Annotated in this window: 64 protein-coding genes and 1 tRNA gene (2 of these 65 cut by a window edge); 34 read left to right on the top strand and 31 right to left on the bottom strand. The window is 55.3% G+C overall.

The features are described 5' to 3' along the window. From FCN45_RS12055 to FCN45_RS12025, 6 genes are all read left to right on the top strand, one after another. A protein-coding gene (locus tag FCN45_RS12055; RefSeq protein WP_101762810.1) for a sugar ABC transporter ATP-binding protein crosses the window boundary here: on the top strand, nt 1-386 show its final stretch. Its footprint begins 1,120 nt before the window's first position; only the last 386 of its 1,506 coding nucleotides appear in the window; the start codon falls outside the window, past its left edge; the stop codon is at nt 384-386. Between the two features lie 10 nt (nt 387-396). Beyond that, a complete protein-coding gene (locus FCN45_RS12050; protein WP_101762809.1) occupies nt 397-1,380 on the top strand; it encodes a ribose ABC transporter permease in 984 nt (327 codons plus the stop codon). Between the two features lie 183 nt (nt 1,381-1,563). Next, on the top strand, nt 1,564-2,502 hold the full coding sequence (locus FCN45_RS12040) for an ABC transporter substrate-binding protein (RefSeq protein WP_101762808.1): 939 nt from the start codon (nt 1,564-1,566) through the stop codon (nt 2,500-2,502). Nucleotides 2,503-2,618: 116 nt separating this feature from the next. Next, nucleotides 2,619-3,302, top strand: coding sequence for a D-lyxose/D-mannose family sugar isomerase (locus FCN45_RS12035; protein ID WP_137386060.1), 684 nt, complete (start codon nt 2,619-2,621; stop codon nt 3,300-3,302). Between the two features lie 11 nt (nt 3,303-3,313). Continuing rightward, nucleotides 3,314-4,174: a ketose 1,6-bisphosphate aldolase gene (locus FCN45_RS12030; RefSeq protein WP_101762806.1), complete on the top strand. Its 861-nt coding sequence runs from the start codon at nt 3,314-3,316 to the stop codon at nt 4,172-4,174. A 4-nt stretch (nt 4,175-4,178) separates the two neighbouring features. Further along, a complete protein-coding gene (locus tag FCN45_RS12025; RefSeq protein ID WP_137386059.1) occupies nt 4,179-5,228 on the top strand; it encodes a carbohydrate kinase family protein in 1,050 nt (349 codons plus the stop codon). Here FCN45_RS12025 and FCN45_RS12020 read toward each other — a convergent pair. Further along, nucleotides 5,165-5,911, bottom strand: coding sequence for a response regulator (locus tag FCN45_RS12020; protein ID WP_137386058.1), 747 nt, complete (start codon nt 5,909-5,911; stop codon nt 5,165-5,167). The genes FCN45_RS12025 and FCN45_RS12020 overlap by 64 nt on opposite strands. Nucleotides 5,912-5,991: 80 nt before the next feature. Between FCN45_RS12020 and FCN45_RS12015 the strand changes: the two genes are divergently transcribed. From FCN45_RS12015 to FCN45_RS12005, 3 genes are all read left to right on the top strand, one after another. After that, a complete protein-coding gene (locus tag FCN45_RS12015; RefSeq protein WP_137386057.1) occupies nt 5,992-6,261 on the top strand; it encodes a hypothetical protein in 270 nt (89 codons plus the stop codon). 61 nt (nt 6,262-6,322) lie between these two features. Continuing rightward, nucleotides 6,323-7,621 (top strand): NCS2 family permease, encoded by a 1,299-nt coding sequence (locus FCN45_RS12010; protein WP_008105472.1) that lies wholly within the window; start codon nt 6,323-6,325, stop codon nt 7,619-7,621. Nucleotides 7,622-7,882: 261 nt separating this feature from the next. Next, a complete protein-coding gene (locus tag FCN45_RS12005) occupies nt 7,883-8,377 on the top strand; it encodes a hypothetical protein (RefSeq protein ID WP_246862526.1) in 495 nt (164 codons plus the stop codon). A gap of 50 nt (nt 8,378-8,427) precedes the next feature. Here the strand turns inward: FCN45_RS12005 and FCN45_RS12000 are convergent, their stop codons facing one another. After that, nucleotides 8,428-9,876, bottom strand: coding sequence for an AMP nucleosidase (locus tag FCN45_RS12000; RefSeq protein WP_110868358.1), 1,449 nt, complete (start codon nt 9,874-9,876; stop codon nt 8,428-8,430). A 400-nt stretch (nt 9,877-10,276) separates the two neighbouring features. Here FCN45_RS12000 and FCN45_RS11995 point away from each other — a divergent pair, with 400 nt between their 5' ends. The 9 genes from FCN45_RS11995 (at nt 10,277) to ybiX (ending at nt 20,490) form a co-directional block, all read left to right on the top strand. After that, nucleotides 10,277-11,392 carry a branched-chain amino acid ABC transporter substrate-binding protein gene (locus FCN45_RS11995; RefSeq protein WP_137386056.1) on the top strand — a complete coding sequence of 372 codons (1,116 nt, stop codon included), beginning with the start codon at nt 10,277-10,279 and terminating at the stop codon, nt 11,390-11,392. Between the two features lie 82 nt (nt 11,393-11,474). Beyond that, nucleotides 11,475-12,389, top strand: a complete 915-nt coding sequence (locus FCN45_RS11990; RefSeq protein WP_008105462.1) for a branched-chain amino acid ABC transporter permease — start codon at nt 11,475-11,477, stop codon at nt 12,387-12,389. Nucleotides 12,390-12,399: 10 nt separating this feature from the next. Then, a complete protein-coding gene (gene livM / locus FCN45_RS11985; protein ID WP_137386055.1) occupies nt 12,400-13,680 on the top strand; it encodes a high-affinity branched-chain amino acid ABC transporter permease LivM in 1,281 nt (426 codons plus the stop codon). After that, nucleotides 13,673-14,548, top strand: a complete 876-nt coding sequence (locus tag FCN45_RS11980) for an ABC transporter ATP-binding protein (protein WP_137386054.1) — start codon at nt 13,673-13,675, stop codon at nt 14,546-14,548. Before livM ends, FCN45_RS11980 begins: the two co-directional genes overlap by 8 nt. Then, nucleotides 14,541-15,290: an ABC transporter ATP-binding protein gene (locus FCN45_RS11975; RefSeq protein ID WP_110868361.1), complete on the top strand. Its 750-nt coding sequence runs from the start codon at nt 14,541-14,543 to the stop codon at nt 15,288-15,290. The genes FCN45_RS11980 and FCN45_RS11975 overlap by 8 nt, the downstream gene beginning before the upstream one ends. Nucleotides 15,291-15,410: 120 nt before the next feature. Further along, complete coding sequence (locus FCN45_RS11970; RefSeq protein WP_137386053.1) at nt 15,411-16,823, top strand: EmmdR/YeeO family multidrug/toxin efflux MATE transporter; 1,413 nt, start codon at nt 15,411-15,413, stop codon at nt 16,821-16,823. 132 nt (nt 16,824-16,955) lie between these two features. Beyond that, complete coding sequence (locus FCN45_RS23625; protein WP_168197460.1) at nt 16,956-17,123, top strand: hypothetical protein; 168 nt, start codon at nt 16,956-16,958, stop codon at nt 17,121-17,123. Nucleotides 17,124-17,476: 353 nt separating this feature from the next. Next, nucleotides 17,477-19,762, top strand: a complete 2,286-nt coding sequence (locus FCN45_RS11965; protein ID WP_137386052.1) for a catecholate siderophore receptor Fiu — start codon at nt 17,477-17,479, stop codon at nt 19,760-19,762. Nucleotides 19,763-19,812: 50 nt separating this feature from the next. Continuing rightward, entirely contained in the window at nt 19,813-20,490 is a 678-nt protein-coding gene (gene ybiX / locus FCN45_RS11960) for a PKHD-type hydroxylase YbiX (protein ID WP_137386051.1), read from the top strand. Nucleotides 20,491-20,533: 43 nt separating this feature from the next. Here the strand turns inward: ybiX and FCN45_RS11955 are convergent. From FCN45_RS11955 to FCN45_RS11945, 3 genes are all read right to left on the bottom strand, one after another. Beyond that, nucleotides 20,534-20,609, bottom strand: a tRNA-Asn gene (locus FCN45_RS11955). A 103-nt stretch (nt 20,610-20,712) separates the two neighbouring features. Then, complete coding sequence (mtfA, locus tag FCN45_RS11950; RefSeq protein ID WP_137386050.1) at nt 20,713-21,489, bottom strand: DgsA anti-repressor MtfA; 777 nt, start codon at nt 21,487-21,489, stop codon at nt 20,713-20,715. A 195-nt stretch (nt 21,490-21,684) separates the two neighbouring features. Next, entirely contained in the window at nt 21,685-22,359 is a 675-nt protein-coding gene (locus tag FCN45_RS11945; RefSeq protein ID WP_101763938.1) for a hypothetical protein, read from the bottom strand. A 570-nt stretch (nt 22,360-22,929) separates the two neighbouring features. Between FCN45_RS11945 and FCN45_RS11940 the strand changes: the two genes are divergently transcribed. Together FCN45_RS11940 and FCN45_RS11935 are read left to right on the top strand one after the other, a co-directional pair. Further along, a complete protein-coding gene (locus tag FCN45_RS11940) occupies nt 22,930-23,628 on the top strand; it encodes a phosphohydrolase (protein ID WP_110868365.1) in 699 nt (232 codons plus the stop codon). A 76-nt stretch (nt 23,629-23,704) separates the two neighbouring features. Then, a complete protein-coding gene (locus FCN45_RS11935; RefSeq protein WP_008105442.1) occupies nt 23,705-23,953 on the top strand; it encodes a hypothetical protein in 249 nt (82 codons plus the stop codon). Between the two features lie 41 nt (nt 23,954-23,994). Here the strand turns inward: FCN45_RS11935 and FCN45_RS11930 are convergent, their stop codons facing one another. Next, a complete protein-coding gene (locus tag FCN45_RS11930) occupies nt 23,995-25,587 on the bottom strand; it encodes a methyl-accepting chemotaxis protein (RefSeq protein WP_137386049.1) in 1,593 nt (530 codons plus the stop codon). Nucleotides 25,588-25,711: 124 nt separating this feature from the next. After that, on the bottom strand, nt 25,712-27,103 hold the full coding sequence (dcm, locus tag FCN45_RS11925; protein ID WP_137386048.1) for a DNA (cytosine-5-)-methyltransferase: 1,392 nt from the start codon (nt 27,101-27,103) through the stop codon (nt 25,712-25,714). Nucleotides 27,104-27,231: 128 nt separating this feature from the next. Here dcm and FCN45_RS11920 point away from each other — a divergent pair, with 128 nt between their 5' ends. The 5 genes from FCN45_RS11920 (at nt 27,232) to FCN45_RS11905 (ending at nt 29,509) form a co-directional block, all read left to right on the top strand. Beyond that, on the top strand, nt 27,232-27,708 hold the full coding sequence (locus FCN45_RS11920; RefSeq protein WP_101763942.1) for a very short patch repair endonuclease: 477 nt from the start codon (nt 27,232-27,234) through the stop codon (nt 27,706-27,708). A gap of 70 nt (nt 27,709-27,778) precedes the next feature. Continuing rightward, nucleotides 27,779-28,051: a hypothetical protein gene (locus FCN45_RS11915; protein ID WP_008105433.1), complete on the top strand. Its 273-nt coding sequence runs from the start codon at nt 27,779-27,781 to the stop codon at nt 28,049-28,051. Nucleotides 28,052-28,065: 14 nt separating this feature from the next. Continuing rightward, nucleotides 28,066-28,968, top strand: coding sequence for a DUF808 domain-containing protein (locus tag FCN45_RS11910; protein WP_137386047.1), 903 nt, complete (start codon nt 28,066-28,068; stop codon nt 28,966-28,968). Nucleotides 28,969-29,012: 44 nt separating this feature from the next. Beyond that, nucleotides 29,013-29,147, top strand: a complete 135-nt coding sequence (locus FCN45_RS23820) for a hypothetical protein (RefSeq protein WP_255253243.1) — start codon at nt 29,013-29,015, stop codon at nt 29,145-29,147. Between the two features lie 182 nt (nt 29,148-29,329). Then, nucleotides 29,330-29,509, top strand: a complete 180-nt coding sequence (locus tag FCN45_RS11905; protein WP_101763944.1) for a YodC family protein — start codon at nt 29,330-29,332, stop codon at nt 29,507-29,509. A gap of 48 nt (nt 29,510-29,557) precedes the next feature. Here FCN45_RS11905 and FCN45_RS11900 read toward each other — a convergent pair whose 3' ends face one another. The 3 genes from FCN45_RS11900 to yodD all read right to left on the bottom strand — a co-directional run bounded on the left by FCN45_RS11900 (nt 29,558) and on the right by yodD (nt 32,194). Then, nucleotides 29,558-30,778, bottom strand: a complete 1,221-nt coding sequence (locus FCN45_RS11900) for a glycosyl transferase (protein ID WP_137386046.1) — start codon at nt 30,776-30,778, stop codon at nt 29,558-29,560. Nucleotides 30,779-30,804: 26 nt separating this feature from the next. Continuing rightward, nucleotides 30,805-31,602: a mannosyl-3-phosphoglycerate phosphatase-related protein gene (locus tag FCN45_RS11895; RefSeq protein WP_137386890.1), complete on the bottom strand. Its 798-nt coding sequence runs from the start codon at nt 31,600-31,602 to the stop codon at nt 30,805-30,807. A gap of 358 nt (nt 31,603-31,960) precedes the next feature. Continuing rightward, the gene (gene yodD / locus FCN45_RS11890) at nt 31,961-32,194 is read right to left on the bottom strand and encodes a YodD family peroxide/acid resistance protein (protein WP_137386045.1); all 234 of its coding nucleotides are present in this window, start codon (nt 32,192-32,194) and stop codon (nt 31,961-31,963) included. A 313-nt stretch (nt 32,195-32,507) separates the two neighbouring features. Between yodD and FCN45_RS11885 the strand changes: the two genes are divergently transcribed. Next, nucleotides 32,508-32,666, top strand: coding sequence for a YqaE/Pmp3 family membrane protein (locus tag FCN45_RS11885; protein WP_007891469.1), 159 nt, complete (start codon nt 32,508-32,510; stop codon nt 32,664-32,666). 68 nt (nt 32,667-32,734) lie between these two features. After that, entirely contained in the window at nt 32,735-32,929 is a 195-nt protein-coding gene (dsrB, locus tag FCN45_RS11880) for a protein DsrB (protein ID WP_101763947.1), read from the top strand. Nucleotides 32,930-33,052: 123 nt separating this feature from the next. Here the strand turns inward: dsrB and FCN45_RS11875 are convergent, their stop codons facing one another. The 15 genes from FCN45_RS11875 to fliF form a co-directional block, all read right to left on the bottom strand. Further along, entirely contained in the window at nt 33,053-34,756 is a 1,704-nt protein-coding gene (locus FCN45_RS11875; protein ID WP_137386044.1) for a methyl-accepting chemotaxis protein, read from the bottom strand. Nucleotides 34,757-34,898: 142 nt separating this feature from the next. Continuing rightward, nucleotides 34,899-35,534, bottom strand: a complete 636-nt coding sequence (gene rcsA / locus FCN45_RS11870) for a transcriptional regulator RcsA (RefSeq protein ID WP_008105413.1) — start codon at nt 35,532-35,534, stop codon at nt 34,899-34,901. 629 nt (nt 35,535-36,163) lie between these two features. Beyond that, a complete protein-coding gene (fliR, locus tag FCN45_RS11865) occupies nt 36,164-36,952 on the bottom strand; it encodes a flagellar biosynthetic protein FliR (RefSeq protein WP_101763949.1) in 789 nt (262 codons plus the stop codon). After that, nucleotides 36,952-37,221, bottom strand: a complete 270-nt coding sequence (gene fliQ, locus FCN45_RS11860; protein WP_137386043.1) for a flagellar biosynthesis protein FliQ — start codon at nt 37,219-37,221, stop codon at nt 36,952-36,954. The genes fliR and fliQ overlap by 1 nt, the downstream gene beginning before the upstream one ends. 40 nt (nt 37,222-37,261) lie before the next feature. After that, nucleotides 37,262-37,993 (bottom strand): flagellar type III secretion system pore protein FliP, encoded by a 732-nt coding sequence (gene fliP / locus FCN45_RS11855; protein ID WP_061723562.1) that lies wholly within the window; start codon nt 37,991-37,993, stop codon nt 37,262-37,264. Continuing rightward, complete coding sequence (gene fliO, locus FCN45_RS11850) at nt 37,993-38,388, bottom strand: flagellar biosynthetic protein FliO (protein WP_101763950.1); 396 nt, start codon at nt 38,386-38,388, stop codon at nt 37,993-37,995. Before fliO ends, fliP begins: the two co-directional genes overlap by 1 nt. A gap of 2 nt (nt 38,389-38,390) precedes the next feature. Further along, entirely contained in the window at nt 38,391-38,801 is a 411-nt protein-coding gene (gene fliN / locus FCN45_RS11845; protein ID WP_008105402.1) for a flagellar motor switch protein FliN, read from the bottom strand. Beyond that, nucleotides 38,794-39,801, bottom strand: a complete 1,008-nt coding sequence (fliM, locus tag FCN45_RS11840) for a flagellar motor switch protein FliM (protein WP_064739115.1) — start codon at nt 39,799-39,801, stop codon at nt 38,794-38,796. Before fliM ends, fliN begins: the two co-directional genes overlap by 8 nt. Nucleotides 39,802-39,805: 4 nt before the next feature. After that, nucleotides 39,806-40,291 (bottom strand): flagellar basal body-associated protein FliL, encoded by a 486-nt coding sequence (gene fliL, locus FCN45_RS11835; protein WP_101763951.1) that lies wholly within the window; start codon nt 40,289-40,291, stop codon nt 39,806-39,808. A gap of 129 nt (nt 40,292-40,420) precedes the next feature. Further along, nucleotides 40,421-41,683, bottom strand: coding sequence for a flagellar hook-length control protein FliK (locus FCN45_RS11830; protein WP_137386042.1), 1,263 nt, complete (start codon nt 41,681-41,683; stop codon nt 40,421-40,423). Further along, nucleotides 41,680-42,123, bottom strand: coding sequence for a flagellar export protein FliJ (fliJ, locus tag FCN45_RS11825; RefSeq protein ID WP_064739112.1), 444 nt, complete (start codon nt 42,121-42,123; stop codon nt 41,680-41,682). Before fliJ ends, FCN45_RS11830 begins: the two co-directional genes overlap by 4 nt. A gap of 19 nt (nt 42,124-42,142) precedes the next feature. Beyond that, nucleotides 42,143-43,507 (bottom strand): flagellar protein export ATPase FliI, encoded by a 1,365-nt coding sequence (fliI, locus tag FCN45_RS11820; protein WP_008105395.1) that lies wholly within the window; start codon nt 43,505-43,507, stop codon nt 42,143-42,145. Continuing rightward, a complete protein-coding gene (gene fliH, locus FCN45_RS11815; RefSeq protein ID WP_137386041.1) occupies nt 43,507-44,208 on the bottom strand; it encodes a flagellar assembly protein FliH in 702 nt (233 codons plus the stop codon). Before fliH ends, fliI begins: the two co-directional genes overlap by 1 nt. After that, nucleotides 44,201-45,193: a flagellar motor switch protein FliG gene (gene fliG, locus FCN45_RS11810; RefSeq protein ID WP_101763955.1), complete on the bottom strand. Its 993-nt coding sequence runs from the start codon at nt 45,191-45,193 to the stop codon at nt 44,201-44,203. Before fliG ends, fliH begins: the two co-directional genes overlap by 8 nt. Further along, a complete protein-coding gene (fliF, locus tag FCN45_RS11805; protein ID WP_101763956.1) occupies nt 45,190-46,920 on the bottom strand; it encodes a flagellar basal-body MS-ring/collar protein FliF in 1,731 nt (576 codons plus the stop codon). The genes fliG and fliF overlap by 4 nt, the downstream gene beginning before the upstream one ends. A 258-nt stretch (nt 46,921-47,178) precedes the next feature. Between fliF and fliE the strand changes: the two genes are divergently transcribed. Both fliE and FCN45_RS11795 read left to right on the top strand, forming a co-directional pair. After that, a complete protein-coding gene (gene fliE / locus FCN45_RS11800; RefSeq protein ID WP_008105389.1) occupies nt 47,179-47,490 on the top strand; it encodes a flagellar hook-basal body complex protein FliE in 312 nt (103 codons plus the stop codon). Nucleotides 47,491-47,618: 128 nt separating this feature from the next. Further along, nucleotides 47,619-48,326, top strand: coding sequence for a YnfC family lipoprotein (locus FCN45_RS11795; RefSeq protein WP_137386040.1), 708 nt, complete (start codon nt 47,619-47,621; stop codon nt 48,324-48,326). A gap of 31 nt (nt 48,327-48,357) precedes the next feature. On the opposite strand, the gene FCN45_RS11790 is transcribed toward FCN45_RS11795, so the two are convergent. Further along, nucleotides 48,358-49,569: a diguanylate phosphodiesterase gene (locus FCN45_RS11790; RefSeq protein ID WP_137386039.1), complete on the bottom strand. Its 1,212-nt coding sequence runs from the start codon at nt 49,567-49,569 to the stop codon at nt 48,358-48,360. 120 nt (nt 49,570-49,689) lie between these two features. Next, complete coding sequence (locus tag FCN45_RS11785; RefSeq protein ID WP_110866416.1) at nt 49,690-50,337, bottom strand: S24 family peptidase; 648 nt, start codon at nt 50,335-50,337, stop codon at nt 49,690-49,692. 144 nt (nt 50,338-50,481) lie between these two features. Here FCN45_RS11785 and FCN45_RS11780 point away from each other — a divergent pair, with 144 nt between their 5' ends. From FCN45_RS11780 to FCN45_RS11765, 4 genes are all read left to right on the top strand, one after another. Next, nucleotides 50,482-50,871: a hypothetical protein gene (locus FCN45_RS11780; protein WP_007891426.1), complete on the top strand. Its 390-nt coding sequence runs from the start codon at nt 50,482-50,484 to the stop codon at nt 50,869-50,871. After that, complete coding sequence (locus tag FCN45_RS11775; RefSeq protein ID WP_168197459.1) at nt 50,852-51,181, top strand: hypothetical protein; 330 nt, start codon at nt 50,852-50,854, stop codon at nt 51,179-51,181. The genes FCN45_RS11780 and FCN45_RS11775 overlap by 20 nt, the downstream gene beginning before the upstream one ends. A gap of 82 nt (nt 51,182-51,263) precedes the next feature. Then, complete coding sequence (locus FCN45_RS11770) at nt 51,264-51,758, top strand: hypothetical protein (RefSeq protein ID WP_137386038.1); 495 nt, start codon at nt 51,264-51,266, stop codon at nt 51,756-51,758. A 156-nt stretch (nt 51,759-51,914) separates the two neighbouring features. Beyond that, a complete protein-coding gene (locus tag FCN45_RS11765) occupies nt 51,915-52,181 on the top strand; it encodes a hypothetical protein (RefSeq protein WP_137386037.1) in 267 nt (88 codons plus the stop codon). 20 nt (nt 52,182-52,201) lie between these two features. Here the strand turns inward: FCN45_RS11765 and FCN45_RS11760 are convergent, their stop codons facing one another. Next, nucleotides 52,202-52,441, bottom strand: coding sequence for a DinI-like family protein (locus tag FCN45_RS11760; protein ID WP_101764035.1), 240 nt, complete (start codon nt 52,439-52,441; stop codon nt 52,202-52,204). 63 nt (nt 52,442-52,504) lie between these two features. Between FCN45_RS11760 and iraP the strand changes: the two genes are divergently transcribed. Beyond that, nucleotides 52,505-52,798, top strand: coding sequence for an anti-adapter protein IraP (gene iraP / locus FCN45_RS11755; RefSeq protein WP_061717593.1), 294 nt, complete (start codon nt 52,505-52,507; stop codon nt 52,796-52,798). Nucleotides 52,799-52,995: 197 nt separating this feature from the next. On the opposite strand, the gene FCN45_RS11750 is transcribed toward iraP, so the two are convergent. From FCN45_RS11750 to FCN45_RS11740, 3 genes are all read right to left on the bottom strand, one after another. Further along, entirely contained in the window at nt 52,996-53,319 is a 324-nt protein-coding gene (locus FCN45_RS11750) for a DUF6388 family protein (protein ID WP_101764036.1), read from the bottom strand. A gap of 154 nt (nt 53,320-53,473) precedes the next feature. Further along, nucleotides 53,474-54,766, bottom strand: coding sequence for a sugar ABC transporter substrate-binding protein (locus tag FCN45_RS11745; RefSeq protein ID WP_246862525.1), 1,293 nt, complete (start codon nt 54,764-54,766; stop codon nt 53,474-53,476). An 8-nt stretch (nt 54,767-54,774) separates the two neighbouring features. Further along, on the bottom strand, nt 54,775-55,109 hold the final stretch of the coding sequence (locus tag FCN45_RS11740; RefSeq protein ID WP_137386036.1) for a methyl-accepting chemotaxis protein. It continues 1,210 nt past the right edge of the window; 335 of the gene's 1,545 nt are visible here — the last part of the coding sequence; the start codon falls outside the window, past its right edge — the gene reads right to left on this strand; its stop codon occupies nt 54,775-54,777.

Here is a 55,109-nt window from a genome sequence, read left to right as displayed (position 1 = left end):
AGAAGATTGCCAGCGAGGCGATTGATGCGCTGAACATCCGCGTGCCGCATGCGCAGGTGCGCGCGGGCGGCTTGTCCGGCGGTAATCAGCAAAAGCTGCTGATTTCACGCTGGGTGGCAATTGCACCGCGCATCCTGATTCTCGATGAGCCGACGCGCGGCGTTGATGTCGGTGCCAAGAGCGAGATCTACCGCATGATGCAGCAGATGGCGCAGCAGGGCGTGGCGATTTTAATGATCTCCAGCGAGTTACCGGAAGTGGTGGGCATGAGCGACCGCGTTTATGTGATGCGTGAAGGCGCCATCGCCGGTGAGTTGAGTGGGGCAGAGATTAGCCAGGAAAACATTATGACACTGGCCACCGGCGCGCAGCCGGTTCAGGCCTGAGGAGAGCGCAATGACCAGTGAATCCGCACGCGTAAAAAGTCCCACCCTCAAGCGCGCATTAATGAGTGACCTGCTGCAAACCGTCGGCATCCTGCCGATTTTGATCCTGATCGTGGCGGTGTTCGGCTTTGTCACGCCGAACTTCTTCACCGAGGGCAATCTGCTCAACATTACGCGTCAGGCCTCGATCAATATCGTGCTGGCGGCGGGCATGACCTTTGTCATTCTCACCGGCGGCATTGATTTGTCGGTGGGATCGATGCTCGGCACCACGGCGGTGGTGGCGATGGCGGTGTCGCTCGATCCGGCGTTTGCGTCACTGACGATTCCGGCGGCGTTAGGTGCCGGGCTGATTATGGGGTTGTTCAACGGCATTCTGGTGGCGTGGGCGGGGCTGCCGCCCTTTATTGTCACGCTTGGCACCTACACCGCGATGCGCGGCGCGGCTTATCTGCTGGCCAACGGCACCACGGTGATCAACTCCGACATCAACTTTGAGTGGATAGGCAACGGCTATCTCGGGCCGGTGCCGTGGCTGATCATCATCGCCTTTGCGGTGATCGCGCTGTGCTGGTTCATTCTGCGCCGCACTACCTTAGGCGTACACATTTATGCCGTTGGCGGCAACGTGCAGGCGGCGCGCCTGACCGGCATCAAAGTCAGCGTGGTGCTGCTGTTTGTCTACGCCATGAGCGGCTTGCTGTCGGGGCTGGCCGGATTGATGAGCGCCTCGCGGCTCTACAGCGCCAACGGCAACCTTGGCGTCGGTTACGAGCTGGATGCGATAGCGGCGGTGATCCTCGGTGGCACCAGCTTTGTCGGCGGCATCGGCACCATCACCGGCACGCTGATTGGTGCGCTGATTATCGCCACGCTGAATAACGGGATGACGCTGATGGGCGTCTCCTATTTCTGGCAGTTAGTGATTAAGGGCGCGGTGATCATTATCGCGGTGTTGATCGATAAGTACCGGACGCGGCATCACGTGGGTTGAGTTATATCGTGCTGGCTGTCCCCCTCCTCGGTCCTCCCCCACAAGTGGGGGAGGAAGATGCTGCCATATGTTCGTACTGAAGCTGCATGTGGCAACGTCTCCTTCCCCCGCTTGCGGGGGAAGGCCGGGATGGGGGACAGCGAGCACTAATCATAAAAACCAAAAAGCAGGAGAACATCGACTATGCGTTTTAATCCGATTCTAACCGGACTGCTGGCGGCTACGCTTCTGAGCGCGCCATTGGTGCAGGCCAAAGAGCTGAAATCCATTGGTGTGACCGTCGGCGATCTCGCCAACCCGTTCTTCGTGCAGATCACCAAAGGTGCGGAGCTGAAGGCGCGTGAACTGGCGGGCGACAAAGTCAACGTAACGCTGGTCTCCAGCGGCTACGATCTCGGCCAGCAGGTGGGGCAGATTGACAACTTCATCGCCGCTAAAGTGGACATGATCATCCTTAACGCCGCCGATTCCAAAGGTATCGCGCCCGCGGTAAAACGTGCACGTGATGCCGGGATTGTGGTGGTGGCGGTCGACGTGGCAGCAGACGGCGCTAACGCCACTATCACCTCCGATAACACCGCCGCCGGCGCGATGGCGTGTAAATACATCTCCGACCGCCTGAAGGCCAAAGGCAACGTGGTGATCATCAATGGACCGCCGGTTTCTGCGGTGCAGAACCGAGTCGAAGGCTGCATGACTGAGCTGAAAACCCATCCGGACATCAAGCTGCTCTCCTACAACCAGAACGCCAAAGGCAGCCGCGAAGGTGGCCTCGAAGTGATGACCGGGCTGCTGTCGGCCAATCCGAAGATTGATGCAGTGTTCGCGATTAACGACCCAACGGCGATTGGTGCCGATCTGGCGGCGAAACAGGCGCAGCGCAATGAGTTCTTTATTGTCGGCGTCGATGGATCGCCAGACGGTGAAGAGGCGCTGAAACGCAAAGGCTCGCTGTTCGTGGCCACGCCAGCGCAGGATCCGCAGGTGATGGCGGCGAAAGCGGTGGAGATCGGTTATGACATCCTGCAGGGCAAGCCTGCGCCGGATAAGCCGGTGCTGATTCCGGTGACGATGATCGATCGCAACAGCGTCAGCAGCTACAAGGGCTGGACGGTGAAGTAAGCAGCCGCTGTCCCTCACCCTAACCCTCTCCCATAAATGGGAGAGGGGACAAATAGCGCCCTCTCCTGCTTGCGGGTGAAGGCTGGGGTGAGGGCCAGCGTGGAAAGGAGGTGAAGATGCAACGCTCAGAAGTGAATGCGATCCTACAACGCACCCGCGAATTCTTTATGCGTCAGGATGTGCATCTGCCGCCGTGGGCCGATTACGGCCTCAGCCAGTGGCGCGCGCTCGATAAACATGACGCCGATGAACTGCTGGCGCTGCATCTTGGCTGGGATGTCACCAGCTTCGGCGCTGACGATTTCAATCAAACCGGTTTAACCCTGTTCACACTGCGCAACGGTTCGCGGGGTGGTCAGCCGTGGGCCAAACCTTATGCCGAAAAAATCATGCATGTGCGCGAAGGGCAGGTCACGCCGCTGCATTATCACCCGCAAAAGATGGAAGACATTATCAATCGCGGCGGCGGCAATCTGATCGTCACGCTGCATAACCGTGTGGGCAATCAGCTGGCTGATACGGCGGTGAACGTCACGCTCGATGGCATCCGCCAAACCCACGCCGCCGGTTCGCAGCTGCGTTTATCGCCGGGCGAAAGCGTTACCTTGTTGCCGGGCATCTGGCACAGCTTTTGGGGCGAAGAGGGCTACGGCGATGTGCTGGTGGGTGAAGTCTCGATGCCCAACGACGACGAACATGACAACGTGTTTCTCACGCCGCTGGCGCGCTTCAATCCGCTGGATGAAGATGAAGCACCGCGCTGGCTGCTATGTAACGAATATCACCGCTGGCTGGCCTAAAGGAGCCTGATATGGCACTGATTTCACTGGCGCAGGGTTTGGCCCATGCGCAACAGAACGGCTACGCGCTTGGCGCGTTTAACGTCCTCGACACCCATTTCCTGCGCGCGCTCTATCAGGCCGCTGAGCGGCAGCGCTCGCCGTTTATTATCAGCATCGCTGAAGTGCATTTTAAGTATGTCAGCCTCGAGCATTTGGTTGCCGCGGTGCGTACCGAAGCGGCGCTGCACGCTATTCCGGTGGTGCTGCATCTCGATCATGGCCTGCATTTTGAGGCGGTGATGCAGGCGATTCGCCTTGGCTTCACCTCGGTCATGTTCGATGGCTCGACGCTCAGCTATGAGGAGAACGTGCGCCAGACGCGCGAGGTGGTGAAGATGTGTCACGCGCTCGGCGTGTCGGTGGAGGCCGAACTCGGTGCGGTGGGCGGCGATGAAGGCGGTGCGCTGTTTGGCGAGGCCGACAGCGATAAATTTACCGATCCGGCGCAGGCCGCTGATTTTGTACACTCCACCGGCATTGATTGCCTGGCGGTGGCGATTGGCAATGCGCACGGCAAATACAAAGGCGAACCCAAACTCGACTTCGACCGGCTGGCAGCGATTCGCGCGACGGCCGGCATTCCGCTGGTGCTGCATGGCGGTTCCGGCATTAGCGATGCGGATTTCCGCCGCGCCGTCAGCCTTGGCATCAACAAAATCAATTTCTATACCGGCATGTCGCAGGCGGCGCTCGGGGCGATTGAAGCGCAGATCGCCCAACGCGATGCGCGCTACGACGCCTTTGCTGAGTTGTTGATGGCGGTAGAGCGCGACATCGCCAACGTGGTGGCGCAGCAGATGCAGGTATTCGGCAGCGCCGGGAGGGCATAACCGCATGGTGCGTAACGGAATCATCGGTGCCGGCAGCATGCTGGTGGATCACGTGCAGCGCATCAGCCATTGGCCGGAACAAGGCTGGCTAACCGAGATTCAGCACAGCGAGAAGTGCAGCGGCGGCGCGGCGCTCAATGTGCTGTTTACGCTGGCGCGCATGCAGCTGAATCTGCCGCTGGCGGGCGTCGGCATAGTAGGCGAGGACAGCGACGGCGACTACATCCTGCAACTACTGGACGATCATCATATCGACCGCCAGTTTGTGCAGCGCATCGCAAGCATCAATACTGCGATGACGCAGGTGATGACCACGCCGGATGGCCAGCGCACCTTCTTCCATGCGCGCGGCGCCAATGGCAAGCTCGATCTGGCGCACTTCGCCGACGTCTTCACGTCCCATCGCATCTTCCATCTCGGGTATTTACTGCTGCTGGATAGCCTTGATGTGCCGGACGATCAATACGGCACGCGCAGCGCACGGCTGCTGGCGCAGATGCAGCAGCGCGGCTATCTCACCTCCCTCGATTTGGTGTCGCGCGTGGGCGAATATCGACCGCTGGTGGTGCCTGCGCTGCGCTGGCTCGATTATCTGGTGATTAACGAACTGGAGGCGCAATCGCTTACCGGCATCAGTTTGCGCACGCCGCACGGGCTTGCCGCACCGACTGCGTTTGCCGAGGCGGCGACCTGGCTAATGCAGCAAGGCGTACGTCAGCGCGTGGTGATCCACGCACCCGAAGGCGCGTGGGGCCAGCAAGCGGACGGCGAAGGGCGCTGGCAACCGGCGTGGTGCTTAGCGCCAGAAGAGATCGTTGGCAGCGTGGGGGCGGGCGATGCGTTTTGCGCCGGTGTGCTCTATGCCAGCCATGAAGGATGGTCGCTGACGGAAACGCTGAAGCTGGCGCACACCTGCGCCTGTTTTAATCTGCATGCCGCCAACGCGCTGGACGGCACGCGGCCATTAGCCGAGATGCAGCGCTGGATGGATCAGGCGATTTGCGTTTCGCGCGCCGAAGAGGCCGGGCGCATCACGTCGGCGGAGAAAACATAGCCGAGACCGCGAATGGTGCGGATCAGGCTCGGTTGATGCGGATTGATTTCTATCTTGCGTCGCAGGCGCATAATCAGCACATCAATAGTGCGATCAAACACCTCAAGGCTTTCGCTGTGCGTCAGTTCGAGCAGCTGATCGCGGGTTAATACCTTGCGCGCATGCGCCACCAGCGCGCGCAGCAGCGTGTATTCACCTTGCGTTAGCGGCACGCTTTCACGCTGCGGATTGAACAGCTGGCAGCGCGCATCGTCGAGGCGCCAGCCGTTAAATTGCCAACCTTCATCCGCTAACGCTTCCGGCTGCACCAGCCGTCCGCAGCGTCGCAGCGCCGCGCGTGCCCGAGCCACTACCACGCGCGGATTGAACGGTTTAGCGATGTAATCATCCGCGCCCATCTCCAGCCCCACCACCATATCCGCTTCCGAACCCATGCCGGTCAACATGATCACTAGCAGATCGGGACGCTGCCGCTGCATCTGTTGCAGCACCAGCAAGCCGTTGGTGTCTGGCAGCATCATATCCAGCATCACCAGTGAAATTTCCGGGTGTAGCGTGAGCAGGGCTAGCGCATCTTTACCCTGATGGCAGCAATAAACGGTAAATACATGTTCATTCAACACATCGTGCAGCAATTCGCACACTGCACGATCATCATCGACCACCAGAATCGCGGGCTTCATGGATGCGCCTCTTTTGTTACGAAAGGGTTAAAAGCAGTGTAACCCGATGTTTTTTACCTGCTGATTAAGGCAACAGAAACGTGAGCGCCATCGCCTGGCAGAGTGCGGAAGCGTGCAGTGCCGCACTCTTTTTGCCAAACCATCGTCAGGTAGGAAAACGATTGCGCGGCGCTGGTGCAATGCACCATAATCGCGCCTCATTCTGGTTCAGAATAATCTTAGCCGCAGCCGCAAATGAAAACGTAATCGATTGCGTAGGGGAGTGGCATAGCTATTGCTATATGGACAGGGGAAAGCGCAAGGTTTCACAACCTGTTGTCCAGTTTGCTTCGCTTTCAAAACAACAATAAGCATGTAAACCACATTGGCAAGGAGCGCGCGCATTCGTGCCGACTCCGCTCATGAGAGATGATGATGTTAGAAAAACTCTTCAAACTAAAAGCGCACAACACCACGGTTCGCACCGAAATCATTGCGGGTATCACCACCTTCCTGGCAATGGCTTACATCCTGTTTGTTAACCCGAGCATTCTCGGCGCAACCGGCATGGATAAAGGTGCGGTCTTCGTGGCGACCTGTCTGGCGGCGGCGATTGGCTGTGTGTTAATGGGCCTGATCGCTAACTATCCGATTGCACTCGCACCGGGCATGGGCCTCAACGCCTTCTTCACCTATACCGTGGTGCTGCATATGGGTTACACCTGGCAAGTCGCGCTGGGCGCGGTGTTCTTGTCGGCGGTGATCTTCTTTGCCATGTCGCTTTTCAAAATTCGTGAGTGGATTATTAACAGCATTCCGCTGCCGCTGCGTGCCGGTATTGGTGCCGGTATCGGTCTGTTCCTGGCGATTATCGCGCTGGAAGGCGCGGGTATCGTGGTGGATAACCCAGCAACGCTGGTTGGCCTGGGCGATCTGACCAAACCGGGTCCGCTGCTGGCGCTGCTCGGCTTCTTCATCATTGTGGTGCTGGAAGCGCGTCGCGTTACCGGTGCGGTGCTAATCGGCATTCTGGTGGTGACCTTCATTTCTATGGGCATTGGCCTGACGCCGTTTGGTGGCGTGTTCTCCGCTCCGCCCTCTATCGCGCCAACCTTTATGCAGCTGGATATCGCCGGTGCCTTTAACGTCGGTTTGGTGAGCGTAATCTTCGCTTTCCTGTTCGTGGACGTGTTCGATAACACCGGCACCTTGCTGGGTGTGACCAAGCGCGCCGGTCTGGCAGATGAGCAGGGCAACGTGCCGAAAATGGGCCGTGCGTTGATCGCAGATAGCGCCGCCGCGCTGTTCGGCTCGCTGCTTGGTACTTCAACCACCACCAGCTATGTGGAATCTGCTGCCGGCGTCAGCGCCGGTGGCCGCACCGGCCTGACGGCGATTGTGGTGGCGATTCTGTTTCTGCTCAGCCTGTTCTTCTCGCCGCTGGCGGGCAGCGTACCGGTTTATGCCACCGCACCAGCGCTGCTGTTTGTGGCGGTGCTGATGGCGTCTGGCCTGGCGGATATTGACTGGAAAGATATCACCACCGCCGCGCCGGTAACCGTGACCGCGCTGACCATGCCGCTGACCTACTCGATCGCCAACGGTATTGCGTTCGGCTTCATCACCTGGACGGTGGTGAAACTGCTGAGCGGCCGCACCAAAGAGGTCAACCCGGCGCTGATCATTTTGTCGATTCTGTTTGTTATCAAACTGGGCTGGCTGAGCGCGTAAATGTTGCTTAACGGAAGCCCGCTCGGGCTTCCGTGTCTGCTGTTGCATCCCTTCGTTTATTTTCTGCGTGACACTTCGCAATCCTTTTTGATGCTCACTTTCCTTCCCTCTCAAAACAGCCCAGGCTGTGCGTGTTATTTAAACCTGCCCGCAAAAAATGTGCTGTGAATGGCGGGATCGTGGAATGTTAACGCTGCGCAAATCTGTTTCACTAACAGTGAGGTGGAAAGATTGAGCTGCGCGATGGAAGAGGATTCGGTGATGGATTACCCCATTAGCAATACAACTCGTGTGTTCCCACCGCTTATTTTTGACGTTGGTAACAAAGGAGATCATCAAATGGAACAACTCACCAAACGAGTTGAAGAGCTGGAAAAAACCACGCAGCAGATTCAGATGGATGTTGCTGTGCTAACCGCGCGTTCAGAGCATTTTGCGACTAAAGCGGATATCGAAAAGGTCAGAGCCGAGCAGGGCGTCATGCGTGTGGAGATTATGGGAGAGCTGGGGGCGCTTGAACAACGTCTCGATAAAAAGTTTGAGCGGATGCAGGATCAACTCAACCCGAAGTTCGACAAAATTGATCTAATATTTGAAAGAATTGACCAAAGATTTGAAAGAGTTGATCAGAGATTTAATCAGCTGGAGGATAAAATATCTGCCTTCAACAACAGCATCACCTGGAAAATCATGATACCGACCGGCCTTCTGGTGCTGGCGTGGTTTGTGCAGAATATCGTTTTGAAAATGTCATGACGCGCTTTACTGCACGGTTCCGGCCCTTCATGGGCCGGAACTCATCATGATTACCTAAACGGCGGCTCGTTAAAGGTTCTCAGCTTCCTCGAATGCAGCTTGTCGCCTTCAGCTCGTAGCAGTTCTACCGCGCAGATGCCAATCTGCAGGTGCTCGGAGATTGCGCCTTCATAGAAGCGGTTTGCCTGGCCCGGTAGCTTGATCTCGCCATGCAGCGGTTTATCGGATACGCATAGCAAGGTGCCGTAAGGCACGCGGAAGCGATAACCCTGCGCGGCGATGGTGGCGCTCTCCATATCAACCGCTACGGCGCGGCTCAGGTTGAAGCGCAGCGCCGAAGCGGAGTAGCGCAGCTCCCAGTTACGGTCATCGGTGGTGACCACGGTGCCGGTGCGCAGGCGCTGTTTAACTTCCTCGCCGGGCATGCCGCTGACCGCTTTGGTGGCGTCATACAGTGCGCGCTGCACTTCGGCGATGCTGGGGATTGGGATATCTGGCGGCAGTACGCTATCCAGCACGTGATCGTCGCGCAGGTAGGCATGCGCCAGCACATAGTCGCCGATGGTCTGGCTTTCGCGCAGTCCGCCGCAGTGGCCAATCATCAGCCAGGCGTGCGGACGAATCACCGCCAGGTGGTCACAGATGGTTTTGGCATTGGATGGGCCCACGCCGATGTTCACCAGCGTAATGCCGCGACGATTCGGTGACGTCAGGTGCCAGGCCGGCATTTGGTGTTTCTTCCACGCCAGATCGGACATCATCGCCGTCGGGTCTTGCGTATCGGCGGTGATCACCACTTCACCGGCGCAGGCCAGGCTGTCGTAAGGCGTGGTGGGATCCTGCACCTGCTCAATCGCCCAGCGCACGAACTCATCGACGTAGCGCGTGTAGTTGGTGAACAGCACGAACGGCTGAAAGTGCTCTACGCTCGTGCCGGTGTAATGGCGCAGGCGTGCCAGTGAGAAATCGGTGCGCAGGGCGTCAAAGTGCGACAGCGGGAAAATCGCATTGGCGTGGAACAGGCCGTCGGCGGTTTCATCACCGATTTGCGACAGTTCGGTGGTGGGGAAATGGCGTGCGATGCTGGCGCTCATTGAGCGGTCCAGTGACAAGCCGTCAATCACATAAGGATAAGGAATTTCCTGCTGTGAAGGCGCGACCTCAATCAGCACGTCGTACTCCTTCTCCAGCATCTGCAGCTGCTCGCTGAGATAGTGCCGCAGCAGCGCCGGGCGCGTGATGGTGGTGCTGTAGCTGCCGGTATGGGTAAAACGTCCCCACGCGCGGGTGCGATTTTGCTGCGGACCTTCACCCAGCCAGGTGATGCGCAGCTGCGGATAAACAAACAGCCCTTGCTGACGCGCGGCCTCATCCGGCAACTGTCCGGTGGCGGTGAAATCGCGAATGGCGTTGCGCAGCGCGTCAACGGCTGCATCGTACAGGCGTTCTAGTTCGTCCAGCGCTTGCTGGCTGCTCAATCCGTTCCGTTGTGTATTCATGGGTTCTCCTTCAGAAACATGGACCGTTTTCACCAGAGCATAGCGGATAAACCCTTCGCTACGATGAAGAATCTGTGATCGACCGCATTCTGCACCATCACGGTGCTGGTGCGTGGCGTAACCGCGGCTATGTTTATGATCAGCAGGGATGTTACATCGCGTGTCTCCTGTTCTGGAGCGATGCCCGAGTAATAAATCGTCCACCTTCGCGGTATTGGCGAGCTTATTGCTTAGTTTTCAACCGTGGCCTTAATGAATCTATCCGGTTCTCAAAGCAGGTTGCCATAAATGGCGACTCTTCGGGTGTTGGAGGCCGCACTCTGTTCTGCCGAAGTTTCAGAAATTGATTTCTCCCAGGCCGTGGTATGGCTCCGTTCCTGACCCGTTGAGGATTGAAAGCATGTCTTTGAAATTCATAAAACACCCAATGAAGGTGGCGATTGCAGGTTGTTTAAGCGTGGCCTTTTACGCTCAGGCAGATATTAAAATTGGTGTGGCGGGTCCGTTCTCTGGGCCTAATGCGACGTACGGCGCGCAATACTGGAAAGGCGCAAGCCAGGCCGCGGAGGATATCAATGCGGCAGGCGGCATCAACGGCGAGAAAATCGTGCTGGTGCAGGGCGACGACGCGTGTGAACCGAAGCAGGCGGTATCCGTCGCTAACCGACTGGTCGATCAGGATAAAGTGATGGCGGTGGTCGGCCACTTCTGCTCCTCATCCACCATGCCCGCTTCGGAAGTCTATGATGAGGCTGGCCTTTTAGCGATCACGCCCGGATCCACCAACCCAAAAATTACCGAACGCGGCATGAAAACTCTATTTCGCATGTGTGGGCGTGATGACCAGCAAGGCGCCATCGCCGCGGATTACATCATCGACAAGCTGAAAGCGAAGAAAGTGGTCATCATTCATGACAAAGACACTTACGGCCAGGGTTTGGCGGATGCCACCAAAGCCTCACTTGAAAAGCGCGGCGTGAAAGAAGTGCTGTATGAAGGGTTGTCGCGCGGCGAGAAAGATTTTAATGCGCTGGTAACCAAGATCGGCGCGCTGAAACCGGACGTGGTCTATTTCGGCGGCTGTCATCCGGAAGCCGGTCCGCTGGTGCGTCAGATGCGTGAGCAGGGCGTTAATGCGGCTTTCTTCTCCGGTGACTGCATTGTGACGGAAGAGATGGTGACGGCAGCAGGCGGCCCGCAATACACCAAAGGCGTCTACATGACCTTCGGCAACGATCCGCGCACCATCGCCGATGGCAAAGCGGTTATCGACAAATTCCGCGCCGGCGGATTTGAGCCAGAAGGTTACACCCTGTATGCCTACGCCTCCGTGCAGACGCTGGCCGCCGCTTACAAAGCAGCCGGTAAAGACAACGCCAAGGCCAGCGACTGGCTGAAAGCCAACAGCGTCGATACCGTCATGGGCAAAAAAGCCTGGGACAGTAAAGGCGATCTCAAGGTGTCGGATTACGTCGTGTATCAATGGGACGACAAAGGCAAGTATCACCAGCTGTAATGTGCCACGCGGCCCCGTACAGTGCGGGGCCATTCGCGATTGCGCGCGAGGTGTGCGCTCCCATTGAGTACGAGACGACATTATGGACGCCTTTTTCTTACAGCAGCTGATCAACGGTTTAACGCTCGGTGCCGTGTATGGCCTGATCGCCATCGGTTACACCATGGTTTACGGCATTATCGGCATGATCAACTTCGCCCACGGCGAGGTGTACATGATCTCCGCCTATCTATGTGCCATTGGCTTATCGCTACTCAGCTTTTTTGGCATTCACTCCTTCCCGCTACTGATATTCGGCACCTTAATCTTCACCATTATCGTCACCTCGGCTTACGGCTGGGCGATTGAGCGCATCGCCTATCGACCGCTGCGCAACTCGACGCGCCTTGCGCCGCTGATTTCAGCAATTGGCATGTCACTGATTTTGCAAAACTATGTGCAGCTCAGTCAGGGGCCAAATCAGCAGGGCATTCCGACGTTGCTGACCGGCGTGTTGCGCATGGAATTTGATGGCGGCGTGGTGCAAATCACCTGGACCAAAATCTTCATCCTGATCGCGGCGTTTTGCGGCATGGCGCTGCTGACCTGGATTATCCAGTACACCAAACTCGGGCGTATCTGCCGCGCAGTGCAGCAGGATCGGCGCATGGCTTCCATTCTCGGCATCAATACCGATCGCGTTATCTCGCTGGTGTTTGTGATTGGTGCGGCGATGGCGGGATTAGCTGGCGTGCTGGTGACCATGAATTACGGCACCTTTGATTTTTACGCCGGATTTATCATTGGCATCAAAGCGTTTACCGCCGCAGTGCTCGGCGGCATCGGTTCACTGCCGGGCGCGATGCTTGGAGGATTATTGCTGGGCGTCGCGGAAGCGCAGTTCGCCGGGATGGTGAATTCTGACTACAAAGATGTGTTCTCGTTTTCGCTGCTGGTGGTGATTTTGATCTTCCGCCCGCAAGGACTGCTGGGACGACCGCTGGTCGCTAAAGTGTGAGGAAGCCCCGATGAATGCAATGACGCAAAATCCTGTGCGCCAGGCGCTGCTCGATACGCTGCTGGCGGGGTTAGTGGCGCTGGTGGTATTTGGTCCGATTGTTGGCGTGGTGCTCGACGGTTACAGCTTCAAACTGTCGCCACAGCGCGTGGCGCTGCTGGTGGCGGTGGTGATGGCGGGGCGTCTGCTGTTCAGTTTGTTTCTGCACGCGCCTGTTGGTCAGCGCATCATGCGCAAGTTTGCCAGCAGCGATGACGGGGTTTACGTGCGCGAGCCTGGCTATCGTTCGCGTTTGCGCTGGATATTGCCGCTGCTGCTGATCGTGGCGCTGGCCTTTCCGTTTCTCTCCAGTAAATATCTGCTGACGGTGGCGATTCTCGGCCTGATTTATGTGCTGCTCGGGTTGGGCTTGAATATTGTGGTTGGGCTCGCCGGATTACTCGATCTCGGCTACGTGGCTTTTTATGCCATCGGAGCGTACGGCCTGGCGCTTGGCTATCAATATCTCGGATTGGGTTTCTGGAGCATGCTGCCGCTGGCGGCGCTGCTGGCAGCTTTTGCTGGCGCGCTGCTCGGGTTCCCGGTGCTGCGCATGCACGGCGATTATCTGGCGATCGTTACGCTCGGCTTTGGTGAAATCATTCGTCTGGTGCTGACCAATTGGGTCGCCTTTACCGGCGGCCCGAACGGGGTTTCCGTGCCGTCGCCGACCTTCTTTGGCCTCGAGTTTGCCCGCCGCGCGCGCGATGGCGGCGTGCCGTATCACGAGTTTCTGCACGTCACTTACAACCCGAATATGAAATTTATCTTTATCTATGCTGTGCTGGTTCTGGTGGTGTTGCTGGTGCTGTGGATCAAGCATCGCCTGACGCGTATGCCGATTGGCCGCGCCTGGGAAGCGCTGCGTGAAGATGAGATTGCCTGCCGCGCGATGGGCCTTAATCATGTGTTGGTGAAGCTTTCAGCCTTTATGTTGGGCGCGTCAACGGCGGGCATCGCCGGGGTGTTTTTTGCCAGCTATCAGGGCTTCGTTAATCCCACCTCGTTTACCTTTTTTGAGTCGGCGCTGATTCTCGCCATTGTGGTGCTTGGTGGGATGGGATCGACGCTCGGCGTGGTGCTGGCAGCGTTTGTGCTGACGGTGGCACCGGAACTGCTGCGCAGCTTTGCCGAATACCGCGTGCTGCTGTTCGGCATGCTAATGGTGCTGATGATGATCTGGCGGCCACGTGGGCTGGTGCGCACCGCACGCGTTGGCGTGCCACTGCGAAAAGGAGTGCGCCATGAGTGATGCCATCCTGCAAGTGGACAACCTGATGATGCGCTTTGGCGGCATCAAGGCGCTGAATGACGTCAGCCTGGCGGTGGAGCGCGGTTCGGTGACCTCATTAATTGGTCCTAACGGTGCCGGTAAAACCACGGTGTTCAACTGCCTGACCGGTTTTTATCGCGCCAGCGGCGGACGCATTGTGCTCAACGCCAATCAGCGCAGCACCGATGTGATTCAGGTGCTGGGGCAAAAAATTCATGCAGGTGACTGGATCAATCCCACCCGGCTCGGCTCGCGGCTTTGGTACAAGATGTTTGGCGGCGCGCATCTGGTGAACCGCGCCGGGCTGGCGCGTACCTTTCAAAATATCCGGCTGTTCCGCGAAATGTCGGTGATTGAGAATCTGCTGGTGGCACAGCATATGCAGGTCAATCGTCAGCTGCTGGCGGGCGTGCTGAACACGCGCGGCTACCGCGAAGCAGAAAATCGCGCGCTGGATCGCGCTTTTTACTGGCTGGAAAACGTCGATTTGGTCGCCAGCGCCAACCGTCTGGCGGGCACGCTCTCTTACGGTCAGCAACGGCGGCTGGAGATCGCGCGCGCCATGTGTACGCGACCGGAACTGATTTGTCTGGATGAACCGGCGGCTGGGTTGAATCCGGTGGAAACCGAGGCGTTGAGCGCGATTTTGCATCGTCTGCGCGCCGACCATCGCATCAGCGTGTTGTTAATTGAACACGACATGCCAATGGTGATGCGCATTTCCGATCACATCGTGGTGCTCGATCATGGCGATGTGATTGCCCAGGGCACGCCGCAGCAAATTCGTCACGACCCCAAAGTGATTGCCGCCTATCTCGGCGCAGAAGAGGAGAGCGATCATGGCTGAACCGATGCTGGCTTTTGAGCAGGTCGATGTGTTTTACGGTCCTTTGCAGGCGTTGAAACAGGTTTCGTTGACGGTGAATCAGGGCGAAACCGTGGCGCTGATCGGCGCTAACGGCGCGGGAAAATCCACGCTGCTGATGTCGATCTTTGGTCAGCCGCGCATTGCCAGCGGCGAGATACGTTTGCGCGGCGAAGCGATCAGCCAGCGTTCGACGCATTTCATCGCGGCCAGCGGCATTGCGCAGGCTCCGGAAGGACGACGCATCTTTCCTGATATGACGGTGGAAGAGAACCTGCTGATGGGCACCATCGCTATCGGCGAACGTTTTGTTAAAGAGGACAAAGATCGCATGTATCAGCTGTTTCCGCGCCTGCTGGAGCGGCGTAAGCAGCGCGCCATGACGCTCTCGGGCGGCGAGCAGCAGATGCTGGCGATTGCCCGCGCGCTGATGAGTCGACCTAAGCTGTTGCTGCTCGACGAACCCAGTCTTGGCCTCGCGCCGATTGTGGTGAAGCAGATCTTTGGCATTCTGCGCGAGTTGACCCAGCAAGGCATGACGCTGTTTCTGGTGGAGCAGAATGCCCGCCATGCACTGCAGCTAGCCGATCGCGGCTATGTGATGGTGAACGGTGAGATTCGCCTGAGCGGCAGCGGCGCAGAGCTGCTCAACAATGATGACGTGCGCAGCGCCTATTTGGGCGGCGCAGCCGATCCTGCGGTGGTGGCGACAAAAAGTTTGTAATAATGATTAAATGGTGAGGGGAAACACTTTGCATAATTCTCAGTGGCCTATCATCATTATTACTCTTCTTCCTCTCCAAAGTGATTTGGTAATCCCTTGCAAAATCCTGGCGTAGCAGTGATGCGGGCGGTCAGAAACACGGCGTGGTATCCCAAGCGCCGCGCTTACCGTACGTTGTTCTGGCGAGAAATCACCCCATTAGCCGTGCCCATCTTTATCGAAAACCTCTGCGTGATGCTGATGGGCGTCCTCAGTACCTTTTTGGTGAGCTGGCTGGGTAAAGAAGCGATGGCGGGCGTCGGTTTGGCCGACAGCTTCAACATGGTGATCATCTCCTTCTTTGCCGCCATCGATCTCGGCACCACGGTGGTGGTGGCGTTCAGCCTGGCGAAACGCAACGGCAAACGGGCGCGAGCCGCCACCAGACAGTCGCTGGGATTGATGACCGCGCTGGCGTTTGTGCTGGTGATCGCCATCGAGTTTTGGGGGCATCTGATCATTGATGTGATTGCCGGCAGCGCCGATCCCAAAGTGAAAGAGCTGGCGCTGAGCTATCTGCAAACCTCGGCGTGGAGCTATCCCGCAGCGGCAATTGCGCTGATTGGCAGCGGCGCGCTGCGTGGCGCGGGCAATACCAAAATCCCGATGCTGATCAACGGCGGCATGAACATTCTCAACATCGTGATCAGTAGCGTGCTGATTTACGGCTGCCTCGGTTGGGAAGGGCTGGGCTTTGTTGGTGCCGGATTGGGCTTGACCATTTCGCGCTACATCGGTGCGGCGGCGGCGATTTATGTGCTGTATCGCGGCATTACGCCAGCCCTGAAAATCTCCATCGCCAGCTATTTCCGGCGCTGGGACCGCAATATTCTGATGGAAGTGTTGGGCATTGGCGTGCCCGCCAGTATTGAATCGGTGCTGTTTAACGGCGGTAAGCTGCTGACGCAGATTTTTGTTGCTGGCATGGGTACCAATGAGATCGCCGGTAACTTTATCGCCTTCTCGATTGCTTCGCTGATTAACCTGCCGGGTAACGCGCTGGGATCGGCGTCGACCATTATTACCGGCCGCAGGTTGGGGCTGAATCAGGTGATGCAGGCTGAACGGCAAATCAAACACGTGTTCTGGCTGGCGATGATTGGATTGTGTTCGCTGGCGCTGATCACCGTGCCGCTCGCCGGAACACTCGCGCAGTTTTACAGCCGCGATCCGGAAGTCATTTCAGTTACCAAGCATTTGATTTGGCTGAATGCCGCCTTTATGCCGATCTGGACCGCTTCATGGGTGCTGCCCGCCAGCCTGAAAGGCGCGCGCGATGCGCGTTACACCATGTACGTGTCGATGTTCAGCATGTGGGGCGCACGCGTCGTAGCCGGTTATTTCCTTGGGATTGTATTGGGAATGGGCGTGATAGGCGTGTGGCTCGGCATGTTCCTCGATTGGACGGTGCGCGGCGTATTTTTCTGGTGGCGACTCAACAGCGGCAAATGGCTGAACAATTACCGCAAGATGATGGCGAAGAGCAGGGGATAGGGCATTGGCTGGTGCCCATTGTGGGCTCTACGTATATGCATTAATTGGCAAAGAAGCGCACAACTAATCGGTTTGGTTATAGGAGAGAATACGGTTTACTGTCAGCGTCAATCATTTGTGGAGAAGCTGACAATGAAACACCTCTTCCAGCAGTGGTTTAACCACCTGATCAATGGCGAGACTGGACCCGCAGAAGAGCGCGAATTCGATCTCAGTAATCATATCGACCTGCTGATTCCCATCAGCCAGCTGTACGGTGTTGAGTTCCATCCTTCGGTGTATCGTTACTATGAGAGATGAGCGCCTGCACCATGTCATCCGCTACAGCTACTGGAATGAGCTGTGCGCTGTTGAATAAAGAACCCGCTCTAGCCAGCGGGTTTTTTTATGCCTGAAATTTGACCCTTCGTTCAAAAAAATTCATCAGATTTTCACACTCTCTATCAATTGTCTTGATTCCGTAATTTTCTCGTAAAGAAATGTATTCCTAACTCGCGGCGTGCGTGTAAGATAGAAAAGTAAATGATAACCATTGGCGTTATCATTTAGGTGTCACGCCAGCTCAACGCCTTGCCGCCGGAATGCTTCTGCGCCAGGCCCTCCGCTGATGTGATGTGCGCGTCAATCATTACAAGAAACTCACTCCCTTAAAAATGGATAAAAATCGCAACCTGCCGTTTGGCAGCTTCAATTCCCTGACCTTGTTCACCGGGCTTTGCATTGGTATTTCTCCTGCTGCCGCATTAGCGGCAGAAAATGCCAACAAAAAATCTGACGATACCTTAGTGGTTGAAGCGCATACGCCATCGCTGTATGCCCCCAACGCATCTGCCGATCCGAAATTCAATCGTCCGCTGGTGGATACCACCCGCACCATGACGGTGATTCCGGATCAGGTGATTAAAGATCAGGGCGTAACCAATCTTACCGACGCGCTGAAAAACGTGCCGGGCGTGGGCGCGTTCTATGCGGGGGAAAACGGCAGTTCTACTACCGGTGATGCGGTGTATATGCGCGGCATTGATACCTCCAACAGCATTTACGTTGATGGCATTCGCGATATTGGTAGCGTGACGCGCGATACCTTCAACACTCAGCAGGTTGAAGTGATTAAAGGGCCATCGGGCACCGATTACGGACGCAGCGCGCCGTCAGGTTCGATTAATATGATCAGCAAACAGCCGCGCCTCGATACCGGGCTCGACGCCTCAGTCAGCGTTGGCAGCGCGTGGATGCGTCGCGGCACGCTGGATTACAACCAGGCGATCAATGACAACGCCGCGTTCCGCCTCAATCTGATGGGTGAGAAAACTCACGATGCGGCGCGTGATAACGTGCAGAACGAGCGTTATGGCGTGGCGCCATCGCTGGCGTTGGGTCTGGATACTGCAACGCGCTTGTACCTCAACTATCTGCATGTGCATCAAAACAATACGCCCGATGGCGGCATTCCAACCATTGGCCTGCCGGGCTATTCGGCGCCAAATGCGGCGACATCGGCACTGAACAATTCTGGCAAAGTCGCGACCAGTAACTATTACGGCACCGATTCTGACTTTGATAAATCGACCACCGACAGCGCCACCATACGCTTCGAGCACGATATTAACGACAGCACCACCATCCGCAACACCACGCGTTGGTCACGCGTGAAGCAGGAATATCTGCTGACGGCGGTGATGGGCGGCGCCACCAATATCACTGCCCCGAACCGGAACGATGTGAATAGCTGGAGCTGGTCGCGCCTGGCGAACACCAAAGACATCAGCAACCGCATTCTCTCCAACCAAACCAACATCACCTCGAAGTTTTACACCGGTTCGGTTGGTCACGATGTCAGCGCGGGCGTGGAGTTTACGCGTGAAAATCAAACCAACTACGGCGTCAATGCGATTACGCCGCCATCGGTTAATATCTACCATCCTATCAGCAGCATTTCTGTGGGTGGATTGGACAGGAATGGTGCCAATGCTAACGGGCAAACCGATACCGCAGGCATTTACGCCTTTGATACGCTCGCGATAACCAAAAGTTTTGAACTAAACGGCGGCATTCGTCTCGATAACTATCACACTGAATATGACAGCGCGACCGCCTGTGGCGGCACCGGACGCGGTGCGTTGACGTGCCCAGCTGGCGTGCCGCGCAATACGCCGGTTACCACCGTGGATACCGCAAAATCGGGCAATCTGGTGAACTGGAAAGCCGGTGCGCTTTATCGTCTGACCGAGCAGGGCAACGTCTATGTTAACTATGCCATTTCTCAGCAACCGCCAGGTGGCAGCAGCTTTGCTCTGGCCGCGGGCGGCACCGGCAACAGCGCCAACCGCACTGACTTCAAACCGCAGAAAGCCAAGTCCAGTGAAGTGGGCACCAAATGGCAGGTGCTGGATAAACGTCTGTTGCTGAACGCGGCGCTGTTCCGTACCGATATTGAAAATGAGGTCACCGCTAACGACGACGGCACCTATTCGCAAGCCGGAAAAAAACGTGTGGAAGGCTATGAGCTCTCAGCCACCGGCAACATCACGCCAGATTGGGAAGTGATCGCCGGCTATACCCTGCAGCATGCGTCAGTGACCGAAGGGGATAGCGTATCGCAGGATGGATCTTCTGCGCTGGCTTACACGCCGAAGCACGCCTTTACGCTGTGGACCAACTATCAGGCAACCGATGCGATTTCAGTCGGTGCCGGTGCGCGTTATGTGGGCAGCCTGCGTCGCGGCAGCGATGGTGCGGTCGGTACGCCGGATCACACCGAAGGTTATTGGGTCGCCGATGCCAAACTGGGCTACAAGGTGAACAACAACCTCGATCTGCAGCTCAACGTGTACAACCTATTTGATACCAACTATGTTGCCTCAATCAACAAGAGCGGTTATCGCTACCATCCGGGCGAGCCACGGACTTTCCTGCTGACGGCAAACGTGCACTTCTAAGTTAACGTCGTGGGGCGTGCGCGCCCCAAAATTTTTGAGAGAACAACGCGATGATGTATCACATTCCTGCTGTACTGACGCCGGAAGAGGTAGCGAGTTTTAGCACGCTGCTGCAACAGGCCGCATGGATCGACGGAAGGGCGACGGTCGGCAGCCAGGGCGCGACGGTGAAAAACAATCAGCAGATCGATACCCGCACGCCACTGTACGATCAGCTGCAAACCGCGGTGATGCAGGCCCTGAACAACAACCCGCTGTTCTTTTCCGCTGCATTACCACGATCGATTTCCACACCGCTGTTTAACCGTTATGAGCAGGGCGAAACCTACGGTTTTCATGTCGATGGCGCGGTACGCCATAACGGCGCGGCGGGCTGGATGCGAACCGATCTCTCCGCCACGCTGTTTCTCAGCGAACCTGAAAGCTACCAAGGTGGCGAGTTGGTGATTGAAGACACGTATGGTCAGCACAAGGTGAAGCTGCCAGCGGGTCATCTGGTGCTGTATCCGTCGAGCAGCCTGCATTGCGTCACGCCGGTTACCCAAGGTGCGCGCGTCGCTTCTTTTCTGTGGATTCAATCGATGGTACGCGATGATAAACAGCGCGCCATGCTGTTCGAGCTGGATCGCAATATTCAAAGCCTCAAAGCGCGTCACGGTGATAGCCCAGAGCTGTTGTCGCTGCTGAACATGTATCACAACCTGCTGCGCGGCTGGACGGAAGTGTAAAAGCAAAAAGCCCGCTCAGTTTCCTGAGCAGGCTTCTCGAATTTGGCTCCTCTGACTGGACTCGAACCAGTGACATACGGATTAACAGTCCGCCGTTCTACCGACTGAACTACAGAGGAATCGTGTGAACGAGGCGAATATTAATGGCGCCCCTTGCAGGTGTCAACAGCTTAAAACACATTTGTATTCAACTGGCTAGCATTAGTACAAAGCGATCGCGATTTAAGCAGGTTCTGCTGTCAGCATCGCCAGTCGCGCCAGGGGATCCTGACGATAGAACTGCTGCAGATGGCGATACATCGCCGGGAAACGGTTAGCCAGTAAATCCGGTGCGCTAAAGAAATACTCCGATAGCACCGCAAAACATTCAGCCGCATCGCTGGCGGCGTAAGGATCGATGGTCGCCGCCTGTTCACCGACTAACTCAACTTCCGCTTCAATCTCCGCCATTGCCTGCAGCAGATCTTTCTCCCAGCTGGCGACATCGCGCAGCGCCATCACCGGAATGCCGCTGGTATAGCCGCTGCCGCGCGCATCGAGTTTATGCGCCACTTCGTGGATCACCAGGTTAAAACCGGAGAGATCGAGCGAATCCTGAATATCCAGCGCATTCAGCACCACCGGACCTTGCGTCCAGCTTTGTCCAGCGTGCACCGCCGGCGCGTGATGCACCAGGCCGTTATCATCTTCCCAGCGATCGTCGACATTGAAAGGTTCAGGATAGATCAGCACTTCATGAAAGCCATCAAGCCATTCGAGACCGAGCTTCAACACTGGCAAACAGAACAGCAGCGCCAGACGCGTCAGTAATAGTTCATCGAGTTGCAGGCCTTGCAGCGGCGAGATTTTTTTCTGCTGCAGGAAGCGTTGCGCCAGCGAAACCAGCGCGGTTTTTTCATCAGGATCGAGCAGTGAAAAGATCGGCTGCGCCAGCGCCTGTTGCCAGGGCAGCGCCAGTACTGAAGTCTCTATTTGCGCATGCCACGGCCATTTGAACATTGCGTCACTCACTCTTCAGACGAAAACAGTATCCTGGCGCGGCAAAGGGGAAATTACCAGCGCGGAATCAAAGCCGAAGATTCAACCAGTTAATGGGGGATTTGTCTGTGATTGGCGTGGCAAAGCGGGAAAGTAAGTTTGCCCTCCCCCCAACCCTCGCCCGCAGGCGGGAGAGGGTTAGGGGGAGGAGACGTTTTATCGTTCAACCCGCTGGAACGCGATCACCCAAACCCACGGGTTCACTTCCCAGCTGGTGGCGCCGTACTGTTTCTGCCACGCTTTGCGGTAGGCTTCTTTTGGCGATTCGGAATTCATATTCATGGTGAAGAAGTTATTCAGGAAGTGCGAATCGGTCTGCACGCCTTCCGCCATGATGTCATCTTCACTAATGTCCTGAATCTTCTCGGCTCGCACCGAGGTGATTTGCAGGTCGATGCGGCTGGCCCAGCGCGGCATATGAATCGCGGTTTGCCAGCCAAACTGCTCGGCATTCTGCATATTCTCATCCAGCTGTCCTAATTCATTACTGTCAGCGCGATATTGGCAGTAAGCCGCATTGCGGAACGGCAGAGGATCGCGTTCGTAATCCGCCAGCATCGCCTCCGGCACGATCGGGCCGCGCCAGGTTTCACGTACCCACAAACCATCGCCCGCCTGACCAAATGGGCAGTGCGAACTGACATCGGTCATCGACATCAATTTATAGCCGTGCAGATGATTGGCACTGACATCAAATGCGTGTACGCCTTCATGATGATCCTGACCCGGACCAAAGGCTTGAGTTTTCATAATGCGCCGGGTCTGCGTTTGCTGGCCAACCAGCAGGGCGCGTACCCGCTGTTCGGAAAAAAGAATCGGCCGTTCTTTCATTGCATACCTCTTAATGTGTCACAAACCCGGAAACTGCGAAGAATCCCCTAACATCCGTAGATGTGAGAGCTAGCATAATGGGTTTGAATCAGTTTGCTTAATAATTTGTCGACTTAGTATCAGGCTTTTCTGGCAATTTTAGATGTAAAAAATGGTTCATAAGCAAAATGTGTGCTGAAAAGGACTTTGCAAGGGATCAGAAGCCATAAATTTTCCAGATACAGTACGTTATAAAGGCCATTATGGGAACCTTTTCAGATTATGCCGTGTTGATCTGCCTCTAAGAAGCCCCATTTATCAGCATAGATAACTGGAATTTATCCCTAAAGCGAAATTTGTTGATGACGCGAATATATTAAACCTATTGAACAGAGTTATTTAACTAAAACGCACTAAGGAAATACCGAAATCGCAATGGCTACTGTGCAAGCGGCGTTAACAGCGTTATAACAAGATCGGGATCTCATTTTTACGCCTGGCACCGCCTGGACGGATGTAAAAAAAGTGTCATGACCAGGCCGCTATGATGTCCGCAGGAACGTAGATAACAGCAATAACAGGAGAAGCACGATGTCACTTACTCACTGGCAACAACGCTACGAGAATTGGCTGCAGCTCAACTGGCTGCACGACGACAAAGCCCACGATATCGCGCACCTGCGCCGCGTCTGGATGAGTGCTAAGCGCATCATGCAGCACAGCGACGCCGATCCTATGGTCGTGATGACCGCCTGCTATTTTCACGATGTGGTCAACCTGCCGAAAAACCATCCCGAACGTCATTTAGCGTCAACTTATGCCGCGGAAGAGACGCGCCGCATACTGCAGCAAGATTTCCCCGACTTCCCGTTCGAACGGCTGGATGCCGTTGCGCACGCGGTGCAGGCTCATAGCTTTAGTGCGCGTATCGCGCCGCAAACGCTGGAAGCGAAAATCGTGCAGGATGCCGATCGTCTCGAATCATTAGGTGCTATCGGCCTGGCACGCGTTTTCTATACGGCGGGCGCGTTAGGTCGTCCGCTGTTTGATAGCGAAGATCCGTTAGGAAAAGATCGGGAACTGGATGATGTGAAGTGGACCTTGGATCACTTCCAGAAAAAGCTATTGGGTTTACCGCAAACCATGCAAACCGAAGCTGGACGCCTGCTGGCGGAACATAACGCCGATTTTCTCGTCCACTACATGGGCAAACTTTGCGCCGAGCTGCAGGGCAATTTGACCTCCATCGATGAGTCGGTGTTAAGAGATTTCAGCCCTATACACTCGTAATATTAAATTTTTATGACAGTCTGTTAAGTTTCATCTGCTTCCGCTACGTTGTTGTAAATCAAAAGGGAGTATGAAAATGACCGAGACCGTTAACTTAACCATCAAAATTGACCCGGCACTGAAAGAGCATATCAAACAGTTAGCCGCCGATAACCAAATCTCCATGAGTCAGGAGATCGTTAATCGCCTGCAGGCCAGTTTAGATGCGGGTGCGCAACCGGCCATTGACAGTCTGGATACTCAGGAAGCGGTGGAAGATCAGCTCTCCGCTGCGGAACTGAAGCAGATTCGTGCACTGCTGAAGAAAAGTAAGAAGAAGAAATAAGCAGAAAACCCGTCACTGACGGGTTTTTTTATGCCTGCAGATTAAATACGGAACTGCTGCGCGCGCTGCGCCAGGCGGTCCGATAAGGCGCGCAATTGCACTGCCGATTGCACCTGATGGGCGTTAAGCGCTTCGTTCTGCTGCAGCTGTCCGCTCATCTCCACCACTTCCAGCGCAATCTTTTTCACCCGATGACTCTGCGCAGCACTGTTGTGCTGTAGCTCGTTCAACTGCGTCACCACGCCAGACACCGCGCTACTGATCTGCGCGAACAGCACCTCCAGCGCTTTCACCTTATCGAAGCCAGCATGCACATGTTGCTGCGTATGCTGAATCAATCCATCAATCTGGCGCGTCGAGGCACCGCTTTGCTGCGAGAGCAAACCCATCTCTTTGGCGACCACCGAGAAGCTACGGCCGTAAGCGCCGGCATGTGCCGACTCAATTGCGGCATTCAGCGATAACAAACGCGTCTGCATCGACAAGTCATCCAGCATGCCAACAATCCCGGCGATATCATCCGACGCGGTGACAATTTGCTGCATCTGGGTTTCCATCTTATCGACTTCCAGTGCGCAGTTACGCATCAACGCATCGGCAGATTGCGCTTCCTGCGTCGCCTGCTGCGAGAACTGGGCACCAATCTCCACCTCTTCAGAAACGCGATCTAAGCGCTGCGACAGATGATGGAAGCTGGCATTTTGCTGCTGGTGTTGCTGCATCACTTTCTCATTGTGCTGCTGCATATCTTCTGCGCCGGCGGCCACGCTGACCGCCACCGTGTTGATGTCGCGCACAATCTGCTGCAAGCCGCGTCGCATGGTCTCAATTGACTGGAACAGCTGGCGCGTTTCCAGCGACTGACGACGCGGAAGGTTTTGCGCATCGACCAGATCACCGGTGGCGATCTGTTCCAGCTGCGCATTCGCGCGACGTAGCGGCAACAATACGCCGCGCATCAGCAGGCTGGACGCCAGCACTAACAGCGTCATCAGTACCGCGCTGACCATCAGCGACAGATTGCGGCTCTGCTTCAAGGTGCTGAGGGTGTTTTGATTCACGCTGCTGAGCTGCTGATTGGCCTGCTCGATTTCACTGAACCAGGCATCATTAAACTGCTGCTGAAATGCCTGCATCGGCACCATAAAAAAGGCGTTGATGTCGTTGGCCGCTAATCCTTTCAGCTGCTCCTGCAATCCTGCCGCCAGCATGGCGAAGCCTTGCGCCAGCGGGCTATCCGCATGGGCGTGGTAGGCGGCGAACTGTTGTTGCGCATGCTTCAACGAGTCATCGGCTGCCGCCGCCAGGCTTTTCCAGCTATCCACCGAGCCACTTTGTTGATCCTGCATCAGATAAATACCGGCGCGATGGCTGTTATCACTGGCGGTAAGCAGTTCGATGCGCGCTTTATCCAGCAGGGCCAGACGTTCGCGCAGTTGATTCGCCTGCTGCAACGAGGTTTGCGTCTGGTTAACGTGAGTATTCAGTAGCAGCACGCCGGCAAACTGCAGCAAGCAGAGCAGCGCAATGAACAGCAAAAACTGGCTACGTAAACTGGTGAGCCACAGCGGAATACGCGGGGAGAACCGCGCGCGTAACCGCAGCGGCAGAGTGATAACAGATAGGAGTGACATCACACGCCTCCAAAAAATAAAACAGGAGTATTGGCAGCACGCGTGACAGTTTGGTGACAGCGGGCGCGATTAGGCGGAAAACAGCATAAAGCGCGGCCCTAAATAAAATTGTGGTCCTGAATCGCTACGCCTTTTGCGCGGCGTACTGTTCAATCAGCGGCAATAACAGTTGCGCCACCGCAGCAAATACCGGCACCACCACCGAGTTGCCGAACTGCTTGTAGGCCTGCGTATCGGAAACCGGAATGCGCAGTTTGGCCTCGCCCGGCGCTTCAAAACCCATCAGGCGGGCACATTCTCGCGGGGTTAAACGACGCGGACGGCGCGCCATATTCTCCGCCTGCTGGAAATCCGCTTCGCCTTGCGCGTGATCCCAGCCGCGATCGATGAGGATTTCCGAACCATCTTTGTAGTAGCGCGCCGATAAAGTACGCACGCAAATGTTCAGATTACGCGGATCGTTAAGGCCAAAGCCGAAGCCGTTACCTTTGGCTTTGTGCTTTTTCGCGTATTGATACAGATAGTTCCACAGCGTGGGCGATAGCGTGTATTTTGCTTCCGGCTCGGATTCCAGCAGGCTGTGTAACGACGGCACCTTTTGCGGATAGAGCGCGGGCAGGGCGCGCAACGAAAAACCGTTGCTGAGCCCGCTATCACGGCGAATGCCCACCAGCACGATGCGCTCACGATGCTGCGGCAGGAAATGGCGCGCATCGATAATTTTCGCATCCGGCAAACCGCCGTCATTGGCATCGGCCACGTCATAACCGAGTTCATCCAGCGTGGCCATAATGATGGCGAAGGTGCGGCCTTTATCGTGGCTCTTCAGGTTTTTCACGTTCTCCAGCACGAAGAACGGCGGCTTCTTGGCGGCCAAAATGCGCGCCACATCGAAGAATAGCGTGCCTTGCGCTTCGCACTCAAAACCGTGCGCGCGACCCAACGCATTCTTCTTGCTCACGCCCGCCAGCGAGAAGGGCTGACAAGGAAAACCGGCCAGCAGCACCTGATGATCGGGAATGGTGCGATCGATATGCTGATAAATTGCCTGCTCATCGCTGATGCCCGCGGGCTGCGTTACCAGACGAATATCACTGTTGAAGTGGTGCAACTGTGGATCGCTATACAGATTGGCTTTATAGGTGCGCACCGCTTCTTTATTCCATTCGCTGGTGAACACGCACTGACCGCCAATCTGCTCGAAGCCACGGCGAATGCCGCCGATACCGGCAAACAGATCGACAAACTGGAATTTGGCGTCGTCATAGTGCGCCGGACGCTGCGGCAGCAAGGCCTGCAGGCTGGCCACTTCGCGGCTGGAGAGCGCCGGCGCGGCACTTTTACCGGCGCGGATGCGATTCAAACGCGGCACGCTCCAGTCGCGGCCACCGGCTTCAGTTAAGGTGATAACCACATCGCGTGCGGCATAGATATCGAGCACCTGCAGTAACAGCGACGTCGCGTCATCCTGATCGGCGGTTAACGGGGAGGGCGAGACGGGGTCGATAGCGAGCATGCGTTTTTCCTTAACAGTGAAGCGGCTATGCTAACACTCATCACGCAACGAGGAAATTGGCGTGCGGTGTGCTTTCGCTTTTGGCTTAAACCGCTAAAGTTGTAGAAGCGCTAATACAAGGAGACGCCATGGCAGACGTTCACTCGCAAGCCATTCGCAGCAAAAACATGCGCGCGATTCGCAATCAGGATACCGCGATTGAACAGCGTATTGCGTTAATTCTCAAAGATCGCGGCTTCACCTATCGCGTACAGGATAAAGCGCTACCGGGCCGCCCGGATTTTGTCCTGCCCGCCGAGAAAGCGATTATCTTTGTTCATGGCTGCTTCTGGCATCGACATCACTGCTACTTATTCAAAATGCCGGCCACGCGCACCGAATTTTGGAGTGGCAAAATTAACAGTAACGTTGAGCGCGACCGGCGTTACGTCGAACAACTGCGCGAAGGAGGTTGGAAAGTACTGATTGTTTGGGAGTGCGCGCTGCGCGGCAAACTGCAGCTTCAGGACAGCGCGCTGATTGAACGTTTAGAAGAGTGGCTGCTGGCCGCAACCGACAGCAGCGAAATCGACCATCAGGGCTTGCATCACTATCGCGTTGAATAGTGCGAGATTGTTGCTTTTAGCCGCTATAACAGTTTAGATCTCCCTTTTCTCTGGGACGCGGAATTGAGCCATGAGCAGCATCAAACTTACCGTTAAGCGCCTGTATCAACTCCGCGATGAGCGGATGGTGACAACCCAGGCCACGGCGCGCATTTATCTTGGCGACCGGCTGGTAGCCACCGAAGAGATCAGCGGCATGACGGAAAGTCCGGTGAGCAAGTATTTGCACGCCGGGGATCTGACGGGGCCGTTACGCGTCGAATGGGACTGTGCGGGCATCGCCGATATGTCAGTGACGGCGATTGAGCGTTGCCCCTGTTGTCAGGATCACGAACCGGAATAATAAGGAATACCACTTTGGCAGGAACCAGTTTACTCACCCTTCTGGATGATATTGCAACACTGCTCGACGATATCTCGGTCATGGGCAAAGTTGCGGCAAAGAAGACCGCAGGCGTATTGGGTGACGATCTGTCGCTGAATGCGCAGCAGGTTAGCGGTGTCAAAGCCAACCGTGAATTGCCCGTTGTATGGAGCGTTGCAAAAGGCTCCTTTCTTAATAAATTCATTCTGGTGCCGCTGGCGTTATTGATCTCGGCGTTTGCGCCCTGGTTGATTACGCCGCTGCTGATGATTGGCGGTGCCTATCTCTGCTACGAAGGCGTGGAGAAAGTGCTGCATAGCCTCAATCACGATAAGGCCGAGCAGAGTCCGGAGGCGCGTCAGCAGCGTCTCGACAAACTGGCGCAGCAGGATCCGCGGGCGTTTGAAAAGGACAAAGTAAAAGGCGCAGTGCGCACTGACTTTATCCTCTCGGCGGAGATTGTCGCCATCACGCTGGGCATCGTCTCAGAGGCGCCGCTGCTGAATCAGGTGCTGATTCTCGCCGGTGTCGCCATTCTGGTGACCATTGGCGTGTACGGCATCGTGGCGATAATTGTTAAAATTGACGATTTGGGCTTTTGGTTAAAAGAGAAATCTTCCACGGTCGCGCAGGCCATTGGCGGCGTATTGCTGGCATTTGCACCCTGGTTAATGAAAGCCTTAACGTTAGTCGGCACGCTGGCGATGTTTTTGGTTGGTGGCGGCATTGTGGTGCACGGCATCACGCCGCTACATCACGCTATTACAGAATACAGCGCCGGATTCAACGGTTTGGTCTCGGCACTGCTGAGCAACGGCGCCAATTTGGTGATCGGCTTTATCATTGGGTCGATCGTGCTGTTGGGCGTAAATCTGATTGCTAAGCTGCGCGGCTAGCAGTTATAAAGCGCTGTAAATTTTTAATCACGGTCAGGAGAACGATGATGAACGACGATATGTTTGAATTTGATATCGATGCACAGCTGGAACAGGCTGAAGCCAAAGCGGCAGAAAAAGCCAACGAAGTGCCTGCGGATATCAGCGACGAAGCGGATTGCGAAGGCTGCAAAATCTAATTTTCCTGTCCAGGACGTGCTATCAAAGCCGACAATAAATTTTGTCGGCTTTTTTTATTTACAGAGTTTTTAACTGCTTATTCTGATTTAGTAGCAGTAATAGATTAATCGTATAGGAAAAAATCGGTCACAGCTGCTATACCTAAATTCGGTCATTTAACGATGAAAGAGGGAGGTGCGGTATGATCTTTGCAATCAGTGACGAAGTTCAGCACAAACAGGGCGGACCCACCATGGTGGTCACCGGCTATGCCAGCGGAATGGTAGAGTGTCGTTGGTATGATGGTTACAGCGTGCGACGTGAGGCGTTTCGCAGTGATGAACTCAGTCACGTATCGAGCGCGCAACAGCTGGCCAGTTAAACACATTCGGGACGATGCCCGTCGTCCCGAATGTGGTTCAACCCTGCATTACACCTTTCCGTCGTTATCCTCTTCCACCGCCTGATAAATCCGCTGCAGAATATCCGGAAAAGCAGATTGCACGCGACTCCAGCTGGGAATAAAGGGTTTCTCATTCGGACGCTCAATAAAGGCTTGTCCGGCATCGAGAATCGCCTGAGTGAACATCTCTACCGCCGCTTCCTCAATGTGCTGATCAAATTTGAGGCCGTTCATGGTGGCTTCGTGGTTGTAGATCTCCATCATATCCAGCGCATTACGGTAATAAGTGGCTTTCAACACCCGGAACGAATCGCTGGTGAGCGGCACGCCCATGGTGGCCAGCTTACGCAGCAGCGACTGCACGATGTCATTGCTCATGCGTTTCAATCCGCCGGTACCATCATCTTCGGCCAGCGGCTGATGCTTGTGGTCGTAGTTATCGGCGATCTCAACCTGGCAGGTCTGGCGCGTGGTGTAGTTACGATAAATCTCCGACAGCACGCCAATCTCTAATCCCCAATCGCCGGGAATTTTGATGCCGTTGAGCACATGCGTGCGCATGGCAAACTCGCCAGAGAGCGGATAGCGGAAGCTGGTGAGGTAATCGAGATATTCCGAGTGACCGTAGACTTTCTGCAAGGAGCGCAGCAGCGGACCGACCAGCAAACGCCCGACGCGGCCATTCAGCTTACCGTCGGCGACGCGCGCGTAAAAACCTTTGCAAAACTCATACTGAAACGACGGATTGGCCAGCGGATAGAGCAAACGCGCCAGCATGCCGCGTTCATAGGTGACGATATCGCAGTCGTGCAGCGCCACGCACTGAGTGCGGTCGGAAGCCAGCGTGTAGCCAGTACAGAACCACACATTGCGCCCTTTGCCGGGTTGGCTCGGCGATAAACCCTCTTTATCCAGTTCGGCATCCAGCGCTTTCAGGCGCGGCCCGTCATTCCATAAAATGCGATGGCGGTGCGGCAGGCGGGAGAAGAACTCACGCGCAAACAGAAACTGGTCGCGATCGGCGCGGTCGAGGCCAATCACAATCTCCTCCAGGTAAGGTACCTTCGCCAGTTCGTTAACGATATTATCCAGCGCCGGGCCTTCCAGTTCCGAGAACAGCGACGGCAATATCAGCCCCATTTTGCGTTTGCGTGAGAAGCGCACCATCTCTTTTTCCAGCGATTCGACGCTGCGGTGGGTGAGATTATGGAAATTAGTAATGACACCATTCTGGTAAAAATCACTCATCGTCTCATCCTTTTGGTTAAAGGCCGTTACTCATTCGGCGCAAGAAAATAGTCCAGACCTTCACGCCAGCCCTGCGGACCGACGTGCGCGGTGTGGTAAACGTTCTCAGTATCGGTGCGTTGCAACTCCACCGGCGTTTTACTGAAGCCTTTTATCACCACGGCATAATCAACGCGCTCCAGCATCGGCACATCGTTGGGACCATCGCCCAGGCCGATTGTGGTGCGCGCTTCTCCTTCCTGCGCGGCGAGATGCTGCTGAATGTCTGCCAGCGCGATACCTTTGCCGGTGCCGGCGGGCATCACATGCCAGAAACGCCCGCCCTGGGTTAACGCCAGATTGTGTTCTGCCAGCGCCGCGCGGAATTCCGATAAACGCTGTTCGTCATCGCGCCACAACACCACTTCTGACGCTTCGCGCAGGCGGCTTTGGCTGGCTTCGGCAAGGGTTAAACCGGTAAAGCGTGCGACTTCGGCATCGCTAAATTCATGAAAGCCGTTGAAGCGAAATCGTGCCTGCAACGCTTGCAGCGTCTGGCACAGCGCATGATAGCTGGCGCTGGTTTCGATCGGCGGCGTGTGTTCACCGCCCAACACCACGCGCGCACCGTTTTCAGCAATAAAGGGTGCACCGACAATGCCTAACTTCTTTTGTAGCGGAATAATCTCGGCCGCCGTTTTGCTGGAACAAATCACCAGCGGGATCTGATGTTGTTTCAGACGCGCCAGCCATTCACTGGCTGCATCCCAGTTATAGTCATGATGATCCAGCAATGAGCCATCAAGATCGGTAATGATCATCAGGGAAGAGTTAAGACTCAGCATCATCACACTCCTTACGCCAGTGGCATCCGTAAAGCGAAGAGTAATCAGTATAATAGCGGAATCGCGATCACACTTTTTCCCGCGACCCGGCCAGCGACATCCAGGATAATTCTTAAATGGCAAACGTGACGGAAGGCGCGATGCACATTTCGTGCACAGCTGAAACCAGCAGTGACGCGGCGCGTAGGACGATTCACATGAATGCTTATACAAAATTGTTCGATTTACATGCAGGGATGAGTCTTGTCTTAATCAGACTAAGGCGTAATCTGACAGGGTGTTAAGAATTCCCTGGTGTAACGAACTTACTGATTTACTTTACCCGGCCATCCCGCCGGGTATTTTTTTGAAATCGATTTCAGCGGTTCACTTCGCTGCTGGCGAAGTCGCGAATGTCGAGTTCGAAGGCTTCCGCTAGCTCGGAGTAAGAGTCATAGGCTGCGCCATTTACCGTAACGCGATGCGCGTCTTCGGCTTCCATAAACTCTTTTACCTCGCCCGACGTTCTCTTCTGAATCGCTTCCAGCAACGCATCAACATCGACATTCACTTCGCGCTGAACTTTCTCGCTGTACTCTTTTGCAGTGGTCATGGCGGCCTCCCGGAGGCAATCGGATCTACACCAGTATAGTCGTTGGTGAAAAGAGGGCGCGGAGGGCAAAGGGCAGGCAAAAAAAAGCCCGCGCTGCGCGGGCAAAAATCCTTGTTACTTTTAGGTTGACTGCGCCTTTGGGGTTGGTGCAGTACTGAGAAGTGTACGAGCAGCCTGCGTCAAAAGTCTCTCTGCGAAACGTTAAGAAAGCGAAAAAGCGCATCTTGACAGAGTTTTACCTGCCTTTAAGTGCACAGTGCGTAACAGCGACTATGCTTAGCGATTGATTGTTAAGTGATATCAGGGAGTGAATATGGACTTTTTACGTATTGTCATCGCCATTTTGGTTCCGCCACTGGGCGTATTCTTGCAAGTCGGTTTTGGTGGGGCTTTCTGGCTCAATATTCTGCTGACGTTGTGCGGCTACATTCCAGGCATCGTGCATGCGGTGTGGGTTATCGCCCGACGCTGATCGCGATCAGGCAGTGTTGATTATCTTCCGTTAAACTGTGTCGCAGGACAATTTGTGGAGAGTAATCAATGAAGGTGAACGATCGCGTTACGGTTAAAACTGACGGCGGCCCGCGCCGTGTGGGTACGGTGCTGGCAGTGGAAGCATTCAATGAAGGCATAATGTATCTGGTGGCGTTAGAAGATTACCCGCTGGGGATTTGGTTCTTTAATGAAAGCGATCATGCTGAAGGGGTTTTTGTGGAGCCGTATGAAGAGGCTTGATTAATTTTCCCCTCACCTTAACCCTCTCCCGCGAGCGGGAGAGGGGAAAGATCGGCGCACCATCCACTCCTTTGCCCGTGTGTGGGAGAGGGCCGGGTGAGGGACAACGCGCACTACCTCAAATCAAAACGTCTCCCAGTTATCATTCCCTGACGTCGCCAATGCAGGACGTGGCGCCAGATTTGGCGTACGCAACGCAGACTGCGCCGCTTTAGCCACGTGCGCCACCGGCGCGTCATTCAAACGGAACACCGCCACCGCTTGCGTCAATCTGCCGGCCTGATCTTCTAGCGAAGCCGCTGCCGAAGAGGCTTCCTCAACCAGCGAGGCGTTCTGCTGCGTCACGTTATCCATCTCGGTCACCGCCAGGCTCACCTGCTGAATGCCACGGCTCTGCTCATCCGACGCGGCGGCAATCTCCGCCATAATGTCCGTCACGCGCCGCACCGCTTCAACAATCTCGCCCATGGTATTACCGGCTTCACCGACCTGGCGTGAACCGTTGGTGATCAACCCCACCGATTCAGCAATCAGCGTTTCAATCTCTTTCGCCGCCTGCGCACTGCGTTGCGCCAGGTTACGCACTTCGCTGGCCACCACGGCAAAACCACGGCCTTGCTCACCGGCACGCGCCGCTTCCACCGCGGCATTCAGCGCCAGAATATTGGTCTGGAAGGCGATGCTGTTGATGACGTTGGTGATCTCGGCAATCTTTTTCGAGCTGCCAGAAATGTTATTCATGGTTTGCACCACGCCGCTCACCAGATCGCCACCGCTGCGCGCTTTGCCTGAGGCATCGGCGGCCAGCTGGCTGGCGTGATGGGCATTCTCGGCGTTCTGTTTCACCGTGGCGGTGAGCTGCTCCATGCTGGCGGCGGTTTGCTCCAGTGCGGAGGCCTGCTCTTCAGTACGTGATGAGAGGTCGGTGTTACCGGCGGAAATCTCGCTGGAACCCTGATAAATCGCTACCGCGCCTTCTCGCACCGTACCAACGGTACGCACCAGCGAGGCCTGCATCAGCTGCAGGTTATGCAGCAAGCTACCAATCTCGCTGCGGCCATAGGCTTGTTCCGGCGCGGTGAGATCGCCTTGCGCGATACGCTCGATGCGATCGACGGACTGACGTAGCGGGGTGATCACCACGCGACGCAGGAACACGAAGGTCAGCAGCACCAGCAGCAAGGCGGCAGCAAACGCCACCGCCATAGCAATAAAGCCAATGCGTGATTGATGCGCGGCTTCGGCATTAATCGCTTCGGCGCGGTCGGTACGGATTTTAATCGCCTTCAGCAGCACGGCATTATAGGCATCATCCAGTTTGCGCGTGACGTCAGTTTCCTGCGCCACAATGCCTTCGAAGCTGCCCTGTTTAGCCGATTCAATCATCGGCTTGAGACCTTTATCAATATAGGCATTGAAGCTGGCGGTCAGCGGTTCATCGAGGGCAATATCCGCCGGCGTTTTCGCCTTGCGATCCATATAGAGTTTAAAACCTTCGCGCGCTTGTTTAATACGCGTCTCGGTGCGCGCTAAATCGGCACGATAACCATCCATTTCACCAATACGCGCGGCGGCACCGGATTGCAGCACATTGAGTCGCGCAGTACGCAGATGGTTAGAACTGTTGGAGATGCCCATACGAATTTGAATTTCTTCGGTGGCATCGTTTAGGGAATTATTACTCTGAATCAAAAAGTAGCTGGCGAGTCCAATGCACAGGGCAAAAAGCAGCAGAATGCCACCAAAGATCATACTGAACAAAGGCATCAGGCGCAGGTTCTGCCAGATGCTGAGCTTATATTGCTCATCAATCGATGCTGTTTTCATATCCTTGCTCTCATGTAGGTAGGTGTTATGAGAATAAGCATCGGCAGGTAGGGAGAAAGGATTAGGCAGGAAAGTGGGATCAAACTCTCAAAACGTGAAAAGGGCCAATCAGATGATCAGCCCTTTTATTCACTGTAGGTAATTATCGCACGTTAACATAAATCCCTGAGGTGACATTATCAGTCAAACGGACGACATGATAAATAACCTGCTTATTATGGGTTTTAATTTTACGTTTAATATTACCTTTATGTGACGATACGGTTTTGGCTTTAATTTGCATGTTCTCAGATATCTGAATGGTGTCATGACCTGACATCCACATTTTCAGCATATTTGATTCAGTCTGACTTAATGTCAGTGGATGCACGTCGAGCCCGGCAGAAATACGTGGCGAAGCGTTGAGTTTCTTTTGCAAATAGGTGCCTAATAACGAATCCAACGTCGAAGTTTTTATCGATTTTGATGTAATAATCAGGTTCTTACGAACGTAGAGGTATTCCTCAAAATGGATATTCGAGATCGCCATGAAAATAAAGAATAAGGTATCAGGATGCTGCATGATAATAGCACGAATACGATCGCTGGAATCAGATTCGTGAATAAAGCACTCTTCGTTGATAAACACAACGCCCGGCTTAATTTGCTCACATCTTTGTTGCAATTGGTCGATATCCGAGACAGGAGTAATATTTTTCTTTTTAACTCCTTTCGCAGACATATAGTCAGACAAACCCAGGCGTGTGTAATTACATGAATCCATAATAATCGTTGGCATTATAGCGACCCTCACCAATTTGTTATCCGTTTAAATCAACGATGAATACGCGTTTGCGGTACGAGAGAAATTTCCAAAGACACTTTTTTATTCTGCTCAGCAGATTGGCGATAGTTATCCATGCGCCATCATGACTCTTCCCTGAACCGTGCTGCGAAGTTTTTTTTATAGTACATCCACGTCACTCTCATCTCAGCCATAGTGGGAATGGCTAAGGATTTGCATTAAGTGTTTTATTCGCTCTGTTTTGAGAGCCCTGTCACTATCGCGCAGATCACAGACAAATCTGATAGGACAAATCTTAAAAACATTTGTGTGGCGAAAGTATGACGCTTCAGCGAGCGTTGACAATGCCGGAAAAAAGGGATTTAGACAAGAAAAATCGCTGTGAAATTTTTTTTGTTTAAAAACAGCCCTTTGAGCATTTAATCAACCGATTCAGCAGGTTTAACCCCTTAGGAATCGTCTGACTAAAATACGCGAAGCGCGGTTTAATAAGAATAATTTTCACCAAAAATGCGCACTTATCAGAATTTCCTCAGTTGATTTCTGAGAAATATGGTTCAGAAAATGCACTAACAGATTTTGAATGCTTAACTATTACTTAAGGGCGTCTACAGAATAGTTAATCAACGGGCGCGGGAAAGTTCTGACACAAACTGGGCGAGTAAATCAAAGACTTCGCTAAACAGATGTTCGCAGAAGGGAGCAAGCAGCGGCATCATCAACCCTACGCTGAGGATGCCCACCGTTAAGGTAATCGGGAAGCCAACCGCGAAAATAGAGAGTTGTGGTGAAACACGGTTTAACAAACCTAGTGCCATGTTTAGCGTGAGGAGCAGAACTATTAAGGGCAGCGCTAACATCATGCCATTAAGGAAAATTAATCCCGCGGATTTCACCAACGCCATAAAAGCATTGGCGTTGAGCGGCTGATCGCTGATTGGCAACGTATGAAAACTGTCCACCAGCAGTGAAATTAGCCACAGATGTCCGTTGAAGGTAAGAAACAGCAGCATGGCCAGCATATCGAGAAAACGAGCCAGCACCGGCATGTTCAGGCGGCTGCCTGGATCGAAGAAGGTGGCGAAGGACAATCCCATCTGCAAACCAATCACTTCCCCCGCCATGCGCACCGCCGCAAAGGCGAACTGCATGGTCAGGCCGATGCTCACGCCAATCAGCAGCTGTTGCAGTAGCAACCAAAATCCCGCGGGCGTAAACAGGGTCGCCTCCACCGGCGGTAGCACCGGCAGGATGATCCAGGTGGTTAATACCGCAAGGCCAATCTTGACGCGTTTGGGAATCGATTTTTCGCTCAGCACCGGCGCGCTGGCGAACAGCGCCAGCAAACGCACCATCGGCCAGAAGAATTGTGCGACCCAATGGATCAGCTGGCTGCTGTCGAGGTTAATCATTAGCCAATAATGTACGGCAGATTGCTAAACAGCGTGCGAATGTAATCCAGCATCAGATTAAGCATCCACGGACCAGCGATTACCGCCGTAGCGGCGACGGCCAGAATCTTGGGGATAAAGGAGAGCGTTTGTTCGTTAATCTGGGTCGCGACTTGCAGCACGCTGATGATCAACCCGCTGATCAACGCCACCAGCAACATCGGCGCGGCCATCAGCAGGGCGACACGCATTGCTTCCTGGCCCATAACCATCACTGATTCAGGTGTCATGCTGCATTCCTCGAGAAAGAAAGGTAGGGGCGAACGCCACTCAAGAGTAGAAACTTTGCGCCAGTGAACCCACCAGCAGCTGCCAGCCATCCACCAGCACGAACAGCATCAGCTTGAACGGCAGGGAAATGGTCGCCGGCGGCACCATCATCATCCCCAGCGCCATCAGTACGCTGGCGACCACCAGATCGATGATCAGGAACGGGATAAACACGGTGAAACCAATCTGGAAGGCGGTTTTCAGTTCGCTGGTGACATACGCCGGCAGCAGAATACGCATCGGAACCGCTTCCGGACCCTGAATCGGTGCGGTGTTAGCCAGACGGGCAAACAGCGCTAAATCGGCTTCGCGCGTTTGACGCAGCATAAATTCACGCAGCGGCTGGGCACCTTTATCAATCGCGTCCGCCATGCTGATTTTGTCCTGACTGAACGGCAGATAGGCGTCGGAGTAAATCTTGTCGAAAGTCGGCGCCATGATAAAGAAGGTCAGAAACAGCGCCAGGCCGAGCAGCACCTGGTTTGGCGGCGCCGACGGCGTGCCGAGGGCGTTACGCAGCAAACCAAACACAATAATGATGCGCGTGAAGCTGGTCATCATCAGCAGCACCGCCGGAATAAAGGTCAGCGAGGTGATGAACACCAGCGTCTGTACCGGCAGCGACCAGCTCTGGCCACCGTTCGCCAGCGGCTGGCTGATTAAACCTGGCAGCTGCGCATGCGCAACCGGTGCCAGCAACAGCAGCGGCAAGAGAGGAAGTAATCGACGCATCATTGTGGTTTTCCGGGACGTTTAACCAGGTTCTGGAACAGCTGACGAAAATCCTGTGGCGCAGCGCTATGATTTGCCCGTTCTTCCGGCGGCAGCGGCGGTAATGAATGCAGATGGGTGATCTGCTGGGCGGTCACGCCCAACACCAGACGCGCATCGGCGGTATCGACAATGACCACACGCTCACGCTGGCCAACCTGCACCGTCGCGCTGACTTTCAGCGCCTGGCCGGTCACCGTTTTCGGTGCAAAGCCAAGCCGTTTGGCCAGCCAGCCGCAGCCGAGAATCAGCAGAACAATTACTGCCAGCACGCTGCTGACCTGGCCAATCACCGAACCGGTTGAGACCACCGGCTGGCTGGGTACCGGTTGTTCGGCTTGCGTGTGTTTTAACATGCTTAACGGCTCAGACGACGCATACGTTCAGACGGGGTAATGATGTCGGTGATGCGCACGCCATATTTGTCGTTCACCACCACCACTTCACCCTGCGCGATCAGATAACCGTTGATCAGAATATCCAGCGGTTCCCCGGCCAGGCCATCCAGCGCCACCACCGAACCCTGCGTCAAGCGCAGCAGCTCTTTAATGGTCATTTTGGTGCGACCCAGTTCCACGGTCAGCTTGACCGGGATATCCATGATCAGATCGATATCCTGCAGCGAGCCGCTGATGCCAGGATTTTCCAGCGACTTGAACACATTTTCAGTTGGATCTGGCGCGCTGGTGGTGGTTTGTTCGTTCATAGCTGCAGCCCACAGATCGTCCGCGGAGATGTCGTCGTCGGACGGTTTCTTGCTGTCACTCATCGGGCTGTTCCTCGTTCAGCGAATTCAAAATCGGGTTAATCAAATGTTCTACACGCAGCGCGTACTGGCCATTGATGGTGCCGTATTGGCTGGTCAGCACCGGCACGCTATCGACGTGAGCGATGATGCGGTCCGGCTTCTCAATGGGCAGGACGTCACCGGGTTTCAGCTGCAAAATACGTGACAGGCGCAGCGATGTTTCGGCGAAATGGGCAATCAGCTCCAGCTCCGAGTGCTGCACCTGTTTCACCAGATTGTCGCGCCAGTGATTATCTTCCCGGCGTGAGTTTTCCAGTGGGGGATTGACCAGCAGCTCGCGCAGCGGCTCAATCATCGAAAACGGAATACAGATATTGAATTCACCGACCAGGTTTCCAATCTCCACCTGGAACGGCGTGTTCACCACGATGTCATTCGGTGAAGTGGTGATGTTGGTGAACTTCACCTGCATCTCGGAACGCACATACTCGACTTCCAGCGGATAAATCGCTTTCCACGCGTCGCTGTAGCCATCCAGCGCCAATTTCAACATGCGGCGAATCACGCGCTGTTCGGTATGGGTAAATTCACGTCCTTCAACTTTGGTCGGGAAACGACCGTCGCCGCCAAACAGGTTATCGACAGCAATAAAAACCAGGCTCGGTGAAAACACCACCAGCGCCGTGCCGCGCAGCGGCTTCAGGTGGATCAGGTTCAGGTTGGTTGGCACCGGCAGGTTGCGGGCGAACTCGTGGTACGGCTGAATCTTGATCGCACCCACACTAATATCGGGGCTACGGCGCAGCAGGTTAAACAGCGCCATACGGAAATGACGGGCAAAGCGCTCGTTGATGATCTCCAGCGCCTGCAGACGCTCACGTACGACGCGGCGCTGAGTATTGGGATCATAGGGACGGATATCGCCATCGGTCCCTTTGGAACTGTTCTCTACTTCCGCACTGTCACTGTCGCCATTAAGCAGCGCGTCAATCTCAGCCTGGGAGAGAATGCTATCGCCCATTAAATCACCTCAAAATGAAGGCGGTAAACAGCACGTCATTGACAACCTGAGCCGGTTGACCTTTTACCAGCGGCGGCGCCAGCACCTGTTTGATCTGCTCAACCAGGGCCTGTTTGCCTTGCTCTGTTGCCAGAGCCGTCGCGCTTTGACGCGAGAGCAGTAACAGCAGACGGCTGCGCACTTCCGGCAGGTAATCGTTCAACCGACGACGGGTATCCTCATCGGGCAGACGCAGGGTGAAACCCACGTACAGCACACGGTCGGGATCGTTGTCAGGATTGACCAGGTTTACTGTAAACGTATCCATTGCAAAAAATACGGGAGCAGCCGGTGGCTCGACTTTCGCCGCGTCCGGTTGGCTGCCTTCGTGTTTATTCATCATTCGCCAGACTGCATAGCCTGCCACGCTGCAAGCGGCCAGCGTTACAATCAGTAACACCGGTAGTAGTAGTGAACGTTTGCGGCCTTTAGCTTTCGCGTTATCAGACATCTTGCAGTTACTTCCTGTGAATTATGGGCAAGCCTCTCGGCTTACCTGGACAGATTATCCCGCGTCTTAAGTCAAACAATGGGAAGAAAAGACGCGGGTTTTACGCTTACCTTCAGCGTTTAGCGGCTATCAGGCAAAGATATCGACAGCGCCGTTACCGGCCGCGCGCGCTTGAAGGGCTGCCGGGACGGCAATAGGCGTTATCTCGTTGTCACTGTCCTGGGAGAGGCTAAAGCTGCCGTGCTGTCCGTCACGACGTCCTTCCTGCTGGCCCTGATAACTCTGGCCCTGTGCGAAGGCGTCGCTGCTGACGTTACTCTGTCCCAGGTTTATTCCGCTCTCCGCCAATGCGCTACGCAGCTGAGGAAGAGCCGCTTCCAGCGCGGCCCTCACTTGGCTGTGGCTGGAAACCATACTTAACTGTGCCTGATCCTTATCAAGGGTCAGGCTGATCTGGATAGCGCCCAGATCCTGCGGATGTAGACGCAACTCGGCGTTCTGCTGCCCGTTGCGGCTAAACATCACAATCTGCTGACTCAGCGCCTGCTGCCACTCGCTGCTGCCGAGCTGTGCATTCAGCATGGGCGTCGACGGCGTGGTGCTGGTCGAGGCGGTGCTGCTTACCAGCGAGCTGGTGGCGCTGAGCGGTGCGCTGGTGAATGGCGTCACCGGGTCATCACTGCTCTGCGCGGCGGCGCGCGCTTCCGGCTTACTCAGCGCATTCAGCACCTGCTTAAAACTCTCATCCAGCGTCAACCCGCTGCTGTTACTGGCGGTGGTGCTGACGCTGCTGCTCTGCGTGCTGCTGGCCGTTTGCGTTAAGAGCGTTACAGCATCGCTGGATTTCTTCTGTGCGCCATCCGGCTGCGCGTGCTCTTCTTTTACTGCACCGTCCAGGGAACCCCTTAACAGTGCGGTATTAAGCGAAGCGCGAGTGTCGGTTTTCCCTTCGCCTGCGCTGCTACTTACGCTGGTTGGGCTGGTGCGGTTCTCTACCGCCACCGGCAACATGGCGAATAACGCCTGCACATTCTGTAAGTCGCTGGCAGTTAACGAACTTGCCTCACTCTTGTCTTTATCATCGGCTGATTTCAGCGTGGCTTTAGTGTTTTCCGGCTGTAAAAGTGCGTTTAACGCATCGGGTTTCTCCAGCGCCTGCAATAACGCGCTTAGCGAAGCCTTACTGACGTCTTTTTCATCAACTTCTGCTGTCAGATCAGTCGATTGCGTGTTAACAGCTTGTTGCTTTACCAGCGTCAGCAAGCGGTTGCCGAGTTCAGTAATAAATCCCTGCGGCAGCGACTCCGCGCCCTGTAAAACATCTGATGAAACTGAAGTGTCAGCGTCTCCCAAAACCGAGGTTTGCGTAGCAACTGTTGGCAGCGTAATCATTCGCCTTTCCTCAATGCGGCCCGTTGGGCAAATTCATCCATCCGTTTCTGATCGAGACGGTTTTCTTGTCGTAATGCGTTTTCCTCAGCGCGCGTAATCAGCGTTTGATAAGCATTGAGCCGCTTATGCTTTTCACGCCAGTTGCTCAGCGCGCTGTCGAGGCGCTGATTCCACTGGGAAAGCTGTTGGCGATGCTGTTCGATGGCTTTTTCCAGCGTCTGAATAAACTGGTGATAATTGGTCCAGCGCGTGCTGGCGATGCCGCCGGACATATCCTGATTGAGCTTGTTGCGATACTCATCCTGATAATCCAGCAGCATGCTGAGTTGTTCGTCGGCCTGCTGCACACCCCGGCGCATATCGCCAAGGTGAATCACCGCACTCTCCAGTTCCTGCTCCGCCATATCGCGCAGCTTGTTGATCGCACTGGCCGTTTTCATCACTTAACCTCGTTTGGCGTTAACCGAACATCGCCTGCAGATGCAAACAGGCATCGTCGTAGTCGCTGCGTTCGAAAATGCCCTGATGCAGGAAGGCTTCCATCTCCGGATAGAGCTTGATGGCGCGGTCCAGCATCGGATCGCTGCCTGCGGCATACGCACCCACACTCACCAGATCGCGGTTACGCTGGAAGCTGGAGAGCAACTGTTTGAACTGACGTACGCGCGCGTAGTGCGTCTCATCAATTAATGAGGTCATGGCGCGGCTGATTGACGCTTCAATATCAATTGCCGGATAGTGGCCGGCTTCCGCCAGACGGCGCGACAGCACGATGTGGCCGTCGAGAATGGCACGCGCCGAGTCGGCAATCGGGTCTTGCTGATCGTCGCCTTCGGTCAACACGGTATAAAAGGCGGTGATTGAACCGCCGCCGTGCGTACCGTTACCGGCGCGTTCCACCAGCGCGGGCAGTTTGGCGAACACCGAAGGCGGATAACCTTTGGTCGCCGGCGGCTCACCGATGGCCAGTGCGATTTCACGTTGCGCCATGGCGTAGCGGGTGAGGGAATCCATTATCAGCAGCACATGCTGGCCGCGATCGCGGAAATCCTCTGCGATACGCGTGGCATAAGCGGCACCCTGCATACGCAGCAGTGGCGAGACGTCCGCCGGCGCGGCGATCACCACCGAACGCGCACGGCCTTCGGCACCGAGAATATTTTCAATGAACTCTTTAACTTCACGGCCACGTTCACCAATCAACCCCACCACGATCACGTCGGCTTTGGTGTAACGCGCCATCATGCCGAGCAGCACGCTTTTACCGACGCCGGAACCGGCGAACAGGCCCATACGTTGACCGCGACCCACGGTGAGCAGGGCGTTGATGGCGCGTACGCCGGTATCCAGCACATCTTCAATCGGCGTACGTTGCAGCGGGTTGAAGGGCGCGGTGATCAGCGGGGCGCGATAGCCGGTTTCCGGCGCGGGTAAACCGTCGAGGGGTTTGCCGCTGCCGTCCAGCACGCGACCCAGCAGTTCCGGGCCCAGCAACATCTGTTTGCCGCTGTGGCCGCTGTCGCCACTGACGCGCGCATAAACGCGTGCGCCCGGCAAAATACCATCGACTTCTTCCAGCGGCATCATCAGCAGTTTCTGGCCGTTGAAGCCGACCACTTCACTTTCAACTTCAGTGATCTTGCTGCCATCGGTACGTTCAATAATGCAGGTAGCACCGAGCGGCAGCTGCAGGCCGGTGGCTTCCAGCACTAAGCCGGTGGCGCGCGTCAGGCGACCGTAACGACGCACGGTTTGTACCTGTGAAATGCGTTCTTCGAAGGCGTCGAGCGCGCCGAGCCAGCGTGAAAGGCGTGAGGAGGTCATTACAGTGTCCCCGGAGCGGCCAGGCGGCACAGCTCCTGCCAGCGCGTTGCCACGCTCGCATCAAGGTCGCCATCTTCGGCGCTAAGCTTACAGCCGCCAGGATGCAGCGTGCTGTCGGCCAGCAAGCGCCAGCCGTGCAGATCGAGCGTTGGACCCAGCGTCTGCTCGATGCGTTGCAGATCGTCCGGATGGACGCGCAGCTGCGGTTTGCCGCTGAACATCGGTTCCTGCTGAATCAGCTGCTGGATTTGACGCAGCAGGGCGGTGCCGTCCACCTGCGTGGCCTGGCCAATCACCGTGCGCGCGGCTTCCAGCGCCAGCTGCATCAGACGTGAAGCGATCACGCTGTCGAGCGCTTCGAGCGTGTGATGGAACTCGGTCACCAGCTGCTGCATGCGTGCCTGCAGCGGCGCTTGCTGCTGCTGCGCATCGGCTAAGCCTTGCTGGAAACCGGCGTCATAACCGTTCTGTTGCGCCTCGGCGAAACCTTTCTGATAGCCTTCGCTGTAGCCTTGCGTCTGCGCATCTTTGCGCATCTGCTGCTGCATGCGTTCCAGCTGTTGCTGCTGTTCCGCTTCGGCGCTCAGTTCGACATCGATCTCCGGCTCCTCTAACTGAGGTTCCGGTTCGGCACCGAACGGGCTGCCTAAATCATCAGGCTGCCAGCGCTGCCACGCGCGGGCGGAAAAGGCATCAGACATAGGTTTCCTCGCCACCACCAATCACCATCTCGCCGGATTCTGCTAAGCGGCGCACCACCAGAAGAATGGCCTTCTGCTCGTTCTCCACCGCCGACATACGTACCGGACCCCGGTTGGCCAGATCGTCGCGCAGAATATCGGCCGCACGGGCGGACATGTTCTTGAGGAACTTCTCGCGCAGCGGCTGTTCGGCACCTTTCAGTGCCACCAGCAACTGTTCGGATTCCACTTCCTGCAACAGACGCTGGATGCTGCGGTCGTCCACTTCCACCAGGTTTTCGAACAGGAACATCTCGTCGATGATCTTCTGTGCCAGCTCGCCATCGAAGTCGCGTACTGCTTCGATAACCGCCTCTTCCTGCTGGGTTTTCATCAGGTTGATAATTTCTGCCGCGGTTCTCACGCCGCCCATCTTCGCGCGCTTGAGGTTGGTGCCGTCGAGCAGGCCATTCAGTACTTCGGTCAACTCCGCCAGCGCCGCCGGCTGGACACCGCCGAAGGTGGCGATACGCAGCATCACATCGTGACGCAGACGCTCGTCGAACAGCGCCAGAATATCCGCCGCCTGGCCACGTTTGAGGTGGACAAGGATGGTGGCGATAATCTGCGGATGCTCGTCGCGAATAAGGTCGGCGGCCGCCTGTGGCTCCATGAAGTTGAGCGTTTCCATGCCGCTGGTGGTCTCGTTTTTCTCGAGAATATCTTCCAGCAGACTTGAAGCTCGCTCCTCGCCCAACGCTTTGATCAGCACCGAACGCAGGTAATCGTTGGAGTTGAGGCTCAGCGCCGCAAACTGTTCGGCATCGGCTTCGAACTCGCGCAGCACTTCGGTCAGCTGTTTATGTGAAACCTGGCGCATGTTGGCCATGGCACCACTCAGGTGCTGGACCTCACGCTGATTAAGGTGTTTGAACACCTCCGCCGCGCGCTCTTCGCCGATGGTCATCATCAGAATGGCGCTTTTTTCTGTACCGGTCAGACTCATAGTTCTTTACTCATCCATTCGCGGATAACCAGCGCGACGACGCGCGGATCGTTTTCAGACATGTCGCGGATACGCTGGCTCATCACCTCGGCGCTCATGCGGTTAGTAGATTTACGCTCCTGATCCAGCTCGTCTTTGCTGAGCTGAACGTTAAAGGCTTCTTCTTCTTCCATGGCCGCAGAGCGTGCCGCCAGCGCTTCAGCCGCTGCCTTCTCCTGCTCTTTCTTACGCACCAGCTGTGGACGTACCAGCTTGCGATAGAGGATGAAGCCAACCAACGCCACCAGCAGCCAGCGACCGGCAGTCATCAGCTGATCGAAGAACGATTGCTGCTGCCAGAATGGCAGGTCGCCACCGCTTGGCTCGGTCATGTTGAACTGAGAGTTCACCACGTTGACGCTGTCGCCACGGGTTTGTGAATAGCCCATCGCTTCACGGGTTAAATCTTCAATCTGCTTGATCTGCTGCTCGTTAAGCGCCACCGCTTTGCCTTTACCGTCGTCGCGGTAGTTCACCACTACGGCAACCGACAGGCGCTGCACATCGCCGACGTTCAGCTTGGTATGACGAATGGTGCGGTCCAGCTCGTAGTTCACCGTGTCGTTGCGCGTTGAGCTGCTCGGGCCAGAAGGCTGTGCGGTGCTGGTGGTGCTGCCGTTATTCTGCGCATTGGCGGTTTGCGCGTTGGCGTTTTGGCCGTTGGCATTATTGTTGTTATTCGTTGGCGGATTGGTCACCGGCGCGGTATTGGCTGGCGCAGGCTGATTCGACAATGCACCCGGCACGCCGCCTGGATACGGGCTGCCATTCTGTTCGGAGTTGCTGGTCTGGCGTGAACGCACCGCGCTGTTGTTAGGATTGGCGTTCGGCTGGTATTTCTCGTCGGTCTGCTCGCTGCGGTCGAAGTTGATCTGCGCCGTCACCTGCGCATGCACATTGCCCTGACCGACAATCGGATTGAGGATCGCTTCGATACGCTGCTGGAAGCGCGCTTCCACTTCAGACGCATATTTCAGTTGCGCGTCATTCAGGTCGCGACCTTCGCTGTCAGAGCGGGTCAACAGACGACCGGCCTGATCGACAACGGTAACGTTGCCCGGCGGTAAACCGGCCACGCTGCTGGAAACCATATGCTGAATGGCCTGAATCTGGCCTTCATCTAATGCGCGGCCTGGCTGCAGGTTCAGCGTCACCGAGGCGGAAGGGGCTTTCTGCTCACGCACGAATAAGGTCGGTTTCGGCATTGCCAGATGCACGCGTACGCTCTTCACCGGACCGAGCGTTTCGATGGTGCGCGACAGTTCACCTTCCAGCGCACGCTGATAGTTGATCTGCTCGCTGAACTGGCTGATACCGAACTTCTCTTTGTCCATCAGTTCGAAGCCAACGTTGCCGCCTTTCGGCAAGCCTTGTTGTGCCAGACGCAGACGCAGCTCATGCACTTTATCGGCGGGCACCATCAGTGCTCCACCGTTATCGGCGAACTGGTAAGGGATGTTCATTTGCGTCAGCTGCGTGACGATCGCGCCACCATCCTCATCGGAGAGGTTGTTATAAAGCACGCGATAGTCTGGCGCTTTTGCCCACAGCACCAACGCAAACACCACCGCGATAACCGCAGCAGCAGCGATAATTAAGGGAATACGCGGGTTGGCGCGCAGGCGGGCGAGAAGGTCATTGAAGCCTTTCTTAGCTGTATCCTGTGTAGCGGCTGCACTCGCATTCATGACCGATTCCTGCCTGACATTATTGATCGGGTGTGATGTTGTGGTGACAAAACGTACTCCCTGAAGACTTCTCCCCTAAAATCGGGAGAGGAGAAAAATTAAATTCCACTTAATGGCAGGCATTATTTGTTGAAAGCCGCGACATCGATGGGTGGATAAGCCGGGTTTTTTGCGGTCATTTAGCGCCTTTGTCCTATTGACAGTGTGTTAACTTTCTCATCGTGAAAATTTAATCACTTCTTCAATAGGGGTCAGGCAATGTCAATTCAGGCGATTGAGGGTGTGCTGCAGCAGCTGCAGATGACGTCTCTGCAGGCCAGCGGTAAGCAAGCGGAGTCCACTAATCAGGTCGACTTCAGTGCCACCATGAAAGCAGCACTCGACAAGATCAGCGAAACCCAGACAACGGCCCGCGCTCAGGCGCAGGATTTCGAAATGGGTAAACCGGGCATCCAGTTAAATGATGTGATGGTCGATCTACAAAAATCCTCTATTTCCATGCAGATGGGCGTGCAGGTGCGTAACAAACTGGTGTCGGCGTATACCGATATCATGAGCATGCAGGTTTAGTTTCTTTCGGGTATTTCTTTCGGGTATAGTCCAGCGCGGTAATGGTGTTATATCAGGCGGGAAGGTTGCTGCATCACAGTGAGTACACCGCCAAACGCGCTGCCTTATTTTGAGAAGAGGATTCTCACGTGAAGAAAACCCTGTTGTTTTTAATCGCTATTGTCCTGCTCACGGGATGTGACAAGGATGACGCGACTTACTACCCGCAAATGAAAAACTTTGCCTATCTGTATCAATTCGAAGCGCTGCCCGGCAAAGTCAAAACGACCCATCAAACGCTGTTTACCGCCGACGGCCAGCAGATCTTCGAAGTGAATGTCGATTTCGACCGCAACGGCTGTCCGACGCACGTGAAATCGGTGCGCAAACAGGGCGAAGTGATTGATGTCACGCGCGATGGCGACCAATTAAAAGGCAGTGAAAACGGTCAGGACGTGGTGGTGACGCTGGATAAGAACTGCGCCATGGTGAAGAAAGTCACGCCGACCATGACCGTGGATATTGCCTATAACAAACAGGGTTTGGTAGAGCAGATCTCATCGCCCGCCTCCGATGCCGCGTTTCACCTCGCTTATAACAGCGCCGGTGAAATGGCGGTATTGAGTATTACCCAGGCCGGAACGGAAGTGTCGCGTGCTACCGCGGTGCGAGCAGAAGATAAGAAAAAGATCTCTGACGTGGTCACCACGGTGAAGCGAAATGACCAAATTAAAACCGTCAGCAATGTCTGCAAATACAAACACGACGTTCCCTATTATTGCGACATTATTAGCGTTGACGCGGCAGGCGACGTGATTGATAAGCAGTATGGCAATATTGAGGTAACGTATTACTGATTGGTGGGGTCGCCATGCATGGCGACCAACACTATTTAATCTCCGGCCACGCCACAGCAGGGAATCCATTCAGCAGCGGATAAGCGAACAGGAAACCCTGGAACTGGCTAATGCCTGCGGCTTCCAGCCACATCCACTCTTCAGCTTGCTCGACACCTTCGGCAATCACCGCAATCTCCAGCGATGCGCAGCACTTAATGATGGCGTGCATGATCGCCTGCTTCGGGCCGCTTTTGTGCACATCGCGGATCAGCTCGCGATCGATTTTGATTTTGTCCGGCTGGAATTTCGATAACAGCGACAAGCCAGCAAAACCGGCACCAAAATCGTCCAGCGCCAGGCTGATACCCGCCGCTTTTAACTTTCTCACTTCGGCAGCAAATTCATCCGAGCGCGAAATGATCTCATTTTCGGTCACTTCGACAATCACCTGTTGCGGCACCAGCCCGCTGGCGTTGATCTCGGTAAGCAGGAATTCCACCGCGTTTGGCACTGTCACCAGTGACATCGGCAGCAGGTTGATTGACAGACGATGCTCGCCAATGCCCAGTTTGTTCGCCACGCGAAAGGCCAGACGTTTCGATTTGATATCCGCGTGATAAATCGCTTCGCCGCCAAACGCGGAGAAATACTCATCAGGTGAGCCACCGTTTGGCGTGCGGATCAGCGCTTCAAACGAAGTGACGCGGCGCGCGAAGGGATCGATGATAGGTTGAAAAGCAAAGCGGCAATCCTGCAGGCTCTGATCGATACCCTCCAGATCGTTCTGCCATTCAATATCCGGAACAAATTCCCAGGTATTGGCTGGCGGGATCTCGAAGTAGTTCTCTTTGTCGCGCGCCACCACGAAGGTACGCAAAAACTGCAGCGCGCGATCGTTGTAGGTGAGCTGATAACGCGAGGTGCCTTTATCCAGCACAGCTTGCAGCACATTGTCCTTGTCATGCTCGCGCAGATCGAACAGCTCCATGCCGACTTTGCCAAAACGGCGTTCAGGCGCGAAGTCGTGCATTAACTCCACCAGATTATGGTGGCGTGCGTCCTGACAAATACGCTTGTATATGCCCTGAACGGACTCACGCGGTCCTTCCAGCAACTGGAAGAAGTGCAGGCCGTCGAACAGCAGGATGCCAGTAACGTCGAAGTTTTTATTTTTGCTATTGGCTTTAGCAACCATATCTTCGAGCGTTTTGATTGGCACGTGATCGTGCAGATGGCTGCGGTAAATAATTGTGGTGAGCATCGAGATTGTCCGGATAATTTATTATTTTGCGACTAGATTAGCAGCCTTACCGCGGGGTCTGTCCATAGCTTACCGCGATCAGGCTAAACTTTTTTTATTATAACAGCTTAAGCGAAGCGGCTAGCCGCTTCGGTAACGTCGCAACTCCATCAGCGTGCCGATAATTTCTAGCGCCGATTCCGCCGAATGCAGCTGCGGAAAGTCATCATTCAACGCGCGCAATGTGAAGATCTGCTCATCCTGCTGTTGCGTTTGCAGGCGATAAATCCGCACTCGTGCCACGCCATCCACCAGCGCCAGCACCACATCGCCCGGCTGCGGCTGAACGTCAGGATCAAAGATCACTTTGTCACCGGGCCGGTAATCGGGCTGCATCGCCTGATCGTCTATCGTGACCGCCAGCGCGCCATCGCCCAACTGACTCTCGCTGTAGAGAAAGTGCGCAGCCTGCTGTTTGAGCAACAACCGTTCTTCGCTCAACCACGCTGACGCTTGCGCCAGGCTAATCAATGGCACCGCCGCAACCGGTGCGGCTTTGGCGTGGGTGGCAAACACTTCGCCATCCCCGTCGATAATCCATGCCGCCGTGCATTGCAGCCACTGCGCGAGCCGCAGCAAATTCTCGCCACGCGGTACGGTTTCCTCTTTTTCCCACTGCGATACAGCCACATGCGACACCCCAATACTTTTGGCCAGCGCCTGCTGCGTCAACTGTAGAGCTTTACGTCGTGCCCGGATGCGCTCACCGGAAGATTCTTTTTTCATCATCTTGACATCTCCTGAAGGAACGACTTAAGTATACTTAAATTCATAAGTTAAAGTAAACTTAAATTCAGGCGTTGACCGCGAAGCTGGCAAGGGTGGTCAGCGTGCTTATGGGGCACATCCCTTGCCAGGGGTGAGAGGTGAAGCATGGAAAGTAGTTTAGTCACCAGCGTAGGTGCGTTGCTTCTCGGCGGCGGCGCAGCAGCTGTGTTCTGGAAACCGTTAATGGCGGGTATCGCCGCTATCGTCACCAGCAATCGTGCCGGTGGGGAGATCATCACCAGTTACAAAGAACAGGTGATGCTGCTCAAAGAAGGTCACGCCTTGATGCGCCAGGAAAACGATGAATTGCGCATCCGACATGACAAAAACCTGCGGCGTATCTCTTCGCTGGAAACCGATCTGCGGCTGATAAAAAACGCCCTGAGCATTTTGCTGGCCACCACTGAAGCCGAGCACAGCGATAAGTTTCGCAGCCAGGTTAACCAACTGATTACCACTCTGGAGGAGAGTCGTGATGATGCAGATAAACAGTGAGTACGTAGTGAAAAACCATCGGCGCCAACTGTTCTTCGGCGGCTTTTTGCTGATGTTGTCGTTGATGTGCGTGGCGATGACGGTGCTATTCCTGTTCGTCAGTAACAGCGCCAATCAGCGTGTTGAAGAGATTCGACAGCAATATCGAACCATATCGGAACGACGTGAAGCGCGCGTGGCGGAGCTTACCAGCCAGCTGGTGGCGCTGCAGAACAAGCTCGATGGCACCATGAAGCACCCGGTCAGCAATCCGGCTGACAAAGGGAAACCGGCAGAAGGAGATAAGTCGCCACCTCAACCCAAGCGTTAAGGAGGGCATCATGCGAATTACCCCGTGGATTGCAGCCCGTCTTGCCCGACTGCGATCTTTATTCAGTATGAAGGAGAGCATTATGAGCGATCAAACTGTCATCAATCCAACCAGCACCATCGCATCGTCACCAGCGGAAGATTTCGCCAACGAAGTCGCCACGCCCGTTGCTGCACCGATGGCGACCGCAGCACCTGAAGCGACGCCCGCTGTCGTCGCAGAAGCAGCACCTGAAGTTGCGCCCGCAGCGGCAGCGGCACAAGCTGAAGTTCCACCGGCTACGGCACCCGAGGCGATAACCGCTGCACCCGCGCAGGCGGCGGCCACTGCCGCGCCTGAGGCGGCAACGCCTGCGCCTGCCGAAGTTGCGCCGCCCAACGAACCGGACATCGCTGCTCCCGCTGCAGCCGATGCGCCGCCAGCCGCCACAACGGCGCAGAGCCACGACGGGACTCAGGCGTTCTCAGAAGGCGTGAAGGATTTCGTCAGAGCGTTTAGCTTTGTCGAGCAGGGAGTAATCAAACTGGGCGATGCCGCGAAGGGTGAGCTGATTGATCTGGCGAGGAAGTATCTGTAATGCCTGACGACTCAGCATCGGGGACCGGGATGTCCCCTGTTTACTAACAGGTTTTAGTCACTTCCGATTATTCCTAAGGCAGCTTCGATATTTTGCACTACCTTTAATCATTCAAGCGTTATTTAAATCGTCTTATTAAGCGAAAAGGAAGATAGCATGAGTGATACAGAAACTGTAAAAACCAAAACTGAATACTTGCGTGATGTCACCTCCCAGCTTAAAGAGATGCGCCACTACGCGCAGACCAACACTGAGACGCTATCTGCCCACTGGCTGGCGTTTGATGCGGGTGAGTATAAAGACACCGAATACGCGGGACGCTTCGACACCTTGCTGAACAAGCAGGGCAAGCTGCTGGATGACATTGATGCGGCGATTCAGGATCTGGAAATCGCCATCAACCATACTGAGCAGGAAAGCTAAGCGCCTAGCGTACTGGTGGCCTAATCGGCCACCAGCCACATTTCTGCCTCATCGAACATCTCTTCAACAATCCGCGCAACTGTCGCTTTATCGTTCTTACTCATATCAGTATCTATCGCGTTACGCTCCATCGGTTTGACGCGTACCTCAATATCGGGAAAGACGCGCTGTACACGCTTTTCCAACTCCTGCAAAATCATCTCGCGTGCACCCGGTAATCCGGCCACGTTACGCTTATCGTAAATCAACTCCACAAACATCAGGGTCGTTCCATTCATTGGATCGGGTGCGATATAGTACTGTAAATAAAAACAGGGGTAAATATGCGCCAACTGGTTATCGATATCTTATTGAAAATGGCAAAAATGGATGTGGAAGCAAAAGAGCTGGTGGCGCAGGTAGAGGCGCAGTCGTTATTGATTGCCGCGCTGCTGATTCAGGCGAAAGAGAATAACTCGTTGACTATTTCCGATACGGTGCAGGAGGCAATTGTTACCGCTTCGCGCGCATCGCAGGAATTTTTACAGTCCGATGTTGATCTGCTGCTGACCCACGTCAATCGTCTGCTGGCGGTGGCAAGTTATATCGAAGTAAAAGGGATTGAGCGGGAAGGGTAAGAAAAAATATTACCTCTGGAAGTGGAAATCCAGCAACACTTCCAGAGGCGGTGCAACAGCACCATTCGTTCAAGGACAATCTACGACTGACGTCGTGATGAGTAAGTTATACAAGTTTTCTCAACTTGTACAACTTTTTCCTGAACATTTTGTGTGGTTGGCGATGTATCTTTGATGCCGTTACAGTGCGTGGCCGACTACAACTCGTTTTTGATGCAGAACTCTTCCCACGTCATGCCTAAGGCTTCCGCGTGGGATTTCAGATACTTTTCAATGGCATCCGCGGCAACGGCTTTATCGGGTTCCGCCAGTTGAATGGAAAACAGCATGCCATCCAGCTTCTTCTGACGCAAAAATGCGGCATAAATACGTTCTGCATGCCAGTCGCGTAACTGCGCTAATGACAGGTTCGCCTGGCGGGCATCGCTTTCGGTGAGTTCATCCAGTGCAGACTGGAAATCGGGGTGAGCAGCGAAAAACATCGTGCGCGCCTGAGCGTAATACTCTTCTGGGGTTTTCATTCGGTGTTCCTGCATATCAACTTGCGCGCTAGTGTAACGCGCGCATGTGGCCTTGTCAGTTTCCGATCTTACAGAACATGGGCATCGTAGCGGCGCAATTTATTGCGCGATAAAGCGCGCCGCTAAGGTATGTGCAACTTGTGATCACCGCCTATCAATGCATCTGCTGATAAATCCGCGTCACATCTTGTTGGTTCTTCGCCAGCGTTTCATCCAGCGTCAGTTTACCGCTCAGCATATCCGCCAGATTCTGCCCGACGGCGTTACCCATCTGATCAAACCCGGGAATACTCACGTACTGCACGCCCTGATAAGGCACCGGATTGAGCGTCGGCTGCTCGACGGTAGCCGAATCAATCGCCGCACGCACCTGCGCGGCATACGGCGCCAGGCGCTGATAGCTCGCCTGCTGATACGTCGAATTGCGACTGCCCGGCGGTACCGCGCCCCAGCCGACGGTATCGGCCACTTGCTGGATATACTGTTTTGACGTCGCCCAGCTAATAAAGGCAATCGCCGCCTCGCGATTCGGCGTATTCGCCGGTACCGCCAGCGCCCACGACCATAACCAATTGGAGCCGTTACGCGTTATGCCGCCCGGTGCAGGCGCAAAGGCCAGCTTATCGGCGACTAATGAGATCTGCGGATTCACTAGCAAACCGGCTGCCACCGTACTGTCGATCCACATTGCGCATTTACCTTGCGCGGTCAGGCGCAGAATCTGGCCGAAACTGTTTTTCACCGTATCCGGCGGTCCATCCTGCTTCACCACCTGCAGATAATCATCCAGCGCCTCGCGCCACTCCGGCGAGTTGAGCGTCGGCTGCCAGGTTTCATCGAACCACTGCGCGCCATAGGCATTCGCCATGGTGGTCATGAACGCCACGTTATCGCCCCAGCCTGGCTGGCCACGCAGGCACAGACCGTAAATGCCTTTCTGCGGGTCGGTGAGTTTGGCGGCGAAGTTTTTGATATCGGTCCAGTCGGGATTATCGGGCATGGTTAACCCTTTTTGCGCAAACAGATCTTTGCGGTAGTAGGTCATGCTACTTTCACCGTAGAACGGCAGGGCGTAGAGCGTCTGCTGGAACGACAGCGCTTTGCGCACTGGCGCGATGAGATCATCGCTGTCGTAATCGGCGGGCAGCTTATTGAGCGGCGCCAGCCAGCCTTTTTCACCCCACAGCGGCGCTTCATAGGTGCCAACGGTGATGACATCGAACTGCGCCTGGCCGCTGTTCATCGCCGACAGCACCGCCTGACGCAGCGCGCCATCGTCCATCACATGCCATTGCAGTTTGACGTCAGGATGCTCCTGTTCGTAGCGCGTGGCGAGCTGCTGCATGATGGTCATATCGCCGTTAGCGATGGTGGCAATATTCAGCGTGGTCGCGGCGTGGCTCAACAGCGGCAACGCCGCCAACATAGCGAGAAGTTTACGCATCATCCCGCTCCTTAGCGCTGCTGCAGGCGGAAGAAGGCCATCTTCTCCACCAGCAATCCGGCATGTTCGCTAACGGTCTGGCTGGCGGCGCTGGCTTCCTGCACCAGCGAGGCGTTCTGCTGCGTCGCGCCATCCATCTGAATCACTGCGGTGTTGACCTGCTCAATGCCGCTGGATTGCTGGCGGCTGGCCACGGCAATTTCACCGACAATGTCTACCACGCGCGCTACACCCTGATTGATGTCATTGAGCATCGCGCCGGAACGCTGCACCAGCGCACTGCCGGCTTCCACTTTACCCACGCTGGCATCGATTAACGCTTTGATCTCGTGGGCGGCCCCGGCGG

Origin of the sequence: Pantoea sp. SO10 (assembly GCF_005281435.1) — a bacterium.
GTDB classification, from domain to species: domain Bacteria; phylum Pseudomonadota; class Gammaproteobacteria; order Enterobacterales; family Enterobacteriaceae; genus Pantoea; species Pantoea leporis.
The sequence above is the reverse complement of the archived record's forward strand: the minus strand, read 5'-3'. Positions and strand labels throughout refer to the sequence as shown.

Excerpts from the sequence above, each read along its gene's own strand:
- FCN45_RS12050 (WP_101762809.1), top strand. The coding sequence starts at position 397 with ATGACCAGTGAATCCGCACGCGTAAAAAGTCCCACCCTCAAGCGCGCA.
- FCN45_RS12040 (WP_101762808.1), top strand. The coding sequence starts at position 1,564 with ATGCGTTTTAATCCGATTCTAACCGGACTGCTGGCGGCTACGCTTCTG.
- FCN45_RS12035 (WP_137386060.1), top strand. The coding sequence starts at position 2,619 with ATGCAACGCTCAGAAGTGAATGCGATCCTACAACGCACCCGCGAATTC.
- FCN45_RS12030 (WP_101762806.1), top strand. The coding sequence starts at position 3,314 with ATGGCACTGATTTCACTGGCGCAGGGTTTGGCCCATGCGCAACAGAAC.
- FCN45_RS12025 (WP_137386059.1), top strand. The coding sequence starts at position 4,179 with ATGGTGCGTAACGGAATCATCGGTGCCGGCAGCATGCTGGTGGATCAC.
- FCN45_RS12020 (WP_137386058.1), bottom strand. The coding sequence starts at position 5,911 with ATGAAGCCCGCGATTCTGGTGGTCGATGATGATCGTGCAGTGTGCGAA.
- FCN45_RS12010 (WP_008105472.1), top strand. The coding sequence starts at position 6,323 with ATGATGTTAGAAAAACTCTTCAAACTAAAAGCGCACAACACCACGGTT.
- FCN45_RS12005 (WP_246862526.1), top strand. The coding sequence starts at position 7,883 with ATGGATTACCCCATTAGCAATACAACTCGTGTGTTCCCACCGCTTATT.
- FCN45_RS12000 (WP_110868358.1), bottom strand. The coding sequence starts at position 9,876 with ATGAATACACAACGGAACGGATTGAGCAGCCAGCAAGCGCTGGACGAA.
- FCN45_RS11995 (WP_137386056.1), top strand. The coding sequence starts at position 10,277 with ATGTCTTTGAAATTCATAAAACACCCAATGAAGGTGGCGATTGCAGGT.
- FCN45_RS11990 (WP_008105462.1), top strand. The coding sequence starts at position 11,475 with ATGGACGCCTTTTTCTTACAGCAGCTGATCAACGGTTTAACGCTCGGT.
- livM (WP_137386055.1), top strand. The coding sequence starts at position 12,400 with ATGAATGCAATGACGCAAAATCCTGTGCGCCAGGCGCTGCTCGATACG.
- FCN45_RS11980 (WP_137386054.1), top strand. The coding sequence starts at position 13,673 with ATGAGTGATGCCATCCTGCAAGTGGACAACCTGATGATGCGCTTTGGC.
- FCN45_RS11975 (WP_110868361.1), top strand. The coding sequence starts at position 14,541 with ATGGCTGAACCGATGCTGGCTTTTGAGCAGGTCGATGTGTTTTACGGT.
- FCN45_RS11970 (WP_137386053.1), top strand. The coding sequence starts at position 15,411 with ATGCGGGCGGTCAGAAACACGGCGTGGTATCCCAAGCGCCGCGCTTAC.
- FCN45_RS23625 (WP_168197460.1), top strand. The coding sequence starts at position 16,956 with ATGAAACACCTCTTCCAGCAGTGGTTTAACCACCTGATCAATGGCGAG.
- FCN45_RS11965 (WP_137386052.1), top strand. The coding sequence starts at position 17,477 with ATGGATAAAAATCGCAACCTGCCGTTTGGCAGCTTCAATTCCCTGACC.
- ybiX (WP_137386051.1), top strand. The coding sequence starts at position 19,813 with ATGATGTATCACATTCCTGCTGTACTGACGCCGGAAGAGGTAGCGAGT.
- mtfA (WP_137386050.1), bottom strand. The coding sequence starts at position 21,489 with ATGTTCAAATGGCCGTGGCATGCGCAAATAGAGACTTCAGTACTGGCG.
- FCN45_RS11945 (WP_101763938.1), bottom strand. The coding sequence starts at position 22,359 with ATGAAAGAACGGCCGATTCTTTTTTCCGAACAGCGGGTACGCGCCCTG.
- FCN45_RS11940 (WP_110868365.1), top strand. The coding sequence starts at position 22,930 with ATGTCACTTACTCACTGGCAACAACGCTACGAGAATTGGCTGCAGCTC.
- FCN45_RS11935 (WP_008105442.1), top strand. The coding sequence starts at position 23,705 with ATGACCGAGACCGTTAACTTAACCATCAAAATTGACCCGGCACTGAAA.
- FCN45_RS11930 (WP_137386049.1), bottom strand. The coding sequence starts at position 25,587 with ATGTCACTCCTATCTGTTATCACTCTGCCGCTGCGGTTACGCGCGCGG.
- dcm (WP_137386048.1), bottom strand. The coding sequence starts at position 27,103 with ATGCTCGCTATCGACCCCGTCTCGCCCTCCCCGTTAACCGCCGATCAG.
- FCN45_RS11920 (WP_101763942.1), top strand. The coding sequence starts at position 27,232 with ATGGCAGACGTTCACTCGCAAGCCATTCGCAGCAAAAACATGCGCGCG.
- FCN45_RS11915 (WP_008105433.1), top strand. The coding sequence starts at position 27,779 with ATGAGCAGCATCAAACTTACCGTTAAGCGCCTGTATCAACTCCGCGAT.
- FCN45_RS23820 (WP_255253243.1), top strand. The coding sequence starts at position 29,013 with ATGATGAACGACGATATGTTTGAATTTGATATCGATGCACAGCTGGAA.
- FCN45_RS11905 (WP_101763944.1), top strand. The coding sequence starts at position 29,330 with ATGATCTTTGCAATCAGTGACGAAGTTCAGCACAAACAGGGCGGACCC.
- FCN45_RS11900 (WP_137386046.1), bottom strand. The coding sequence starts at position 30,778 with ATGAGTGATTTTTACCAGAATGGTGTCATTACTAATTTCCATAATCTC.
- FCN45_RS11895 (WP_137386890.1), bottom strand. The coding sequence starts at position 31,602 with ATGCTGAGTCTTAACTCTTCCCTGATGATCATTACCGATCTTGATGGC.
- yodD (WP_137386045.1), bottom strand. The coding sequence starts at position 32,194 with ATGACCACTGCAAAAGAGTACAGCGAGAAAGTTCAGCGCGAAGTGAAT.
- FCN45_RS11885 (WP_007891469.1), top strand. The coding sequence starts at position 32,508 with ATGGACTTTTTACGTATTGTCATCGCCATTTTGGTTCCGCCACTGGGC.
- dsrB (WP_101763947.1), top strand. The coding sequence starts at position 32,735 with ATGAAGGTGAACGATCGCGTTACGGTTAAAACTGACGGCGGCCCGCGC.
- FCN45_RS11875 (WP_137386044.1), bottom strand. The coding sequence starts at position 34,756 with ATGAAAACAGCATCGATTGATGAGCAATATAAGCTCAGCATCTGGCAG.
- rcsA (WP_008105413.1), bottom strand. The coding sequence starts at position 35,534 with ATGCCAACGATTATTATGGATTCATGTAATTACACACGCCTGGGTTTG.
- fliR (WP_101763949.1), bottom strand. The coding sequence starts at position 36,952 with ATGATTAACCTCGACAGCAGCCAGCTGATCCATTGGGTCGCACAATTC.
- fliQ (WP_137386043.1), bottom strand. The coding sequence starts at position 37,221 with ATGACACCTGAATCAGTGATGGTTATGGGCCAGGAAGCAATGCGTGTC.
- fliP (WP_061723562.1), bottom strand. The coding sequence starts at position 37,993 with ATGCGTCGATTACTTCCTCTCTTGCCGCTGCTGTTGCTGGCACCGGTT.
- fliO (WP_101763950.1), bottom strand. The coding sequence starts at position 38,388 with ATGTTAAAACACACGCAAGCCGAACAACCGGTACCCAGCCAGCCGGTG.
- fliN (WP_008105402.1), bottom strand. The coding sequence starts at position 38,801 with ATGAGTGACAGCAAGAAACCGTCCGACGACGACATCTCCGCGGACGAT.
- fliM (WP_064739115.1), bottom strand. The coding sequence starts at position 39,801 with ATGGGCGATAGCATTCTCTCCCAGGCTGAGATTGACGCGCTGCTTAAT.
- fliL (WP_101763951.1), bottom strand. The coding sequence starts at position 40,291 with ATGTCTGATAACGCGAAAGCTAAAGGCCGCAAACGTTCACTACTACTA.
- FCN45_RS11830 (WP_137386042.1), bottom strand. The coding sequence starts at position 41,683 with ATGATTACGCTGCCAACAGTTGCTACGCAAACCTCGGTTTTGGGAGAC.
- fliJ (WP_064739112.1), bottom strand. The coding sequence starts at position 42,123 with ATGAAAACGGCCAGTGCGATCAACAAGCTGCGCGATATGGCGGAGCAG.
- fliI (WP_008105395.1), bottom strand. The coding sequence starts at position 43,507 with ATGACCTCCTCACGCCTTTCACGCTGGCTCGGCGCGCTCGACGCCTTC.
- fliH (WP_137386041.1), bottom strand. The coding sequence starts at position 44,208 with ATGTCTGATGCCTTTTCCGCCCGCGCGTGGCAGCGCTGGCAGCCTGAT.
- fliG (WP_101763955.1), bottom strand. The coding sequence starts at position 45,193 with ATGAGTCTGACCGGTACAGAAAAAAGCGCCATTCTGATGATGACCATC.
- fliF (WP_101763956.1), bottom strand. The coding sequence starts at position 46,920 with ATGAATGCGAGTGCAGCCGCTACACAGGATACAGCTAAGAAAGGCTTC.
- fliE (WP_008105389.1), top strand. The coding sequence starts at position 47,179 with ATGTCAATTCAGGCGATTGAGGGTGTGCTGCAGCAGCTGCAGATGACG.
- FCN45_RS11790 (WP_137386039.1), bottom strand. The coding sequence starts at position 49,569 with ATGCTCACCACAATTATTTACCGCAGCCATCTGCACGATCACGTGCCA.
- FCN45_RS11785 (WP_110866416.1), bottom strand. The coding sequence starts at position 50,337 with ATGATGAAAAAAGAATCTTCCGGTGAGCGCATCCGGGCACGACGTAAA.
- FCN45_RS11780 (WP_007891426.1), top strand. The coding sequence starts at position 50,482 with ATGGAAAGTAGTTTAGTCACCAGCGTAGGTGCGTTGCTTCTCGGCGGC.
- FCN45_RS11775 (WP_168197459.1), top strand. The coding sequence starts at position 50,852 with ATGATGCAGATAAACAGTGAGTACGTAGTGAAAAACCATCGGCGCCAA.
- FCN45_RS11770 (WP_137386038.1), top strand. The coding sequence starts at position 51,264 with ATGAGCGATCAAACTGTCATCAATCCAACCAGCACCATCGCATCGTCA.
- FCN45_RS11765 (WP_137386037.1), top strand. The coding sequence starts at position 51,915 with ATGAGTGATACAGAAACTGTAAAAACCAAAACTGAATACTTGCGTGAT.
- FCN45_RS11760 (WP_101764035.1), bottom strand. The coding sequence starts at position 52,441 with ATGTTTGTGGAGTTGATTTACGATAAGCGTAACGTGGCCGGATTACCG.
- iraP (WP_061717593.1), top strand. The coding sequence starts at position 52,505 with ATGCGCCAACTGGTTATCGATATCTTATTGAAAATGGCAAAAATGGAT.
- FCN45_RS11750 (WP_101764036.1), bottom strand. The coding sequence starts at position 53,319 with ATGAAAACCCCAGAAGAGTATTACGCTCAGGCGCGCACGATGTTTTTC.
- FCN45_RS11745 (WP_246862525.1), bottom strand. The coding sequence starts at position 54,766 with ATGATGCGTAAACTTCTCGCTATGTTGGCGGCGTTGCCGCTGTTGAGC.